The 56,915-nt window shown below is 53.7% G+C and carries 55 protein-coding genes and 2 pseudogenes (2 of these 57 cut by a window edge); 20 read left to right on the top strand and 37 right to left on the bottom strand.

What is annotated here, in order from left to right; all coding sequences use genetic code 11:
* The 7 genes from ACR0AU_RS20385 to ACR0AU_RS20355 form a co-directional block, all read right to left on the bottom strand.
* On the bottom strand, positions 1–2,599 hold the 5' portion of the coding sequence (locus tag ACR0AU_RS20385; RefSeq protein WP_480522602.1) for an Eco57I restriction-modification methylase domain-containing protein. 1,547 nt of this gene lie to the left of the window's left edge; only the first 2,599 of its 4,146 coding nucleotides appear in the window; it begins with the start codon at positions 2,597–2,599; its stop codon lies off the left edge, out of view.
* Positions 2,600–3,010: 411 nt separating this feature from the next.
* Positions 3,011–3,553, bottom strand: a complete 543-nt coding sequence (locus ACR0AU_RS20380) for an RES family NAD+ phosphorylase (protein ID WP_480522601.1) — start codon at positions 3,551–3,553, stop codon at positions 3,011–3,013.
* Positions 3,550–3,900 carry a hypothetical protein gene (locus tag ACR0AU_RS20375; protein ID WP_480522599.1) on the bottom strand — a complete coding sequence of 117 codons (351 nt, stop codon included), beginning with the start codon at positions 3,898–3,900 and terminating at the stop codon, positions 3,550–3,552. Before ACR0AU_RS20375 ends, ACR0AU_RS20380 begins: the two co-directional genes overlap by 4 nt.
* Before the next feature lie 321 nt (positions 3,901–4,221).
* A complete protein-coding gene (locus tag ACR0AU_RS20370) occupies positions 4,222–5,259 on the bottom strand; it encodes a helix-turn-helix domain-containing protein (protein WP_480796170.1) in 1,038 nt (345 codons plus the stop codon).
* A 240-nt stretch (positions 5,260–5,499) separates the two neighbouring features.
* Positions 5,500–6,513: a plasmid partitioning protein RepB gene (repB, locus tag ACR0AU_RS20365; protein WP_480522595.1), complete on the bottom strand. Its 1,014-nt coding sequence runs from the start codon at positions 6,511–6,513 to the stop codon at positions 5,500–5,502.
* Positions 6,513–7,697 carry a plasmid partitioning protein RepA gene (gene repA, locus ACR0AU_RS20360; protein WP_480522593.1) on the bottom strand — a complete coding sequence of 395 codons (1,185 nt, stop codon included), beginning with the start codon at positions 7,695–7,697 and terminating at the stop codon, positions 6,513–6,515. Before repA ends, repB begins: the two co-directional genes overlap by 1 nt.
* Positions 7,698–8,127: 430 nt before the next feature.
* The gene (locus ACR0AU_RS20355) at positions 8,128–9,183 is read right to left on the bottom strand and encodes a tyrosine-type recombinase/integrase (RefSeq protein ID WP_480522591.1); all 1,056 of its coding nucleotides are present in this window, start codon (positions 9,181–9,183) and stop codon (positions 8,128–8,130) included.
* Positions 9,184–9,800: 617 nt separating this feature from the next.
* On the opposite strand from ACR0AU_RS20355, the gene ACR0AU_RS20350 reads away from it, so the two are divergent.
* From ACR0AU_RS20350 to ACR0AU_RS20340, 3 genes are all read left to right on the top strand, one after another.
* Positions 9,801–10,415, top strand: a complete 615-nt coding sequence (locus ACR0AU_RS20350; protein WP_170514524.1) for a FecR domain-containing protein — start codon at positions 9,801–9,803, stop codon at positions 10,413–10,415.
* Complete coding sequence (locus ACR0AU_RS20345; RefSeq protein WP_170514527.1) at positions 10,409–12,265, top strand: adenylate/guanylate cyclase domain-containing protein; 1,857 nt, start codon at positions 10,409–10,411, stop codon at positions 12,263–12,265. Before ACR0AU_RS20350 ends, ACR0AU_RS20345 begins: the two co-directional genes overlap by 7 nt.
* 415 nt (positions 12,266–12,680) lie before the next feature.
* A complete protein-coding gene (locus tag ACR0AU_RS20340) occupies positions 12,681–13,748 on the top strand; it encodes a LysR family transcriptional regulator (protein ID WP_480457479.1) in 1,068 nt (355 codons plus the stop codon).
* Between the two features lie 58 nt (positions 13,749–13,806).
* Here the strand turns inward: ACR0AU_RS20340 and ACR0AU_RS20335 are convergent, their stop codons facing one another.
* From ACR0AU_RS20335 to ACR0AU_RS20315, 5 genes are all read right to left on the bottom strand, one after another.
* Complete coding sequence (locus ACR0AU_RS20335) at positions 13,807–14,274, bottom strand: RidA family protein (protein WP_170514533.1); 468 nt, start codon at positions 14,272–14,274, stop codon at positions 13,807–13,809.
* Positions 14,275–14,294: 20 nt separating this feature from the next.
* Entirely contained in the window at positions 14,295–15,524 is a 1,230-nt protein-coding gene (locus ACR0AU_RS20330) for an aminotransferase class I/II-fold pyridoxal phosphate-dependent enzyme (protein ID WP_170514535.1), read from the bottom strand.
* A 46-nt stretch (positions 15,525–15,570) separates the two neighbouring features.
* Positions 15,571–16,374: an amino acid ABC transporter ATP-binding protein gene (locus tag ACR0AU_RS20325; protein WP_480796169.1), complete on the bottom strand. Its 804-nt coding sequence runs from the start codon at positions 16,372–16,374 to the stop codon at positions 15,571–15,573.
* Between the two features lie 2 nt (positions 16,375–16,376).
* On the bottom strand, positions 16,377–17,297 hold the full coding sequence (locus tag ACR0AU_RS20320) for an amino acid ABC transporter permease (RefSeq protein WP_170425029.1): 921 nt from the start codon (positions 17,295–17,297) through the stop codon (positions 16,377–16,379).
* Between the two features lie 117 nt (positions 17,298–17,414).
* The gene (locus ACR0AU_RS20315; RefSeq protein ID WP_170514538.1) at positions 17,415–18,263 is read right to left on the bottom strand and encodes an ABC transporter substrate-binding protein; all 849 of its coding nucleotides are present in this window, start codon (positions 18,261–18,263) and stop codon (positions 17,415–17,417) included.
* 883 nt (positions 18,264–19,146) lie between these two features.
* On the opposite strand from ACR0AU_RS20315, the gene ACR0AU_RS20310 reads away from it, so the two are divergent.
* Entirely contained in the window at positions 19,147–19,695 is a 549-nt protein-coding gene (locus ACR0AU_RS20310) for a hypothetical protein (protein WP_170425035.1), read from the top strand.
* Between the two features lie 147 nt (positions 19,696–19,842).
* On the opposite strand, the gene ACR0AU_RS20305 is transcribed toward ACR0AU_RS20310, so the two are convergent.
* The 8 genes from ACR0AU_RS20305 to gntH form a co-directional block, all read right to left on the bottom strand.
* Positions 19,843–20,595, bottom strand: coding sequence for a porin family protein (locus ACR0AU_RS20305; protein WP_254443027.1), 753 nt, complete (start codon positions 20,593–20,595; stop codon positions 19,843–19,845).
* Positions 20,596–20,611: 16 nt separating this feature from the next.
* Positions 20,612–21,721, bottom strand: coding sequence for an HlyD family secretion protein (locus ACR0AU_RS20300; protein ID WP_170425038.1), 1,110 nt, complete (start codon positions 21,719–21,721; stop codon positions 20,612–20,614).
* 41 nt (positions 21,722–21,762) lie between these two features.
* Positions 21,763–22,464, bottom strand: a complete 702-nt coding sequence (locus tag ACR0AU_RS20295) for a hypothetical protein (protein ID WP_170514540.1) — start codon at positions 22,462–22,464, stop codon at positions 21,763–21,765.
* Complete coding sequence (locus ACR0AU_RS20290; protein ID WP_170425044.1) at positions 22,461–23,354, bottom strand: bile acid:sodium symporter family protein; 894 nt, start codon at positions 23,352–23,354, stop codon at positions 22,461–22,463. The genes ACR0AU_RS20295 and ACR0AU_RS20290 overlap by 4 nt, the downstream gene beginning before the upstream one ends.
* Entirely contained in the window at positions 23,354–23,779 is a 426-nt protein-coding gene (locus tag ACR0AU_RS20285; RefSeq protein ID WP_170425047.1) for a YidH family protein, read from the bottom strand. The genes ACR0AU_RS20290 and ACR0AU_RS20285 overlap by 1 nt, the downstream gene beginning before the upstream one ends.
* Before the next feature lie 20 nt (positions 23,780–23,799).
* A complete protein-coding gene (locus tag ACR0AU_RS20280) occupies positions 23,800–24,147 on the bottom strand; it encodes a DUF1622 domain-containing protein (protein WP_170425050.1) in 348 nt (115 codons plus the stop codon).
* Positions 24,148–24,152: 5 nt separating this feature from the next.
* A complete protein-coding gene (locus tag ACR0AU_RS20275; protein ID WP_170425053.1) occupies positions 24,153–25,175 on the bottom strand; it encodes a CobW family GTP-binding protein in 1,023 nt (340 codons plus the stop codon).
* A 77-nt stretch (positions 25,176–25,252) separates the two neighbouring features.
* On the bottom strand, positions 25,253–26,548 hold the full coding sequence (gene gntH, locus ACR0AU_RS20270; protein WP_170425056.1) for a guanitoxin biosynthesis MBL fold metallo-hydrolase GntH: 1,296 nt from the start codon (positions 26,546–26,548) through the stop codon (positions 25,253–25,255).
* Positions 26,549–27,044: 496 nt separating this feature from the next.
* Here gntH and ACR0AU_RS20265 point away from each other — a divergent pair, with 496 nt between their 5' ends.
* Together ACR0AU_RS20265 and ACR0AU_RS20260 are read left to right on the top strand one after the other, a co-directional pair.
* Positions 27,045–28,352: a tetratricopeptide repeat protein gene (locus ACR0AU_RS20265; RefSeq protein WP_480796168.1), complete on the top strand. Its 1,308-nt coding sequence runs from the start codon at positions 27,045–27,047 to the stop codon at positions 28,350–28,352.
* 289 nt (positions 28,353–28,641) lie between these two features.
* On the top strand, positions 28,642–30,123 hold the full coding sequence (locus ACR0AU_RS20260; RefSeq protein ID WP_170514546.1) for a phospholipase D family protein: 1,482 nt from the start codon (positions 28,642–28,644) through the stop codon (positions 30,121–30,123).
* 211 nt (positions 30,124–30,334) lie between these two features.
* Here the strand turns inward: ACR0AU_RS20260 and ACR0AU_RS20255 are convergent, their stop codons facing one another.
* Positions 30,335–31,129: a carbon-nitrogen hydrolase family protein gene (locus tag ACR0AU_RS20255; RefSeq protein WP_170514549.1), complete on the bottom strand. Its 795-nt coding sequence runs from the start codon at positions 31,127–31,129 to the stop codon at positions 30,335–30,337.
* A gap of 2 nt (positions 31,130–31,131) precedes the next feature.
* Entirely contained in the window at positions 31,132–32,289 is a 1,158-nt protein-coding gene (locus ACR0AU_RS20250) for a M24 family metallopeptidase (RefSeq protein ID WP_170514552.1), read from the bottom strand.
* Positions 32,290–32,428: 139 nt separating this feature from the next.
* Between ACR0AU_RS20250 and ACR0AU_RS20245 the strand changes: the two genes are divergently transcribed.
* The gene (locus ACR0AU_RS20245) at positions 32,429–33,115 is read left to right on the top strand and encodes a GntR family transcriptional regulator (protein WP_170514555.1); all 687 of its coding nucleotides are present in this window, start codon (positions 32,429–32,431) and stop codon (positions 33,113–33,115) included.
* Between the two features lie 188 nt (positions 33,116–33,303).
* On the opposite strand, the gene ACR0AU_RS20240 is transcribed toward ACR0AU_RS20245, so the two are convergent.
* Together ACR0AU_RS20240 and ACR0AU_RS20235 are read right to left on the bottom strand one after the other, a co-directional pair.
* Positions 33,304–33,936: a tyrosine-type recombinase/integrase gene (locus tag ACR0AU_RS20240; protein ID WP_170514558.1), complete on the bottom strand. Its 633-nt coding sequence runs from the start codon at positions 33,934–33,936 to the stop codon at positions 33,304–33,306.
* Between the two features lie 241 nt (positions 33,937–34,177).
* Positions 34,178–34,348: a hypothetical protein gene (locus tag ACR0AU_RS20235; RefSeq protein WP_170664628.1), complete on the bottom strand. Its 171-nt coding sequence runs from the start codon at positions 34,346–34,348 to the stop codon at positions 34,178–34,180.
* Between the two features lie 261 nt (positions 34,349–34,609).
* On the opposite strand from ACR0AU_RS20235, the gene ACR0AU_RS20230 reads away from it, so the two are divergent.
* The 3 genes from ACR0AU_RS20230 to ACR0AU_RS20220 all read left to right on the top strand — a co-directional run bounded on the left by ACR0AU_RS20230 (position 34,610) and on the right by ACR0AU_RS20220 (position 37,153).
* Positions 34,610–36,421, top strand: a complete 1,812-nt coding sequence (locus ACR0AU_RS20230) for a Na/Pi symporter (RefSeq protein ID WP_170514564.1) — start codon at positions 34,610–34,612, stop codon at positions 36,419–36,421.
* Between the two features lie 87 nt (positions 36,422–36,508).
* On the top strand, positions 36,509–36,757 hold the full coding sequence (locus ACR0AU_RS20225; protein ID WP_170514567.1) for a hypothetical protein: 249 nt from the start codon (positions 36,509–36,511) through the stop codon (positions 36,755–36,757).
* A 144-nt stretch (positions 36,758–36,901) separates the two neighbouring features.
* Entirely contained in the window at positions 36,902–37,153 is a 252-nt protein-coding gene (locus ACR0AU_RS20220) for a hypothetical protein (protein WP_170514254.1), read from the top strand.
* Here ACR0AU_RS20220 and ACR0AU_RS20215 read toward each other — a convergent pair whose 3' ends face one another.
* The 3 genes from ACR0AU_RS20215 to ACR0AU_RS20205 all read right to left on the bottom strand — a co-directional run bounded on the left by ACR0AU_RS20215 (position 37,154) and on the right by ACR0AU_RS20205 (position 40,200).
* Positions 37,154–38,326: a cation:proton antiporter domain-containing protein gene (locus ACR0AU_RS20215; RefSeq protein ID WP_170514570.1), complete on the bottom strand. Its 1,173-nt coding sequence runs from the start codon at positions 38,324–38,326 to the stop codon at positions 37,154–37,156.
* Positions 38,327–38,578: 252 nt separating this feature from the next.
* The gene (locus tag ACR0AU_RS20210) at positions 38,579–39,118 is read right to left on the bottom strand and encodes an AMP-binding protein (RefSeq protein WP_170514573.1); all 540 of its coding nucleotides are present in this window, start codon (positions 39,116–39,118) and stop codon (positions 38,579–38,581) included.
* 404 nt (positions 39,119–39,522) lie between these two features.
* A complete protein-coding gene (locus ACR0AU_RS20205) occupies positions 39,523–40,200 on the bottom strand; it encodes a helix-turn-helix domain-containing protein (RefSeq protein WP_480796167.1) in 678 nt (225 codons plus the stop codon).
* Between the two features lie 54 nt (positions 40,201–40,254).
* Between ACR0AU_RS20205 and ACR0AU_RS20200 the strand changes: the two genes are divergently transcribed.
* From ACR0AU_RS20200 to ACR0AU_RS20180, 5 genes are all read left to right on the top strand, one after another.
* Complete coding sequence (locus ACR0AU_RS20200; RefSeq protein WP_480796166.1) at positions 40,255–40,536, top strand: hypothetical protein; 282 nt, start codon at positions 40,255–40,257, stop codon at positions 40,534–40,536.
* Between the two features lie 211 nt (positions 40,537–40,747).
* Positions 40,748–43,246, top strand: a complete 2,499-nt coding sequence (locus ACR0AU_RS20195; RefSeq protein WP_170514577.1) for an arylsulfatase — start codon at positions 40,748–40,750, stop codon at positions 43,244–43,246.
* A gap of 38 nt (positions 43,247–43,284) precedes the next feature.
* Positions 43,285–43,407, top strand: a complete 123-nt coding sequence (locus ACR0AU_RS20190) for a hypothetical protein (protein ID WP_480796165.1) — start codon at positions 43,285–43,287, stop codon at positions 43,405–43,407.
* 161 nt (positions 43,408–43,568) lie between these two features.
* Positions 43,569–44,543, top strand: a complete 975-nt coding sequence (locus tag ACR0AU_RS20185; RefSeq protein ID WP_170514579.1) for a mechanosensitive ion channel family protein — start codon at positions 43,569–43,571, stop codon at positions 44,541–44,543.
* 54 nt (positions 44,544–44,597) lie between these two features.
* Positions 44,598–45,698, top strand: coding sequence for an alpha/beta hydrolase (locus ACR0AU_RS20180; protein ID WP_480796164.1), 1,101 nt, complete (start codon positions 44,598–44,600; stop codon positions 45,696–45,698).
* Positions 45,699–45,942: 244 nt separating this feature from the next.
* Here ACR0AU_RS20180 and ACR0AU_RS20175 read toward each other — a convergent pair whose 3' ends face one another.
* The gene (locus ACR0AU_RS20175; protein WP_170514585.1) at positions 45,943–46,542 is read right to left on the bottom strand and encodes a GNAT family N-acetyltransferase; all 600 of its coding nucleotides are present in this window, start codon (positions 46,540–46,542) and stop codon (positions 45,943–45,945) included.
* Positions 46,543–46,823: 281 nt separating this feature from the next.
* On the opposite strand from ACR0AU_RS20175, the gene ACR0AU_RS20170 reads away from it, so the two are divergent.
* A complete protein-coding gene (locus tag ACR0AU_RS20170) occupies positions 46,824–48,038 on the top strand; it encodes a LysR substrate-binding domain-containing protein (RefSeq protein WP_170514588.1) in 1,215 nt (404 codons plus the stop codon).
* A gap of 88 nt (positions 48,039–48,126) precedes the next feature.
* Here ACR0AU_RS20170 and ACR0AU_RS20165 read toward each other — a convergent pair whose 3' ends face one another.
* Both ACR0AU_RS20165 and ACR0AU_RS20160 read right to left on the bottom strand, forming a co-directional pair.
* Entirely contained in the window at positions 48,127–48,522 is a 396-nt protein-coding gene (locus ACR0AU_RS20165) for a nuclear transport factor 2 family protein (RefSeq protein ID WP_170514590.1), read from the bottom strand.
* 245 nt (positions 48,523–48,767) lie between these two features.
* Entirely contained in the window at positions 48,768–49,403 is a 636-nt protein-coding gene (locus ACR0AU_RS20160) for a tyrosine-type recombinase/integrase (RefSeq protein ID WP_170514594.1), read from the bottom strand.
* 122 nt (positions 49,404–49,525) lie between these two features.
* Here ACR0AU_RS20160 and ACR0AU_RS20155 point away from each other — a divergent pair, with 122 nt between their 5' ends.
* Both ACR0AU_RS20155 and ACR0AU_RS20150 read left to right on the top strand, forming a co-directional pair.
* The gene (locus tag ACR0AU_RS20155) at positions 49,526–49,771 is read left to right on the top strand and encodes a type II toxin-antitoxin system ParD family antitoxin (RefSeq protein ID WP_170514597.1); all 246 of its coding nucleotides are present in this window, start codon (positions 49,526–49,528) and stop codon (positions 49,769–49,771) included.
* Positions 49,771–50,061 carry a type II toxin-antitoxin system RelE/ParE family toxin gene (locus tag ACR0AU_RS20150; protein WP_170514600.1) on the top strand — a complete coding sequence of 97 codons (291 nt, stop codon included), beginning with the start codon at positions 49,771–49,773 and terminating at the stop codon, positions 50,059–50,061. The genes ACR0AU_RS20155 and ACR0AU_RS20150 overlap by 1 nt, the downstream gene beginning before the upstream one ends.
* Before the next feature lie 124 nt (positions 50,062–50,185).
* Here ACR0AU_RS20150 and ACR0AU_RS20145 read toward each other — a convergent pair whose 3' ends face one another.
* Entirely contained in the window at positions 50,186–50,608 is a 423-nt protein-coding gene (locus ACR0AU_RS20145; RefSeq protein WP_170514604.1) for a hypothetical protein, read from the bottom strand.
* A 110-nt stretch (positions 50,609–50,718) separates the two neighbouring features.
* Entirely contained in the window at positions 50,719–51,084 is a 366-nt protein-coding gene (locus ACR0AU_RS20140; protein WP_170514607.1) for a hypothetical protein, read from the bottom strand.
* Between the two features lie 410 nt (positions 51,085–51,494).
* Here ACR0AU_RS20140 and ACR0AU_RS20135 point away from each other — a divergent pair, with 410 nt between their 5' ends.
* Positions 51,495–51,842: a hypothetical protein gene (locus ACR0AU_RS20135; RefSeq protein ID WP_480796172.1), complete on the top strand. Its 348-nt coding sequence runs from the start codon at positions 51,495–51,497 to the stop codon at positions 51,840–51,842.
* Here the strand turns inward: ACR0AU_RS20135 and ACR0AU_RS20130 are convergent.
* The 5 genes and pseudogenes from ACR0AU_RS20130 to ACR0AU_RS20110 form a co-directional block, all read right to left on the bottom strand.
* Positions 51,723–51,989, bottom strand: coding sequence for a transposase (locus ACR0AU_RS20130; RefSeq protein ID WP_480796163.1), 267 nt, complete (start codon positions 51,987–51,989; stop codon positions 51,723–51,725). The genes ACR0AU_RS20135 and ACR0AU_RS20130 overlap by 120 nt on opposite strands.
* Before the next feature lie 2 nt (positions 51,990–51,991).
* Positions 51,992–52,444, bottom strand: a pseudogene (locus ACR0AU_RS20125) (IS91 family transposase); the annotation flags it as partial.
* A gap of 12 nt (positions 52,445–52,456) precedes the next feature.
* Positions 52,457–53,334 (bottom strand): annotated as a pseudogene (locus ACR0AU_RS20120) (tyrosine-type recombinase/integrase).
* A 492-nt stretch (positions 53,335–53,826) separates the two neighbouring features.
* Positions 53,827–54,195: a DoxX family protein gene (locus ACR0AU_RS20115; RefSeq protein ID WP_170514609.1), complete on the bottom strand. Its 369-nt coding sequence runs from the start codon at positions 54,193–54,195 to the stop codon at positions 53,827–53,829.
* On the bottom strand, positions 54,192–55,223 hold the full coding sequence (locus ACR0AU_RS20110; protein WP_170514612.1) for a helix-turn-helix domain-containing protein: 1,032 nt from the start codon (positions 55,221–55,223) through the stop codon (positions 54,192–54,194). The genes ACR0AU_RS20115 and ACR0AU_RS20110 overlap by 4 nt, the downstream gene beginning before the upstream one ends.
* 190 nt (positions 55,224–55,413) lie before the next feature.
* Here ACR0AU_RS20110 and ACR0AU_RS20105 point away from each other — a divergent pair, with 190 nt between their 5' ends.
* Positions 55,414–56,915 carry the 5' portion of an amidohydrolase family protein gene (locus ACR0AU_RS20105; protein ID WP_170514615.1) on the top strand. Its footprint extends 13 nt past the window's final position, so only the first 1,502 of its 1,515 coding nucleotides appear in the window; its start codon is at positions 55,414–55,416; its stop codon lies off the right edge, out of view.

Genomic DNA, 56,915 nt, shown 5'->3' with positions numbered 1-56,915 from the left:
CCGCTTGTTCGAGAGCGTTGATCATCTTCTTTCTGTCAGCCGCGCGTGCGGCCATGGCGATTTCAGGGCGGCGCTCGGCAAACCACTCGACCTGTTGCAGCTTCATTCGATCCCATGGCGGGTTGCCGATCACGGCATGAAACCCGCCGGTCAGCTCGTCTTCTTCCCAATCAGACCAGATGCCCGGGAAGGTCACTTGCCAATTGAGGAAGTTTTCCTCTGCAATGAGAACCTGCGCTTGCGCAAAAATACCAGAAAACAGATCGAATTTTTCAGCGGCGCTCATGCGCCCTTTGAGGGTCTCGTCTGCAGCCTTTGCCTTGGGTCTAGTAAGTTTTTGTTTGCCCAAGACGATATCGAGGGGATCACCAAACTCGCCATCGAAGAAAGCTTGCATCGCAATCTTCTTTTCCTTGCCCCTAATGTCGAGCCAGTCGATTGCATGAATCAGTTTTAGAAGCGCATCGAGCGGCGCGGTCATGTCCTCGATCTCGGCAAACACGTCAGCCGATCGGTGCGCTTCGGCAATTTCGGCGTCTGTCAGCCCCTCGACGATCTGCATTTTGGACGCTGCCCGCAGGGCGCGCTTCATGGGCTCATGCAGCAAGAGCGGCGTGCCGTAGGTCGCGGCCTTGTCGATACCCTTCTTCACCCAAGAACCAAAGAGGCTGTCGCCACAGCGAAGATGGTGATCGAGGAAGGATAGCGGCGCTCCAACGGTGAAAGTGTGCAACCACAGCGCCACCTTGGCGAGCTCCACAGCCATCGTGTTCTTGTCCACACCGTAGATGCAGCGCTTGAGCACCATACGTCGAATGATGTGGCGATCGTCGAGCTGTTCCTCGTCGATCGTCCAATCCCGTTCGTCGGCATTGGCAAGGATGGTGTTGCGGATCGTGTCGATCCGCTCTCCTAATGGGGAAATGTAGTCGCCCCATTCCTCGGGCGTGTCGAGCTCAGCCTCGGCCATGGCGGTGATCACCTGGTCGGCCATAAAATCGACAAGACTAACAAGGAAGTGGCCGGAACCCATAGCAGGATCGCAGATTTTCAGGTCAAGAAGCGCGGTTGCAGGATCGAGACGCTTGAGCTGGCCGATCTTGCGATGGTCGGGTAAGTCCCCCTGCCCCAGCTCTGTGATCTTGTCCCGAAATGCAACCTTGCGCTCTTCGACAAGCGGCTCTAGGGTCTCGGTCAAGATGAGCTGCACCAGGTCGTCGGGTGTGTAATAGCTGCCCGATCCCTTGCGCGCGAAGATGTTCGGCTGAACGGTGATGTCTTCGCCATCGCGCGTCACCTCGTATTCGAGAAGCCGCTCATAGATCGAGCCAAGTTGTTGGACCGAAAGGTTGCGGTAGTTGATGTATTTTCGGCCCTCGGGCGTCACCTCAAACGATAGGGCGTCGATCACGCGCGCCATAACCGCATCGGAGATGCGGATGTTGGTCAAGATCGCATGCCGCTCCTGGTCGAAAAGACCGCCATTATAGGGTGGCAAGCCGATCGAGGCGTCTCCCTTGTCAATTGCAATGAACAAATCGGCCATTGCGCCCCAATAGCGCGCGGCGGTTTCCGAGAAGACATCGTTCTTGTCTTTGCGTTCTTGGACATCAAGGCGCACCTTGTTTCGTAGCCCGTAATCGTCATAGCGAGTGTCTTTGACAGGCAAGAGGTCACGGTCTTCGGCGTACAGGATAAACAAGAGACGGTAGAGCAGGATTAGTGCGGCTTCGCGCACTGCCTGTAAGTCGGCCACAGGCGCGGCCTTGACGATCGCGCGCACCAGATCCGGGAATACTTCCCCGAAAACCTTATTGGACAAGTCTTCCGCAACGCGCTGTTCGTAGAATTTCCCCTCTTCGAGCGCCTTTTCGTGGAACGTGCGAGGGTCAGCACCCGCTGGGACAAACGCCTCGCGCCGGAAGATCAGCAAAAAGACTTTCAACCAGTGAAGACGATCGGCCTCATTGAGGGCAAAGAGCCCGTCAGAGTGCCCTGGCAGGTCGAGGATCGCGGCAATGTCGAGCTCGAAGAATTGCTCAGACACAGACCGCGCACCTGAGAAGTAGAGCCGCCATTTAGAGCCGTTGGTAAGAATGCCCCAACGGAGCGTGCCACCCGTGATGTCGTCGATGCGACGCAAGTAGCGGAGCATCTGGGTTGACGGGGCGGTTTCCTCTCCACGCCGTCCAGAGCGGCGATCAAGGGGACGTGCCCATCTCTTGGATTCGACCACGGCGCGGCCGAACTCGTAGCGCTTCCACTCTTCAGGAAAGCTGTTCGCCTTGGCTTTCGTCTCTGCGCTATCGAAGAGCAAACCATCGGGCACGTCTTCGCGCCCGCGCGGTGATAGATTTTGCTGACGAAGGGATTGAGTCCAGCCAAGCGCTTCAAGGATCGGCCAGATCAAATCATCTTCGGTCTGGCTTTCATTGGGTGTCTGGGAAATCGGGAAACGCTCGAAGACTAACCGAAGAGACGCGCCGAACTGGTCGAGATCAGCATCGCTAAGGATATTCCACTCGGAAACGCCCTGAATGGTATCGGTCAAAAAATCGGATGTAAACAGGCTGCCCTGGCTTGCGATTTCACTGCTCAAATCGATACTTCCTAGTGTTTTCTCGAAGGGTAACAGTTGTTCGAATGACGTGCAGCAAGAATGTGGCTTGATCGGGTTTCAAAAGTCTGCTTTGGCCTAGCGTCGCGTTCATATCGCGAGAGCAAGAAGATCCGCGATCCTGAAGAACTGTCGCGAAACAGGACTGAACTCGTTTCGTGGCGTTGAAGGTCCGCTTTCGCGGTTTCTGAAAGCCCTCGCCGCAGAGCGGCGAATTCACACTTTCCGCCCGATTCTTTGGAAAAACAGTATGTTGCGAGCGCAGCGCAGGTACATCTACGATCTTCCAGCACGATCCGCGCCCGTTTTTTTACGCTAAGCTCTTTTCAGCCTATCAATGGAATGAGCGGGTTTTCGGGCCATAGTAAAGCTCTTGTCATTAGGGACCGAGATTCATTGCCAAGATACATCACTGTTCGGTAGATCATCACGGTGAAGGACCATCACCGCATTTGGTCGACTGGACGGCAAATCGTCAACGGCATCCCAGCCCCAAAGAACGAGGTTTATGTCATCAGGCGTCGCCCCCGACGCGAAACTGTTCACTAGGACACCTGAGTAGCCATCGCCCTTCAGTCTGTCTGCAACAACGTGGGTTGATGGAACCAACCCTTGGTGCATCTCGGATTCCCAGTTGTCATTGGCGATATCCTCCCATGAGATGCCCAATGCCTGCCTGGTATCCCGGCTGGTTAGATCCACGATATGATGGCAATCAACCGCTAGAAAATAAAATGTATAGGGTTCTTGGTTCAGGCTGAAACGCACCTCGCGCGCGGCTGTTTCATGTGACAGCGACGTATAGAGCGCTGGTTGCCCAATTGGGTTGAACCGCCCACCCCGTCTTGCAGCCCCCTCCCCCGATGTCGGCAGATACGACCAGCGCGGTTTGGCGGCACGGATGACAGTACGCTGCACCCGGATGGCATGCTTCAAGCGTAACCGCCTTCTAATCGCCGCAGAATATGGGACTTCAAAGCAGCGTTTTCTCCGTCCTTAACGATTTCCTCGGGCGTACGCCCGCCAAAACCCACAATGGGTTCAGACCGATACCAGGCATAGGCCATGAGCGAGCTTCCAACAGCCGGTGCGACGGTATTCAGAATCTCGACCAGATGACGCAAGGACGTCTGGACTGAGACAGAAGCTACGCGCTTCCGCCGAGACAAGGATTCCGGAGAAATGCCCAAAGTCTCACCAATCTCGCGTTTGGTGGTTTTCAGATGCCGGGCCAGACGATCCGGTGAGATCATCCTGTCTTCTACAAGATCACGTAATTCCATGATGGTCACTCCTGTTGCCACAATATATGGACCAATTTGTTGACAATCAAGGCTGTCAGATCCTTTGCGCAGCGTTTCGTGGAGAAAACTCAAGCTGCCTACCCGCTAAATCCTCCATAGAAACTGCATTGAAGATGCAACTCCCCTGCCCTAGTGTTTCCAATCAGTCCTGGGACCTAAGCCGTGGCCGATGCTTCGAGTATCACGTTCGAGCGATTGACTGCACTCCGACAAACCGTGTCTTAATTAGTATCGCATTTGAAGTTGCACAGCTCTTCGTAAATCCAGAGGAGATGATGGACATCTGTCCTGTAAGACGCACTACGTAGTTTTGAGATTCTTTAACCCACCCTGCCTAGTTTTTAGAGGTATTAACATTGCCGTTGGCTCCATGTCTCCCCGATCAATCTTGCTCATGATCGATGTCAGGTACGCTCTGTGGCTTTGAATTCCCTCAACACGTTGCAAGATATAACCTAAGACCATGAAGCGTATTGCTGGTCCATGTGATGATTTCATTGCATACCAGGTCTCTCCAAGCAGCATGTGGTCAGCTAACTGGTCCATCAGTTGATCACAATGCGCTTGGTCTCGTGCAAACCTCAATTCTGAACATAACCGAGGAAATGCCTGCTCCATTTGATCCTGGGTCACCTGAATCTTTGAGTAATCTTCTTTTCTACTATTATGACTCAGTAAGTGCTCTTTGTGCCCCTCAATTTCGGTGTCGCCATCCCTCAATTTGATGGCCTCGCAGGTTTCTGATGGGCAGTTTTCCACAGAAACACACTCATTGATTTCGTCCAGCAGTCCCTGGAGAACGTCCTGTTGCGGTCGACGACGAAGGATCAACCGCGCCCGAACGAGTAGGTCTTGAACACCATCTGAGATGGCGTCCTGAAGTCGGGCCAGCGCTAGTGTGCATTCATCCCGCAGAATCTGAAGGGCTTCTTGTGCACGACGATACTCGCTAGCAAGGGCTGAGAACTCCGCATGACGGGTTGCCAGTGGTAGTAGCGACAGCCCGCTGACCAGCATCACCTGCCCTGCTCCGTCTCGTCTGCACCACCTTTTGCCGTTTGCGGCGGTAACGCGTAGAATGATACCCAACTTGATCAGTTTCGAGACGTGGCGCTCCACTGTTTGAATACTCACGTGGGCTCGCTCGGCTATTGCAGCATTGCTAGCATAGGCGATGTGATGGTCATCGGCCATTTTGCTTACACGATCAGCTGACATAAACGAAAGTAATGCTCGCAAAATAGAAATGCTCGTAGCCTTCAGCCCAAGCTGTTCACGAGCTTCTTCTATAGCACGGAGCTGCATCCACTTTGGCGCACTACTTCCCTGTCCGGCCAACGACCCGACTGCTCCTGTTGGAGCGCAATTTGTTACTGTCCTCATAGCTTTTTGTCAGCAGACAAAGAAATATCGCCCACCCAAGGGTGTTTTTTCTTGTGTGGTGATTCGGGAGGAGCTAAGTTCAAGTTGCTAGACAAGATTTGGTCCTCGGGAGCATCACCGCTTTCGGGGGCTATTTCTTTCTACCTTTTCTCCTTTGCTCGCTTGCCTTTGATTTTGTTCACAGCTGTGAACTCCTTACTTCCGTCCGCTTACTGCCTCAAAGCGGTCTCGGAATTCTTTCATTAGTGTTTCAATGTTCTCATCCAACCAATCTGAGAAGCCGGGGGCTGCACTGTCGTTAATACTGATGTTCAGCCCTGTGGCCCCTTGTTTAACAGTTGCTAGGCCTTCTCCGACGATTCTGGGGTTTGGTCTGGGTGTTTCGGATTTCCTCTTTATGTCATCAAGTAGTGCCAAGAGACGTTCATCTGAAGAGGAGCTGGGAGGTAGCTTCTCCAGTTCCCGGAGTGCGTTGCGAGGTGTGATCAACTTTTGATCCAAAGCATCAACCAAGATCATCCACTTGGTGCGACCGAAGCCCGGCGCAGCCCCAATAGCATCACCCAGTTCGCGCGGTATTGACTTCGTAATGCGCTCTAGGTTGGACAACCCAGACTTTGTCAGAGACATGATTGTTATGACCTCTGACCTATTTTTACCTGAAGCAATGATGTCGGTAGCAAAGCGCGCGCGCTCATAGAATGTGAGGTCCTTCCTGGACGCATTTTCAAGGGCTTTGGCGATCAGGGCCTTGTCATCATCGAGGTCGACAACGTTAGCCTTAATCTTAATGTTTTCATCCGGGTAGGTTTCTTTTAGGTAGCGGCAGGCAGCCAGTCGACGTCGACCAAAAATGATCTGGTAGCGCCCGGTTCGACCAGGTTCATGACGCACCTGAATTGGCACTTGCTGACCGTTCTCTCGTATGCTGTCCGCCAGTTGCTCAAGTGAATGGTTTGGGACGTCACTGTCGTCGTCAGTTCTAGAGTTCACAGCTGTGAACTTCTCAAGCCGGTCCTCCACTCCCCAGTCATCGATAAGATCGGGGTCTATCTCATCAATAGCGTTATACGTGTCCTCAATGAATTGCAGACCCGGCGTGATTGGTCGGGCAGGGGAGGGGGTCGCGTCTTTGACCTCAATAGTAGCTTGCTCTGCGATTTCCATCATGCTGGAATGACGCTTTCTTGCTCTACGCTCCTTCGCCATCAGATGCGCCCCCATGCTTCAAGAACCATGTTTTCTACTTCTTTACCGACGGCATCCATCGAGGTCTTGGCTCGGTCGTAAGTTGCTCGTGTCAGGTCAGACCTGTTCAGCTCATAGATTGATTGCTGAAGCATGGCTGCATCACTAATGGCGGTACTTTTTAGGCTGGTCGCAGTCATTACTCGCTCTTGAAAGAGGGCACGCATGAACGCAACAATTGTTTGAGATGGTGTATCAACAGGCTCGTCCCGCGTAACCAAGAGACGGTAGTTATCATAAACAAGTTTTGCTCCGCTTCTTTCAATTACCTCCATGTACGAGGAAGTCATTTTGAGAAACTGCGCGGTGGACGCGACATCGAGCATCGAAGGAGTTAGTGGTACAATCACTGACGTTGCGGCCGCCATACCACCCATTGTGATAAAACCAAGGCTGGGGGGGCTATCGATCAGAACCACATCGTAATCGGTCTCCACCGACATGATGGCGTCGTGAAGGCGCGCAAAGAAGGGGTGCTGCTTGCTGTTTAGCTTTGCCGACTCTGCCTCAAACTCAGACAGCATCAGCCCGCCTGGCGCGATCGAAAGGCCAGGAAAGTAAGTTTCTCGGATGACTTCCTTCATCGAAATCGGATCATGGTAAGTGATCGCGTCGTAGACGGTATCAATACTCTCATCCAGCTCGGTTTGAAGGCCGCACATTGCTGAAAGCGAAGCTTGAGGATCGAGGTCAACACAAAGTACCCTGAAGCCTTGCAGTGCGAGGTAATGCGCAAGGTGAATACATGTCGTGGACTTGCTGGAGCCACCCTTGAAGTTCATCACCTGAATTCGCTGCAGTGACTCGCCTTCGCGACGCCGCGGAACGTATCGTCCTGGAGTTTTACTGCGGGCTTCTAAAAGCTGCCGCAGTTCCCAAACTTCCAGACCTGTATAATACCTGCGACCGTGATTGATTTCACTGGCCTCGGGAACGGCGCCTTCCACAGTCGCTTTGCGAAGATACTGGTGGCTGATGCCAATCAGATCGCAAACTTCTTGAGCTGGGAAAAGGCGCAGCTGCTTTGTTGAGTCTGGAGCATAGGCCGCAAGAAGGTGTTCTTTGATTGCGAGATTCAGTCGACTACTGATCTCGCTGCTGATATCAACTGGGGAAGTTGATGCAATGGGTGTGGTTGGTATCATGGTTACATCTGTATGCTCGAATTGGCGATTTACGCTCTACCACCACAGAGACCTGATGAAATGATTCAAGTCAACCTTTTTTTATATGTAGAGTAGGGGGATGTGAGTCCTACTACATGTTGACATGAAAGTTCACAGCTGTGAACTTTTTGCCGTGAGACGAATTGCATGCCTTTTTTGAATGACCACGTCGCATCCCGTGTTCTCGAGAGCCTGTCAGATTAAGGACCAGTGGAGTGCAGAGTGACTCCATAAACTCTGGAAAAGTTGGAAGCCCCGTCAGCTAGTGGATTGGTCTGGGGACTCATCGCGATGTGTCGAGATATGTTTCCGCACTGGCCACACTAACGGATGGGGTAGGGGACAAGACATAGGCATTGCAACCAGAGTATCCCTCAAGCCTGGACTTCTTCGAACAATCAGTAAGCATTCACCCCAACAGATCCGCCGCCGGGTTCTCTGCTATATCGACATCATCGTAATATTTCTGCGCCTGCGCCATGGAGCGGTGCAGCGAGAGGCGCATGGCGGCTTGGATCGGGGCGCCGTCCAGCGCGGCCTGGGTCAGAAAGCCCGAGCGTAATCCATGCGGTGAGGCAAACCCCTGAGGCAGCCCGGCCAGTTTCAGGCGGTGTTTGACGATCTGCGCAATCGCATCCGGGCTGAGGCGACGTTTCAGCACCCGGTCGGCTTTGGAGATGGGGCGGAACAGGGGGCCATCCTCGATCCCGCCAACCTCGATCCAATGCACCAAGGCTTGCGCGGCGCGGCCCTTTAGCACCAGTCGCGGGGTTTCGCCCTTGGCTGTGGTCTTGGTCTCCACCAGCGAGAGCCAGACCAAACCTTCTTTTTCGAACGCTTTCAGGCTGACATCCTCGCGCATCAGCGCCGTGATTTCCGACCGCCGCCGCCCACCGCTGGCCCAGCCCAACATCAGGATTGCCCGATCTCGACAATCACGGCGCGAGCCGCGACAGGTGGTTAGCAACTGTTCCAGCACATCGCGGGTGATCGGATGTTGCGATTTTGGAGTAGGGGGCCGGGCGGCGGCGCGTCGCGCCTTGGCGCGGGCCTGTTTCACCTGTGGCGCGTCGAAGGGGGAAGGGAGGTTCTTCATCCGGTGAAAGGCCAACCAGGAGGCGATGCGCCGGTCCAGCGTTGACGGGGCCGGACAGGCCAACGACTTGCGCAGCCCTTGCGCGATCAGTGCCTCTGCCACCTGTCGTGCAGTGTCGTCTTCCGGGGCATCGTTCAAATCGCGGGCGTGATCGAGAATGAAGGCGAGGGCGGTGGCCTCGGATTCCGGCCAGTCCAACGCCGCACCGAACCGCGCAGACTTCCAGGCGGTGACATAGAGCAAGTCGCGCTCATAAGCGCGGAGCGTGTTTTCCGGCGTGCCGCGCACATAGAGATCGGTGAGCGCGTCCTGGTCTGTCTGTGACAGGGCAGGGGAGACAGTGGGGAGGTATGGGGCAGGGGGCTTCATGTGTCGATTTTCCCTAACCTGTAGACTGCTCATGCTTGTTTTCACCATGTTCCATGGTTGGCCTTATGCTGTGTTGGTTTTTTACGAGTAGACTCGGACTGAATTTGTGCCGGTACATATTTACAAAATTGCAGGTTACGGTGCTGCATCGACAAAGGTTTGCTGCCGGTGCGGGGCAGAGGTCTACGGGTTACGGACCAATGCCGATGCGAGTCCAGTGGTTAAGGAAAACCGACACATGAACTGTATTCTGCGCTGATTCCGCGGCAAAATCAATCACATCTGATAAGGGATACTTATCAGGTATAATGAGGATTTGGTGATGCGGCAAAGGTAACGATCATTACTGCCAGATTATGAGCACAAAGTGGGTAGGGTGGTTTCTATTACAGCCGAAATCAAAGAGTCTGCTGTAGATTCTTTCACCAATTCCGACGCGAACGCAGACATTCCCAAGTTCGTGAGTTTTGCGTATGCAGTATAAACCTGGGACGAGGGCGGGCGTTGATTGAATCGAGCAGTTTCCCACCCAAGCGACAGAATCGTAAGCCTGCCTTTGGTTGACCTCTCGTGTCATACTCTTCACTCTTGTGAGTATCTTCAGCCGCGAGGCCGCAATGAATCAAAAAAGCTTGCTTGTTATCCTTCTTATTTATTCCGGGATCGGGTTGGCCGGTTCGGTCGGCGCTCAAACACAGGGAACCTGTGTCATAACGCAAACGGAAGGGCAGGCGGTCGTTTCTGCCCGAGGAGCAGGTACCCAACCTGCAGTCATTGGTTTGGGTTTGGGGTTGAATGCCAAGCTGCGCACGGAAGCCGATGCCAGGGTTACCATGGCCTGCTCTGGTGGGCTTGAAGTTGTTATAGGCCCAGAGAGCGAGATCGACGTGCTTGGTCTATTGGATCATGAAACGCGCCCCTTTGGACTGCGATTGATCGATGGCATCGCTGGGTTCCTTTTTTCTTCGGAAGACGGGAACGGCGTCCAGGTCAGAACCCCTTCTGCTGTTGCCGCCGTCCGTTCCACCGAATGGGCGATGCGAGTCGAAAACAGGGCAAGCGCCATCTTCACACGTGAAGGCACGGTGTTTGTTTCTGCAGATGACACCGTTGCGCAACTAAGCCCGGGAAAAGGCATCGATGTATCCTCCTCTGGCGAGGTTGGGTCGGTCACGGATTGGGGGTCGGCGCGCATTGAGGAATTCGACGCACTTCTCGGGGCGGAATGGTAGCACGCGACGGGTTTCGACGCGCACGACGCATTACCGGGGTGATCGTGCTGCTGTTGAGCCTGTTGATCGCGATCTGGCACCCAGGAGACCGAAGTACGTTTTGGCAGGGAGTTGAAGGCAGGCTGCTCGACGCCAGATTCTTTTGGCGCGGCCCGGTGACACCCCCGGAGGGTGTCGCAATCATTGCATTTGACGATGCTGCCATGGCACAGCTTGAAACGTTTCCGCCGGCTCGATCAGCCTTGGCAGAGGCGGTGACGATTGCCTCAGAGGCGGATGCCGCAGCAATTGCTTTGGACTTTCTGTTGATTGATCCTCGTGCGGGTGACGAAGGTCTTGCTGAGGCATTGGCAGGTGCAGACGCAGTACTTGGGGTAGCCGAGGCGCCCGCTGATGCATCTCTGCAAGATCTCCAGAGCGGCGATTTTTCAGTTGTGATAGCCCCTGAGTTGGACAACTCGCTGCCCGCGTTGGGACCGGCTGAAACCCTGCGCGGTGTGGCATCGATCGGACATGTGAACCTGCGCCATGATCCCGATGGAGCAGCACGTCGGCTTATTGCTGCGCAGTATCTGGCAACTAAGGACGGCAACGCATGGTATCCGCCGCTCGCCCTCGCGGTCCTCAAGGCGGCGGATAATGAGCTGGACCTGCAGTTGCGATCATCCCGAACAGGCGGGCACCTGACAGTTGGGGACACCTTGGTCGCGCTGGACAGGCAGGGCGCTATCCCCCTGAACTTTTACGGGCAAGAAGGGACGATCCCGACCTATTCTTTCGCAGAGCTTGGGGAGGCAAACCTGCGGGACAAGATCTTATTTGTCGGGGCCACCGCAACCGGGTTCGGAGACCGGCACGCTACGTCCTACGATGCTACCTTTCCCGGCGTTGAGCTGCATGCAACTTTGGCTGCAAACGTGATCGAGCAGCGTTTTCTGCGTCGTGACGCGCTGACATGGTCATTGGACATCGCAGTGGCGCTGATCGCAGCCACGCTCGGATTCTTCGCCGCAAGGTTGGACCGGCCCTGGCTAGGGGTTTTGGCGACCGCTACAGTGTTCAGCGTGCTGGCCCTCATGCTGCAAGCTGCATTCGTCGTTGGTTGGTGGCTGGACGGGGTCACAGCAGTCTTCTCGCTGCTGCTCGGAGCTGGTGCCGGCGCCGGGCTGCGGCTCATGGAACATCGTCGGCGTGCTGCGAACCTTGCGCTCTATCAGTCGCCCCTGCTCGTAGAGCGGCTGGCAGATACGGCCGACCCCCGGTTCGAAGCCACGGCAAGGCCTGCCGTTGTTTTGTTTGTTGATGTCGCTAGCTTCACGACGCATTCCGAGAGCCTCGGCCCCGAGGGCACCGCCCATTTTTTACGGCTGTTCCACGGACTTGTCGAACAATCCGTGGAGCCACAGCACGGGATCATCGCACATTTTGCAGGAGATGGCGCAATGGTCGTCTTTGGGCTGCCAGAACCCGGTCCGGACGACGCTATGCGCGCGCTGTGCTTCATCGATGCGCTGTATGTGGCGATTGGCTCAAGCCCGGACTGGCCCGGTCTCGGGATACGGGTCGGTGGGCATGCGGGCCCGGTCCAGACCAGTGTAATCGGCGGCAAGCGCCACAAACAACTCGCAGTGAGCGGTGACGTGGTAAACACAGCCAGTCGCCTGCAGGAGTTCGCCAAATCTCAAAACGCCGCCATTGCCCTGTCCAGCGCACTTCTGGAGCCAGATCCGCGAACGCGCGAACGAGCAGAGAAAATGGGATTGCACCCAGCCGGCCAACATACGCTTCGTGGTCGGGTGGAGCCGATTGACATCTGGACAGGACTGCCTCCAGGTACAATCCAAACCTAGCCCAGCTTTTGCGGTGCCCTTAATTGCTGGACGCTTGCTCAAAAAAGTGAGCAAAATCAGTGAAAGATTGTGCCTTTTTGTTTCTGGAAAATATCATTAGTTACTGGACCATCCCATTAAAACCCGGGCGGTGCGTCCTGTGGATAATTCGCGTGGCGGTTAGACGTGAACGGGGAAATTGATCCAGTAAATCGCTCACGGGGCGTATGTGCGACTGCTTGTTGGTGGCCTGTGGATATCCGAGAATTTAGGGTACAAAAACGAGGTAAAATCATAAGAATGTATCTGCGTCCAGAAATTAAGGGCACAGTGACAGCCTCCCTCGATTAAAATCCGTGATGGCATTAACACCGAGATCTCCTGGCCAAAAGATTGCCACAAAGCCGTGCAGACGCAATGAACTACCTCATTTTCGATGCATGATCGGGATCGACACTCAACTCGAAAAATAGATTCTGTGCATGTAGCGTCATATAGTATTCGTAGAATCTATTACGGTCAGGGCATGACGCATTCCAACGCAGCTTCCGGGTTTTCCCTCAACCAACTGGATCTCAACCTGCTTCGTGTTTTCGATGCAATCATGCGCGAGCGAAGTATAACCAGAGCGGCAATGCGCCTGGGTAGAACGCAACCATCGGTCAGCCACGCGCTGAATAGGTTGCGCGACATCTTGGGCGATGAGCTATTCCTGCGCGTTGACGGGCAAATGGCGCCAACGCCCCGCGCAAAAGATTTATCGGTGACGATCAGCAAAGCACTGTCAGACGTAAACCTCGCGATTGAACAACATCTGCATTTTGAGCCCAAGTACACGACGCGAACCTTTCGGCTGTGCGTGTCAGATTATACCGCTGTTGTGGTTCTGCAGGCCCTAATTCAGAAATTTATTACCCAAGCCCCGAAGGCCAAATTGAACGTCGTGCATGCACAGAACTTCGAAGTGGCCTTGAAGTTGCGTAAGCGCGAGATCGATTGCGCGATCGTCGGGGATTACTCCGGGAACGATCCGTTGATTGAACAGGAGCTTGTGTCCAAGGACCGAATGGTTTGCGCCGCCTGGTCCGGCAACACCAAGCTCAAGGATATGACCCTTCAGCGGTACCTTGATGCACAACATCTCCAGATTTCATCTGATGGTCGCTCATCAGGCATGATGGATCGGGCGTTGAAAGATATCGGATTAAGCCGCACTACGATTGCTGTGACGCCCTATTATATGGGGATACCCTATGTTCTGGCGGGCACAGATATCATGACCGTGTTTGGCGAAGGCACGTTGCTGGCATTGCCGCCCGACAGTGACCTCACAATCTTTCCTCCGCCCGTAGAACTACCTGACCTCAGGGTCGAATTGCTGTACGAAAACTCGGTGTCGCCGGATCCGGGGCGAGAATGGTTAATGAACGTCATTCGCGAAGTCGTGGGGCAACAGGACAGCCGCAAAAAGGCGCTTTACAAAAAGATGCTAACGGTGATTTAGCAAACTAATGTAGCGTTCTGCTGGCATCATCTGGCAAAATGCTAAATCTGAATTGCCATCACTCGATTTCAAAGATTGCCTCGACTTCAACACTGGCCTGAAGCGGCAGCGAGGACACACCCACAGTGGCGCGCGTGTGACGACCGGCATCACCAAAGACGTTGACCATAAGGTCCGATGCCCCGTTCATGATTGGTGCGTGATCCGCAAAATCGGCATGCGCGGCGATGTAGCCACGCAGCTGAGATACACCCGTGACACGATCAAGCGATCCCAGTGCGGCTCTTGCCTGGGCCAATACGTTAATTGCACAAGCTCTCGAGGCGGCAACGGCATCTTCGATAGTTGCCCCTGTACTGACGGCACCTTTCGATACAAGCGTGCCCTCGATATCCAGACACAGTTGACCTGAGATGTACAATTGATTGCCGGAGATCTTGGTGGCCACATAGTTGGCCACAGATTTCGGGGGCTCAGGGAGCATAAGGCCCAATTCCGAGATCCGCGCTTCTGCATTTGTTGTCATTTTTGTGTCCTTAAATATTGTCAGGCGGTTTTCTGATGGTTTTGAAAGGCCGCAACAAACCGGTCCAGCCCGCTTTGAAGCGTTATCCGGGCCGTTGCCAAGTTAAGACGGATATGGCCTTCGCCACCGGGGCCAAGCGGCTTGCCGGGTGTGACCGAGATCCGCGCCTCTTCGATGATGGCATTGATTTGGTCGTCCGAGAGGCCCAGCCCACGCATATCCAGCCAAGCAAAATAGGTGGCGTCCGAGTCAAAAACCGTGATTTGTGGCAATGCATTCTCGAGCGTGTTGCGCAGAAGGGCGTGATTGCCTTCGATATAGCCCATCAACGCCCTGCGCCACGAGTCCCCGCCGCGTAGGGCGGCCTCGGTCGCGGCCTGCCCAAACATGCACCCTCCGAAATAGAGGTTGTTTTTGGCCAACCCGCGCTCGAATGCCTGGCGGTACTTGGGATTATCGATGATCACCAAGGAATGCTTGGTGCCGGTCAGATTGAAACTCTTGCTGGCCGATGTCAGCGTCGCTGAATTAATTGCCGCGGCCTCGGAAATCGAGGCGAACGGAGTATACTTGTGATCTGCTTTGACGAGGCCAAAGTAAACTTCATCACTGAGAACAAAGATGCCCCTGTTCAGGCAGAACTCGTTCAGCGCACTTAGCTCGTCGTGGGTCCAGGCACGCCCAACGGGATTGTGCGGGTTGCAAAGGATCAGCATCTTGGTGCGCTCTGTCACTACTTGGGCCAGCCCGTCCAGATCCATGACATAGCGGCCATTTTCTACCTTGAGCGGGTTGGCCAGCGGAACACAGCCGCTTTCCCTGATGATCTCTTCAAAGCAGTGATGCACGGGCGACTGGTATACGACCTCGTCACCCGTCTGGGTCAGTTCCTCAAAGAATGGCTGCATCGACGGATAGATTGCGACGTGGCTGTAGATGGAGTCTCGCTCAATCGTCCAGCCATGGTTGCGTTCAAAGTGTCCGATGATCGCATCGAAATAGCTTTCCCGCTTCTGCGGATATCCAAAATGCCCACCCTGCGCGACGCGGTTGATAGCATCCTGAACGGCGGGGGCGGCCTTGAAATCCATCTCGGCCGTGCCAAAGCACAGCCAGGAGGGATCGTTCCTGTTGGCTTGTTCAAGCTCCCATTTTTTTGTGCTCAGACCCGTGCGATCGAGCGGAATTTCAAAGCCGAAATTCGTGCTGTCGGTCGTTTCCTGAATGGCCATGGAAGGAGATTGAAGCATGGGGTTTCCTGTTCTTGCTCGTTTTCGTCGTGTGCTGTCTAGTCTTTCATAGAACACGCGCCAGAAACTCTTTGGTTCGCGGCGACTTCGGGTTGGCAATGACTTCCTTTGGGTCGCCTTCTTCTTCAACGATACCGCCATCCATGAAGATCAGCTTGTCAGCCACTTCGCGTGCAAAGCCGATTTCGTGGGTCACAACCACCATCGTGATGCCCTCTTTGACGAGGCCTTTCATCACGTCGAGCACTTCGCCGACCAGTTCGGGATCAAGCGCCGAGGTCGGCTCGTCGAACAACAGGACCTTAGGGCGCATGGCCAACGCCCGGGCAATGGCCACACGCTGTTGCTGGCCACCTGACAACTGTCGCGGGTAGTTGTCCCGCTTGGCCGCCAAGCCCACACGCTCCAACAGCTCTTCGGCATAGGCGATGGCGTCTTTCGAAGATTCTCCGCGCACCCGGATGGGGGCTTCGATCAAGTTTTCCAACACGGTCATGTGGGGGAACAGGTTGAAGTGCTGGAAGACCATTCCGATCTCGGCGCGACGCTGGCAGATGGCCGAGTCAGGCAGCTCGTGCAACTTGTTGCCCTCCAGCCGGTAGCCGACAAAATCACCATCAACCAGCAACAGCCCCGCATTGATCTCTTCGAGGTGATTGATGCAACGCAGGAAGGTGCTCTTGCCCGATCCCGATGGACCAATAATGCAGGTGCAGGTTCCGGCAGGCACCGTCACATTCACGCCCTTCAGTACTTCCAAGTGGCCGTAGGATTTGTGCACTCCTGCGGCGTGGACCATGGCGTCAGACGGAACACCAAACTTCTCACGGTGATTAAGTGGCGCAGCCATGCTTATTTCCTCCGGTTGAATTTAAAGAGAGATTTTAGGAATCCTTCAGCGTCGCCATGGTCTTCCTTGCCATAGTAGCGCTCGAGATAGCCCTGCCCGACCGACATGATCGAAACAACGACGAGGTACCAAAAGGTCACCACAATCAAGAGCGGGATGGTTTCAAACGTCCGGGCATAGATTGCCTGGGCCGAATATAGAAGGTCACCCACGGCAATGATCGAAACCAATGAAGTGGTTTTCAAGAGGTTGATGGTTTCGTTGCCGGTTGGTGGGATGATCATGCGCATCGCTTGCGGAATGATGATCCGGCGTGTCAGAAGGCTCGGTTTCATACCGAGGCAGGCAGCGGCCTCGGTCTGGCCCTTGTTCACGGACATCAAGCCACCACGGATGATTTCCGCCATGTAGCCAGACTCATGTAGCGACAGAGCGATCGTGGCCGCCACAAAGGGTGTCATGACATCATTGGTTGGAACCGAGACGAGCATGACAACGCCGGGAATCCCAATGCCGATATTTTTCACCAGGATAGCAAGGTTGTACCATAGGATCAGCTGAACCAACGCCGGTGTTCCTCGGAAAAACCAGACAAACACGCGGGCGGGAATGGCTAGTAGCTTGCTCGTCGACATCATCATGAGCGCAGCAACCATGCCCATCGCCGTAGCTAGAGCCATCACCACAATCGTGAGCCAAATGGTGGTCCAAAGTCCTTTCATGATCAAAGGATGGAACAGGTATTTGCCTACGATGTGCCATTGAAGTGCTTGATTTGTCACTGCTCCATTGACGAGGAATAAGACGCCAATGACTACAAGGGTCGCAGCTATGACGCGACCGGGGTGACGCAAAGGGATAACCTTGAGTTTTTCAGGGTCAAGGTACACGCTAACGGATTGGTTTTCGGCTGATGAACTCATGGCAGAATCCCCCTCATGGGATAGGCGTCCCCTTAGCGCGGGACAAAAGTGGAGAGGTCAAAAGGAACAGGTGATTGCTGGCCCCACCACGGGAGACTATGGCAGGGCCGGGGCCGTTTAGTTCGGCAATTGGGACGCTTCGGTGTATACCGTCGACTCCGATAGTCCGGACGCGTTCAGCTTATACCCTGACAGAATCCGCTCGTAGCTCCCGTCGCTGATCATCGCGTTAAAGACTGCCTGCATCATCTCAGCCGTAGCGGTATCGCCTTTTCGAACGGCTACGCCCAACGGCAACGGAAACATTGGATCACCAACAACAACCTGCGCGCCTTCGCTGGTGACTTGATAATACCCAGCCGAGGTCGAGTCTTCGAGCCGCGCCTCTGAGCGACCTGCCATGATCGCCTGGATTGCGTCTTTTTGCTCGGGGTAGATCTGCTTTTCGACAGCAGGCTTGCCAGCCGCCTCGCAGGCTTCGGTCAGCTTGTCGGCTACAAAGTCACCCGAAGACCCGGTCAGAACAGCGATCTTGCGACCGCAGGCACCGTGTTCACCTTCAAACGACGCCGCTGCGTCTGATGTTGTCACAATAACCACACCGGTCTGCAAGAATGACACGAAGTCAACTTGCTCGAGGCGTTCTGCCGTCACTGTGAACGTCGACCAGGCGATTTGGAACCGGTCGGCTGCCAGGCCGGGAATCTGCGAGGCAAATGGCACCACGTCGATGTCCAACTCCGCTCCCAAGAGATTGGCGGCCGCAGTAGCCAGTTCAATATCAACACCAGCGGGCTTGCCATTCTCGTCCGTGTATTCGAACGGCGCATAAGAAAGCGAGTTTGCAATAGCAAGTTTGCCACTGCCTTTGACAGCATCGGTGACGGGGATGTCGCCAGCTGAGGCAACGGTTGCGACTACGGCTAGTGCAGCAACTGCAACAGGCTTGTTCAGAGATTTGAGCATGGGTTCCTCCCGAGATAGTACTCAGAGGTAGGCTAGAAATGCACAGTTAATTAATCCAATTCATAGTTAGCATACGCTAAATGCATCACCTGCATAAATGCGCACTCACGAGCTTTGCTAAAACGTCGAAAAAGCCTTTACCTCTTTGACTCAAATAAATCCTTGTAGATTTCGTTAACTGCTTTGCAATTCTCAAGTATCTTGTTCATGTCCGTGTTCTTTTGTTGGGGGCAGCCTAGTGTTCTGCCGAATGACAGCCTGCGGTACGCCGTCAAGAGCGCGATGTCGTCGTTGGCGCCACAAAAGATCCGACTATGTCATGTCGGAATAACTGGAACCAGAGGTATCCCGACTATCAATGGTGTGCGCTGGCCATCCCACCAAAGGCGGCTCATCACACAATGAGAACAATCTTTCGATCGTGACGTTGTGTTTCGGCACGTGTAGTTGGGTTTCACTAGCCGAACGGCCGATTGGATGGAGCACGACCGATCTTTCCAAACATGCGGCGAAGGCCTGAAATTCACCCATCTGCGGATTGCTTTACTCCAAGGAGGTGTTCTTTTGAGACCGTCGCGAATTCATCCTTTGTCCCACACAGGTATTGTCTACTAGTGTTGGCTGGTAGTCCACACCGGGATAAAGCAAACACATGACTTCTCAATAAGTTACCAATGACGACAGGCTTCTACTCCTACAGAATTCGTATGGTTTCCGCACAAATCACTGTTGCGGATCCGACCGGAATTGCGGCAAAAGACACTACCTTGGCGAGCGCAGTTCTGGTTGATTGGTCGACCAACAATTCGTAGCGCCTGAACTTCTTGGATGTTCTAACCGTTCTCGGCGAGCGTGACTTGTCGCTGGGATTTTGGAGGGCACAATGAAAGCCTATCTCGTTGCGCATATTCTATTGCTGCCATTTCTCACCTTCACTGTCCTCGCACCGTTTGGTTTTCCACTCGCTGGTGCGGTCTTAGGTGCAGTTATCGGTATTGTTGGCTGTGCCGTGCGGTATGGCGCTCAATTTCCTCCGGCATTTATGGCCGCCCAGGTTCTGGGAGTTCTGACCGTGACGCTGGTTCTTCTGCTCGGGCCAGGGATTCGGGAGACCGACTCGCTCGCCATTGTATTCTCGTTTCTCGCAGTTGGGGCATTCGTGAGTATCCGCCAAGGCAGGCCGTGGACAGCAGAACTATCTGCGGCCGACGTCGGTGAATTTGCTCAGCATCCGGCCTTCATCAAGTCCAACATGATGTTCTCAGTTATGTGGATGCTAATCTTTGCTTGGTTCGCTTTTGCAAACTGGCAAGAGCTCTCGGCCATATATCGGTGGGTTCCGATGATCCTTGGTGGTGTCATTACGGTTATTGGGCCGAAACTTCTGATGAGAATTGGCGTCAAACGCGGCGTTGTTCCTCCGCAAAAATAGAATGATGCAGCGATGCCGGACTCATTGAAGGACGGAGAAACGAAAATCTAACGGTTTCAAAACCTTCGTTTCTCCAATGGCCTTCGTTTACGAGACAACCCCTTGGATATTGATGCTCCGTTTCTCGATGAACCGGTCACCTCTTCGTCAAAACCGATAAGTTGCCCCAATGAGCGGCCCGGACTGACTGAACGTGTAGTCGCTTCCATCAATCTCGTGATCGAATGAGATGTATCGGTAGCCTCCCCTGATAAGCCATCTGTCGCTAATAGCGTAGTCTGCGGTCATCAGAACCTGCCAGGTTTCGCTTCCGCTTCTAAAGCCTCCATAATCAAAAAAACCGGTACCAGACCATTTATCCGAAAAGGCAATACGTGCTCTTGCGGCGACAACCGGATCGGTCCAGCTTTCATCGGCAATACTCGATCTCCCGGGCATCATTCCCGGCGTAAATTGCAGGTCTGTTTTAGTTCTGTACCATCTAAACCCGCCGGCCAAGTCCAATTTGACGGATGGGTCCTCATAAACCCTGTATCCCAGATAACCACTGAAAAATTGGGTTTTGACCGAAGTATCCAGATCGGCATTTGCAGGACCTGACAATGTGTTGCTGAAGCTTAAATCGACGTAATTGTAGTCCGCTAGAATGCTCCAACGACCATTGGTTGCGGCAAACGCCCCCATGAATGCTAGATCCAGATTCTCAAGCGCATCTGAAAAACTCAGCGTACCCTCAATAGTACCTATGGGTGTTGCTTGAGAGGTTTTGGTCTCTGGCGTGAACAAATAGATCGAAGCCTCGTAGGACCAGTCATTTTGCTGCGCTGAGACCGCATTCGCCGCAAGCATATACACTGCGACCAGTGGTGCGAGGTCTTTCAGTAGTCTATTGAAAATCATATCTTCCACCTGCCGATCAAATGTAGTTGAGCTTCTTGCTTATCCAAAAAAGGATTTCCGCCAGCGCTGAGATCGCACCGGCCTCTTCCGTGATTATCAGGGCTGTTCCAGATGTACCAAGCTGTGCGCTATCTGCAGGAAGGCCTTCTGGGATATCCATAGTGACGATGTAGCTGGACGCACCAGTTAGTTCGCGCAGGCTTGGCAACCCGCCTCTCGCATCCACCGCGCCTTCTCGCGTTCCCGGCGGAATTGCGCGGATTGTTGTCTCAAACTCGCGGCCCGGCATTGTTCCCAAAGCAATCCGGATCGTATCGCCTACTGACACGTTGGGATAACTACTTTGCGGCAACTGCGCGATGAGCAACCGGTCTGCAGGAAGCGAAAAGTTCATGGCACCTTGAAGAGTCGTTACGCGATTTCCGGGACGCAGCGAGAGGGCAGTGACGATACCGTTATCAGGCGCGCGCACAACTGTCTGTTGCAAAGCCCACTCAGCCTGTGCCAGTGCCTCCTGAACTTCGACAACTCCAACATCAACGCCGTCCACTTGGGCCGCAATTCGTCGTTCAAGACTACGCTTGCGTGCCTGTGCAGCGCGCAGTCCGGCTTCGAGTTGTTCAATCGTGGAAACTGCTTCCTGAAGTTGGAATTCAGCGGCAGCACCGCGTCCGGTAAGTTGGACTATGTCGTTGCGGCGCTGCACACCGAAAGCAAGTTGCGCTTCGAGAGATTCAATCTCTGCAAGCGCCGCCTGATGATCTGTTTTCAACTGATCTGCGGCTGACTGTGCGGATGCAAGTGATGCTTGAAGCCGGGCTACTTCAGCCGCATAGGTGGTATCATCGATACGAAACAACACATCACCCTTTGCGACCGGTTGGTTTGCTTCAACGGCCACTTCGGTGACGGGACCAGACACGTTGGGTGCAATATTGATGACAGCACCTTGCACAGACACTGACCCGGAAGGTGTCGTGTGGTTCAAAGCTCCGATTACAACCAGCGCTATGACCAATGCTCCACCATATACGACTGTCTTGAAGAACCCGTTCCAAGGCAGGACTTTGAGCTTCGCAAAAACCAGCCAGACAATGCCGAAATAAAGACCAAGAATAATGAGCATCGTTAATAGCCCTCACTGTGTTTCTTTTACATCCGCTGCCGTCAAAACTCGCGCGTATAGCTGATGCCAAGTAGGTTACGTTGTCCGAACGTGTTGTCGATGTAGCTACCAAACACACTGATGCTGTCGTCTGGCGACGCATTGAAGGTAACACCTGCACCGATGCTGAACCCTGAGTAGTCGTTTGAGCCGGCGGATAGGACACCCGCGGTCTTTATCGTCCAGCGTTCAGAAATAGGTTTGAGACCCAACAATCCGACATATCCACCTTTGCTGGCGATTTCGGTGGGAAAGGCATCGGCGAACTCGAAATCGCTATTGCTGATCCGACCATCGGTGTAGTTTGCACCGAGAGCCGGGAACAAAAGCCACCCTTTCGGTCGGATGCCAAATGCAGCAAGAGGTACGAACGTTCCGATGGCGTATTGCGTTTGCATGACACCGCCTTCGAGTTCCTGCTCTGAGGCCGAGATATTCACGATGCCAAAATCGAAGAGGTAAGATCCGCCTATGCGCCACTGATCGTCCTCCGAGATTGATACGTTGATCTTAGTGACAGGTCCGAATGCTACTGACCCGAATAGGGTGCCAAAATCGCTGTACCGGACGCCGATTTTTGTAACAATTTTTGTCGGATCATCCGAGAGTTTTTCATCTGGAACGGTCTGCGCCCAAGACGTGGAAGCCGCCACAGCGAAGAATGCCCCTAAAAGAGCACGGGATATCATTCGCCATCTGGTCATGCTCCGGTACCCTCACCATCTTTCCTGGCTTGGTTTTGCCGTTTCCGTACTACCGCGCAGATAATGGTGAATACCAGGTTGATTGGAACCATCAGCGTCATGAATGCCAAGACACTTGCCGAATAGGCCGGATTGAAGCAGCACGCATCCACAAGAAGGTATACGAGGCCGACATTGCGCAGGTTTGTACAGATGGCCAGTACCTGCTTATATTCCCGATTGCTGCCGCCTAAAAACCAACCGACCGCCATGAGCGAGAGAATGAAGATCAACATGGCGATCAGGCTCATCGGCCCAAGACCTACAGCCGCTTCTTGCCTGGTCCCGAGACTCGCTACGACAGATGCAATAAAAGAAACTGTCGATATGAGCATCGCCGGTTTGTAAATGTGCTCGGCCACTGTTGGGAAGAAACGACGGATCAACATACCCAACAACAGTGGAATCCCAATGACAGCCACGATACGGATTAGCAATTGATCCCAGGCGACGCGTTCAAGCGCATCGGTTGGAAGGACAATCTGTGCTGCCGCAGGGGCGAGTATTAAGCCAATGATTGACAGCAAGAACAGCAACGCTCCAGCAGCACCGACTTGTCCCGGTGCTTTAGTTGAAAACTGGACTGCGTTGATACCGCCAGGAGCTACCGCCAACAAAAACAACACGACGCTCACTGGTCGTGGGAGGGGAAAGAAACCGATGATGAGAATCGCGATGATAGGCGGAACGAACACATTCGCGGCAAGTACTCGCGCAAGTTTTTCTCGTTCGAGAATGGAGGAGCCCATTTCGCGGAAAGTTGCACTCATCCCGATGCAGAGCATCGCGAGGCAGAGAAAAATATGGATAAATAGCGTGACGGATTCTTCGAAGGGAAGGGGGGAGTCCATCACAGTGGTTCCACATTCCAAAGGATGCTAATTGTAGCGTAAATCGCGACCGCGAAAACCAACCCGGCTGAGATCAAGGCAGGTGAAATCGGAAAAGGCTTTCCGGAGATATCAGACAGTCGCTTAAGAAAAGTTATCTGTTGTATGATAGCAACTGACAGCATCAGCACCGCCAGTACCAGCATGAACAAACCAACAAAACGTGCGCGTTCCACCGGTGCGTCTTCTAACCCAGGCACGTCAGTTAGAATTCGGAAAAGTGCTGGTATGGAGAAGCCGAACCCAATGAGTGACGTGGCCGTTCTCATATATCCCATCGTCGTCCTGTCCGATGCAAGCCGGGAACGCTCGAATGCAAGATCCGTGCGCTCTCCAGCCAACTGATTGGTAGAACGCTGCGGTTCATCCTCATCGTCAAAATCCATGGTATGCCTCAGTGATAATTCTAGGTCTCATTTGGTTTGTCTGCGACCCGCTCTTCACGAATTTCCCGAACAAGAAAATAATCGAGAAAAGTTCGGACAAAGGCGATCGCCGTCAGCTTCGCGAGTTCTTCAATTGTCGGGTCTGTCGCAGTTGCGATAATGTCCGCGCCTAACTGCAATTCGAGCGCAACAATCAGGTACTTTCCGAGGATGCGCCGCGCGATTGGCTCTGCATCGGAGTTTCTGTGCAATATGAGCGCTCTAACGAAGGCAACACCTCCTGCTGCAACAACAATGACGCTCGCCGCTTCGAAAAGGATCTGGATATAGCTTGCCGCTTGAACGATCAGTATTTCCAACGCATGCATGGTAACTATCCTGTTGCGACAGGTTCATCTTGACTTTCCGTTCGACCGACAGACGACACTGCGCAAGCATTGAACAACTCACCCAAGTGATCTGGATCGAGCGTTGATTTATGGGCGATGGCAACGATGCGGTTGGCCCGATTCTCAGCACCCCAAGCACGGTCCTTTGTCAGCTCAACGCGCCGTCCAACAACTTGCAGCACATATCGGTAATCCCGATCGTCATCCAGGTGCACAAAGCCTTTGCAGCGATAGATATTAGAAGGCAGTTCTCTCTTGATCATTCGTTCCAGTGCTTTGCGCTGTAACGGAGCATTGTGCGTATAGCTCCATGTACTGAAGAATGAACCGTGATTGTGCCTATGATCATGGTCATGGCTGTGTTCTTGATCAGCCATCGCGCGAGAAACATCGAACCGCCCAACGGACAGCAGGATTTCGAGGGGAACGCCACACTTGACCGCAGGCACAATGCGGACCCTCGAGAAGAAGCCGTCTATCCACCTCTTTACCTTTGCAGTTTCCTCGACACCCGCCAGATCAACTTTGTTTAGGATTACAAGATCCGCAAATCCGATCTGCTGCAGCTTGAGCTTGGCAAGGTCCGGGTCGTCATAAGTGAAGACTTGATCGGCGTCGACGACACACGTCACACTGTCAAGCCGTATCAGGTCGCGATAGGCTGAATCAACGAAGGTCATATAAATGCTTGCTGGGTCTGCCACCCCGCTGGCTTCAAGCAGTATGTATTCGATGGGATCATCACGTTCGATCAATGCGGCGACAGACTCAACGAGATCATCTCGGATTTGACAGCAGACGCAGCCGTTCGCGAGGCTGATCATCCCATCTTCGACGTCAACAACCAATTCTGCATCGACATTGATCGAACCGAAATCATTCACGAGAATGCCGACTTTCAACCCATGATCACCCTCCAAAATCCGGTTCAGCAGAGTGGTTTTTCCCGCACCCAGAAACCCTGTTAGGATCGTCAGCGGGACAGGTTCTTTTGGGGCATTATTCATGGCTGCATCCTTGGCAAGAACTGTGATCGCGCCGCGTGGCTCAGAAACGCGGCGCGTATTTTTAGTCAACAATCAGATCAATCCGTATGATCGCGTGCAGCAATCAGGGCGTGGAGGTCGAAGCGGAACGTTTCTTCGTCGTAGTGCTGCGTCAGTGGACGGAGTACGTCCTCAGGCATGTAGAGGGCCGGATCTAGTTCCCGTTCCCGGAGGAAGGCATCCTGTTGTTCCTCACGCGGCAAACGCGGTTTCGGGATCTGAATGTAATCCGGCATCTCGCCATCCGGGAACGGTATCGTTCTGGGATCTGGTGGCTGCATCGCCGGCATTTCCGGACGCAGGGCCATGCGTTCCCAGATACGATCCTTGGTGACGTTGATTACCTTGGTGTCTGGTCCACCAAAGAGGAATAGACCATCCCAATGCGCGCGAATTTCCGCGATGGCTTCGCCCGCCGATTCCTCGGTGTAGTGGCAGATCACACCGGCCCGAGGTTGAATTTCATTCATCAGATATCCCGCCGCATAGTAAGGCGTGTGGTAGGTATCCAGAGTGAATTCCAGAACTTCTTTGGGCGTGCCGTATTTGTAATTGAGCAGTTGCGGTAGATCGGCTTGTCCTTCGGTCACGAAAATGTCGCAGCCTTTCGCAAACTCGATCGTGCTTTCATCAGGGCGCCCGTCGCCTGTCCAGACAAAGGACAATCCGGCTTCTTCCCAATCCACGCGATATGCTGACGCACCGCTTTTCACGTGGCTTCGCGCCCAATGCGTGACTTTCAATCCGGGTTCTTCCAGAACCACACCGCCTTCGTCTTTGTAGTCGAACTCGACAACTTCGGTGTCGTAGCCTGCGCCAATCGGGCAGTGGTCAAAGTTTTCAAGATGCCATGTCATCATCTCATGCATCTTGTCGACCATATATTGAGTGCCCGTCTCTGGCCGGTCACCCGATGGGCCGAAAATGCGCAAACCGTTACGCCAGCCACCCGACCATGCGCGGAACGGCATAAAGTAGGGCAGGTCTGCATAGTGGTCGACGTGCAAGTGGCTGATGAAGATGTCGCGCACCATCGGCGGCAAAATGCCAAGCTGAATAATATTCCTTACGCAGCCATTGCCGAAATCAAAGAACAGGCGGCGCGGGAATGGAGTACCATTCCCCAACTCCAAGATAATGCATGTGCCGGACTGTACCATCGTCGGAGGCCAAGGCGTGCTACCCGGAAAACAAATCCGCATCTCGCCTTTTGGCAAAAGCTCGTTGGGCGGGAAAAAGTTGTTGCTTGTACAGCCGGGTGTTGGCCGGAAATATTCCGGCAGCGTAATGCCACCGCCGGGGCGTTGCCCGTAAGGGTTGCGTGGTTGGCTCATTCTAGATTCCTCCGGATATGGTTTTGGTGCTCAGTGTTTTGACTTCTTCTTGGTTCCTGAAGATCAGGCCCCGCAGTTCGGTGACATCGTCGAGGTCAATCGACATTGGTGAGCCTCTGAGTGTGCCTTCGTATTTCAGACAGCAGCTCGTCTCGAACAGTCTCCCATTCTCTTCGAACAGGAGACTTTTCTGGTGAGAGGGCTAAATACTTAAGGGCTTCATCAAGGTCTTCCACCGCTTCACGTACGTTTTCGTTCCTTAGCGCTCGGGACAGAGCTGCCTCGGAATACTCGGGTATGAGGGTGTGGAGTTCCCTGCAGTTCATGGCAGAATGTGACCCTTTTGTATTCACTTTAGCCAATATGTTAGAAGGTGGATGAAGCGAAAGGAAAGTGAGTTACAGTGAGCTAGGGGTAAGTTCAGCTTAAATTCAGAGGAGCAGGATGGTTATTAATATATTGAAAAAACTTCTTAAATCAGGTTCTTTCTAAGAAAATGGTAACGGCTGAAGAAATTAGACAAGCACTTGAGCGCGTCCTGACATCTGCAGAGTTTGCTGGTTCACCCAGACTGCAGTCCTTCCTGAGATACATTGTCGAGCAGGAACTTGACGGTCATGGGAGTTCTATAAAGGGCAAAGTTATTGCGACCGATGTCTACGATAAGGAACTTGACGAGAACGGAGGGGCACTAAACCTCGTGCGGGTTGAAGCCCGTCGCCTACGGCGTGGTTTGGAGGATTATTACAGTGGCGCGGGCAGATCGGACCCTTTGCGCATAAATATGCAAACCGGAGGGTATCGACCACAGTTTGAACGATTCATCGCGACGAAGCCAAGTGTCGGACAAAGCCAGTCGGAATCTTCGCATTCTGACGGTTTATGGCGTCATAAACTCCTGCTGCCCCTGATCGGAACAACGCTTTTGTTGATATTTGTTCTGTGGTATTTTGGTCTACGCGGTTCCCAATCGAAAACGGAGTTCGCAACCGTTAAAAGCTCCTCAGAACTGGCTGCACTTCGGGAGAGGTCAATTACCAGTGTTCAGGCTGTAAACTTAGCCGAGCAAACACGGGGATTGTTTTTTCCTTTGTTCGACCTCCGACGGCAAGCCATTAACCTGGAAACGTTTCGGTATGTGATTGAACTCGATCCGAACCTTGCTGCAGGCTATGCGGGTTCGGCCCAGGTACTCACACTTAAGTCACTGCTTACAAGCAATGCCGACGCATCTACCGCTTTAATTGGTGAAGCTTTGGAAATGGCAGAGCACGCTACCACGCTAGACCCTTTGGATGGTTGGTCCCAAGCCGCTCATGGTTGGACCCTTGCCGTGACGGGAGACATTGAAGGAGCGCTTAGCCGTGCCAGAATTGCCTTGGACCTTAGCCCTCAAGACGGCCACACTTTGGATCTAATAGGCATCACGGCCCTAGTGGTAGATGATCCAGTGTTTATGGCCGAAGTGTCTCACCCACAACGGTCTCGACTGGGCGTCGGCCGTTTCGCATACAACAATATCTACGGCGCTTCACAACTAATGCTGGAGAACTATGACGAAGTCATTGAGGCCTTCTCCAAAGCAGCAGAGCGAGGCCATCCCGTAAGTCCTCCAAGCCTCTTTTTGCTCGCGACCGCCTTTCACGAAACAGGTAATCCTGCAGGGGCGGAGAAGGCAATCGTCGAAATGTTGGACACTTGGCCGGACTTTCCTGCCCATGAAGTTATAGCTCGGTTTTTCGTGAATGACTCTGCAACTCGTTCGCGCGTTCTTTCGGTGCTTGATCTGTATTCACCAAGTTGAGTCAGCAGACGTTCAGCTAGTCGAAGGAGTCCGCGCGACCAACTCGCCACCTTCCAGTCCGTTAGAGCTTCCTGACTCAGGCTGTTCGCCTCGGCCAACATACACATGATTGAAGATAATCGTACACGCTTCGGTTCGAATTCGAAGATCCGTAGCGACCCAATCTAATCGCATGAATAAAAGGAGGTTGATAAGCCAAGCATATCTGCAAAGCTCTTATTATCTGCCAGACACGAGGCCTCAAGTGCGACTGATCAGGATTTGTTTAATTGTAGCAGCGATGATCGTAATGGCCGTCGTCGGACTAAGGCTGGCGTTTCCACTCCCGCGAGAAAACTTCGCCGAACAGACTGTGATGCAAGGTTCCGATTGGACTGGACCACTTGGGACGACCATCAAGAGCGCTTTGGAGAGCAATCCCGGATTCGACGGGGTGCGCCCGTTAGGAAGCGGTCGCGCGGCATTTGCAGCCCGCGCCATCCTCGCGAGGGAAGCGACATCTTCAATCGATGCTCAGTATTACATCTGGCAGGATGACGTGACCGGCCTGATGCTACTTGACGAGCTTAGGGCAGCCGCCGAGCGTGGTGTGCGGGTTAGGTTGCTGGTCGACGATAACGGCATCTCAGGATTGGATGGTTTGCTTGCCGAACTGGATGCTTTGCCCACTGCAAATGTTCGCATTTTTAATCCGTTCACACTGAGAAGTCCCAAACTATTGTCGTACGCCTTTGACTTCAGCCGCCTGAACCGGCGGATGCACAACAAGTCAATGACAGTGGATGGGGTGGCCACAATTGTCGGTGGCCGCAATATCGGCGACATATATTTCGACTACGGGGCAGGAACTCACTATCTTGACGTAGACGCGATAGCCATCGGTCCTATTGTGGAAGAGGTTTCGCAGTCCTTCGATACATATTGGAATAGCGCTTCTTCGTATGATGCCGTTCTCTTCTTAGACCTTCCCGCAGAAAAAAGCCTACAGGCTAAAGCTGATGCGGCGCGCCAGACTGCCATCGGCGCAGGTTATCAGAAAGCAATCGAGGAAAGCGAACTACCCGACCGGATTGAGGGACATGATTTGAAGTTCGACTGGAGTGAGGTCACTCTTTTTGTCGACGACCCTGCCAAAGGCTTGGGTATCGTCGCAAGTAAAGACTTGATCGTCGAACAACTGATCGAATTCGCCGAAGCCTCTCAAACATCACTGGATCTTGTCTCTGCTTATTTCATTCCCGGTGAACGAGGTGCCGAGGTCTTGAATGGGTTAGCGAAGTCCGGAGTAAAAGTTCGTGTCCTGACCAACTCCTTGGACGCAACCGACGTGATGCCAGTTCACGCGGCTTACATGCGGTACAGGGATGACTTGACGAACAGCGGTGTAGAACTTTTAGAGCTGCGCGCTTTGCGGCAGGAACATCGAGACCGGAGCCTACCAGAGATACTGGCCGGATCGGCATCGGGCCTGCACGCAAAGGTATTTGCGTCAGATGGTAAGCGGATTTTTATTGGCTCATACAACCTCGATCCCAGGTCTGCGAGTCTTAACACCGAAATGGGACTGTTGATCGAAAGTCCGGCGATTGCTGTGTCGCTCGCTGATCAATTGAAAGCGGAGAAAGTTTGTCTGGAAAGGCTTGATAGACACTTCCAAGCGTCGCGTTCTCCGGCAGAGATGGAAACAAGCGTTTCATTCATTTCTCTTTCAATCTTGCTTTGGATAACTTCGTCTCAAAGTGAAGAACCAACGTTGTTTGCGCAATCCTAAAGCAATTCTTGGTTCCGAAAAAAGATTCTGTAGGAAACTGCGAACGGCAGGTTTGCTTAACCGCACCGCACCATGTTCGTCACTTGGTTGAGAGCTATTTCAGTTGAGCCGTTCTCGTAAATTTGCGAAGTCCGAGTTAACCGCAAACCAGAGCTTTAAATCCATGCGTAGTGACTTCCGAGTTGCGGACAAAACAGCTATTTGGTGCAGCCTATCGGATGTTCACTTTCAGCGCTTCACGATCAATTAAATAGGGAAGCCGCGCTTGGGCAACTGATACTTTGTCTAGTTGCAACGTACCGTGGATTATCTGGGCCTGTGTATTTGCGCGCGCCAGTTCCCGGCCGTCGGGGGTTGCGATAAAGCTTTGACCCAGAAAGGACATGCCATGTTCGCTGCCAGCGCTGTTCGCATACGCAAGAAAGACTCCGTTTTCATAAGCGCGCGTCGGGATCATGCGTTGTGCTACCCATTCCCACTGAGCGCCAAGGGCGGTAGGCACCAGGACAAGCTCAGCCCCCATTGAGGCCACATGCCGCGCGGTTTCCGGGAATTCGGCGTCATAGCAAATTAGTGTTGCTATTAGCACACCGCGATAAGTGAAAAGCGCGCACCCTCTACCGGGTGTGAAATGATCCCCTTCGAAACCCGGCGGAATGGCTAGTTTGCGGTGACCGCCCAAACGAGCGCCGTCCGGCCCAATGCATTGCGACGCATTGAAGATCACCTCTCCTTCAATTTCGGGGAACCCATAGTGGATTGCGACACCGTGGGTTTTGGCAAGTGCTGCAACAGCTTGGGCAATGGGACCGTTAGCAGGTTCGGCGCGCGCGGCGACTTGGTCACCAATATTGTAGCCACTGGCAAAAAGCTCGGGCAGGACCAATAGGTCGGCATCTTCGGCAGCGACCGAGGGCATCACGCCCGACAACCAATCCAGACGATCCTTCACCGTGGCCAATTCTGCTGGCGATTGCCCAACAGCAAGTCGAAACAAGCGGCTCATCTTTAGCTGTCCGTGACCAGCAATGTGCGGGGGTATTCCGTGATGTAGTCAAATCCCGTCTCGGTCACCACAACAGAATCTCCAATGCGCCCGGCAGTCACCCCATCGACCGAGATGCCTCCATCAACCGCAAAGGTCATGCCAGGCTGCAGGATGGTGGTGTCACCGGCCTTCAACTCTGGTGCCTCAAGATAGGCCACACCAATCGACCGCCCAGTTCGATAGCCAGTTTCATACCCACGTTCGGCGTAAACCTCGTTTGCTGCAGCGGCCACGTCCTGTGCTTCGACACCAGGTCGGATGGCGGCGATTGCTGCCTGTTGGGCATCAATGGCGGCTTGTTGCACGCGGGCGGCATCGTCGCGCACTTCGCCAATATGGAACATCCGGTCAAAACCTAGTTTGTATTGCTTGAATTGCGCCATGTTGCAAAAGCAGAAATAAACCGGATCAGCGCGCTGATACTGGCGGACCGAGGCACGGCGGTGCACCATGGATGTGTCTTTGCCGCTTTGCAGGATTTGCAGGTTGTGAATCATTGGCGATACGAACCTGTCCCAGCCCTTGTCCGTCAGAAATGTCGCCGCTTTGCGCGACCCGGCCTCGATCACGGCCAGTGCGCTTTCATATTCCTGTGCCCCCTCTTGCAGGCTGGAATGCGCGGCTTTCATCATTGCGCCTGCAATTTGGCCTGCCTCTTTCATCACTTGAATTTCAAACGGCGTTTTGATCATCCGCATAGCGCCCAGGACCGGCGAGATGTCCTTGACCGACACACCGGGATAGGTTTCATCCAGGTGGTTGCGCACAATTGCCGGAATGCTTCTTCGCTCCACCCAGATCTCTTCCGGCTTGTCGCCCAAAGCACCCGCAAGGGCCCGTCCCCAAGTGCGCTGCCCCATGTCTTCCCATGTGCGTACATCTTCGACCCAAGTCATCGCAGCGACCATTTCACTTTCCATTAATGGCGTGATCACGATGGGTGCCTCATCGGCATTTATGACCAACATGGTTGGGCGGCCAAATTCGATACCCAAATAGCCCCAGAATCCTGAGAGATAAGCGATTGAGCTTTCATCTGTGAAAACCGCGCGTTGGATACCCAGGTCCTTCATCCGGGCCTGAAGGGTGAAGGTGCGGGTTTTGGCTTCTTCGAGCATTTGTATTTCCTCGATTGGGGGCCGGAGAGACATCTCAAACGCTTAAGCTGTACACAGGTGGTGAGTCAAATCCAATTATTTACCGGATATTGTCAAAAAATCGGTGTTGATGTATGCACCTTAAGTAAAGGAGATCTGTATGCCCTTCCCTCGGAAAGCCATCGCAACAGAACCCAAAAGTACGGCCGAAGCCATCCAGACCGAAATTCTAAAACGGATTTGTTTTCTGGATTACCCACCAGGCAAACAACTGAAAGAGGCTGAATTGGCTGCTGAATTTGGCGTCAGCAGAACTCCGATACGCGATGCGATCAGCCGGATCAGTCATCTGGGCCTTGTGGAAACCCGTAATGGTGTGGGCACGGTCGTGGTTGCGCTGTCGGCCACGCAAATCCGTCATGTCTACGACATGCGGCTGGAGCTTGCGCCGCTGATCGGCACCATTTCCCCCCGCAGCATCACCGAGTTAGATTGCGAGATCGGGCAGGAATTGCTGCAGGAGGCGAAAGCGTTGTGCAATGCTTTCGATTCCAGGAAATATATTGAGATCAATCATCGCCTGCATGAGCTGATCACCGGCCTGATCGGCAATGGTACGTTAAGGTCATTTTGGTGGCAGACCTATTGTCAGGCAGCCAGCACGTGGTACCTGGTCAGCAACCAAAGAGACTCGGAAATGGCACTGGCGCTGGTCGCGGAACTTAATGAGATCAACGCCGCGCTTGACTTAGGCGATGTCACTGCCATCGGGTTTATCCAGCGAACCCATATCGGATATGGGTATCAACGGATCAAAACCCACATGCTATCGACCAAATCAGAGTGAAGCACCCTGCTGCATTGCCTATGTCATGATCCAGCGATCAAAAGACGGATTTGTCGCTTACAGCGTATAGCGGTCAAATACTCGGAGTGCTGCATCCGGTGCATTGGGCTCTATCCGACCCACCGCTGCGCCGCGAACGCAGGTCCGCTCAGGATTGGCGAACGGCAAGAGCCGCCCGCCAACGTGGATCAAATGTCGATTTGCTCGGCAATGCTCAGCGCATCTTCGAGTTCGACACCAAGGTACCGTACTGTGCTGTCTACCTTGGTGTGACCGAGCAAAAGTTGAACCGCTCTGAGATTTCCGGTTTTGCGGTAAATCTCAGCTGCTTTGGTCCGGCGCAGCGAATGGGTGCCGTATCCACTGGGTTCTAGCCCAATCGCGGCCACCCAACCCCTCACAAGCCGACCATATTGGCGCGTTGAGATATGCGGGCGGTCATGAAACCTGCTGGGAAACATGAAACGGCAGCCGAGCATCTCCGGTGACTTGATCCATGCGGCAATGGTATCCCGCGTGTTTTCAGAGAGTTCGAACTGAACGGGCCGCTTGGTTTTGCTCTGGATCACGGACACCCTTTCGCGAACGCGATCGTCCCTCACAAGGTCAGCGACGGCCAGTTTGACCAAATCGCATCCGCGAAGCTTGCTATCTATTGCCACGTTGAACAGTGCTAGATCGCGCAGGTTGCCCGCCAGTTCGAGCCGCGCGCGGATCGCCCAGACCTGTTTCGGCAACAGTGGTCGTTTCTGGCCGATGATCCGGCCCTTGTTCCAGGCTCTTCGTTTCGGGGTAACAGCGGGAAGTTGGACTCTTGACATAGTTTGCTCTCCAATCCTCCCGCCAATCCCAGACATCAGCACAGCGCTGACGCCTCAGTTTACTGGTGGCTTGAATGGCCGTTGTCAGGTTGCGTGTTCTTTGGGAAACGCCGCGGATGCATTGGGCTGGTCTGAGCCCAAAGCAGACGGTCGCAATCGTTAAAAGTTAGTACCAAAGCCCGCGGCGATTGAAACCTGTCAAACGAGAAGCCGTAGTCTGTCTGGGTTTGTTGCAGAATGGCTATCCACCGATCATTGCGGCGACGATCAAGAGCACTCCGTCTGTTCCGCCTTCCGATCTGGCCATTGCTACCAGCATGATGCCGACGATGAAGAGCAGAGCCGTACCAAACCGGAACAGTTCTTCGCGGTTTAGACGAACTGCTTTTTCTACTCTGTCAGTTCTCAACATTTTTGGTCCATCGGACTCATGTAGCAAGTCAGTTCAAACAGTTGGGCAAGTAGAGTTCCTACGCCATGATTTGAATCAATGAGACATGCACGTTGCAGTAGTAGAAACATCGAGGTCAGAAAGCACGCAGGTTTGGGATGTAGTATCTGTTGAAAATCTTGGCGCTGCAGGAGAGTTGGTCGAGGTTAGCGTGCGATCTTCCTGTAGGTCGAAATTCGCGCCATTCGGTGTTTTTCGATCCAAAAAATTTGGACTAATTGAATGATCAAGTACTACCTACTGGTCGCAATTGGCGCGCTACTAATTGCCTTCTGGGTAAGTCCTGACGCGCAGGTGGTTGCAGCTGGGATCGCTATCTTTTTGTTTGGCATGCTTATGCTTGAAGACGGCTTCAAGCTGCTTGGAGGCGGAACACTAGAACGAATGCTACAGCGGGCGACAAAATCCGTTTCGCGATCTCTATTATTCGGTTTCGTCTCTACTGCGTTGTTGCAGTCCAGCTCACTGGTTTCGGTCATAACGATTTCATTTTTAAGTGCTGACCTCATTTCTCTGGTCGGTGGGGTGGGGATAATCTTTGGGGCCAATATCGGAACGACGACGGGTGCGTGGTTGGTTGCCGGGCTAGGATTGAAGGTGAATATCGCAACCTATGCCATGCCAATTATCGGCCTTAGCATAATCCTTGTGTTTCAGAAGCCGAAGGTGCTCCGTGGGATTGGTTACGCCCTTGGCGGACTGGGTTTTCTGTTCCTAGGCATTCATTACATGAAAGAGGGTTTCGACGCGTTCAAGGACCAGGTCGATCTAATGCGATTTGCTTTGTCGGGATTTTGGGGGCTGGTGGTCTATTGTTTGTTGGGGACTGCCGCAACCGTGATTATGCAGTCGAGCCACGCGACAATGGTGCTTACTCTCACTGCGCTTGCCGCTTCACAAATTAGCTATGAAAACGCGCTGGCTCTCGCGATCGGGGCTAATATTGGAACCACGATTACGGCGATTATTGGCTCGATCAGCGCCAATTTTCAGGGCAAGCGACTGGCATTGGCGCACCTGATCTTCAATACAATAACTGCGGCGGTAGCTTTGGTTTTCATAGTCCCGCTACGTGAGATGGTTGACCTGATCAGTGGTGCCGTGGGTATCGGTGCGGAAGATTTTGCTCTGAAGTTGGCAGTGTTCCATACTATCTTTAACGTGCTCGGCGTCTTGCTCATGTTACCATTGATGCGGGGACTGATCTCCTTTCTAGAACGCAGTATTATCGAACCAATCCCGGATGTTAGTCAACCGCGTTACCTGAACGATGCGGCCGATGATTTCCCACAAACTCTTGAGATTGCACTTCGAAAGGAGGTCATGCACCTATACGAAAACGCGATGACGTTGATCTTGCATGGCCTGAATCTGCATAGGAAGGATGTGCTTAGCGCGAACAGCGTTGCAGAGGTGGTTCGAAGCAGTCGAACACCTACCGACATGGATATTGAGGAAAGCTATCGGCGCAAGATCAAGACACTCTATTCCGCCATTGTCGAATTCTCGACGCGCGTTGGGGAAAAACGTGTCGAACCAGATGTAGCGGAACGAGTTTATGCCCTGAGAGATGTCGCTGGCGACATCGTTCAAGCGGTTAAGTCGGTCAAACACCTGCGAAAGAATATCTTGCGTCACACTGTACGGTTTTCCGGGAGTGCAACCGAACTGTATGATGACCTCCGTACTGAAATTGCCAGAATACTCATTGAGATTCAAAAACTTGAAGACGCAGAACCGGGTGAGCGTAGTGCGCTCTGGCTTGATCAGGAACGTGCGCAAATAGAAGAAGATGCTCGGACCGCTGCGCGCCGTGTAGAACAGCTCATTCGAAAAAACCAACTCACTCCCGATGCCGCAACTTCATTTCTCAACGACTCGGATTATGCCTATAGCGCGATGCGTAAGCTGATCGAAGCAGCGAGAACCTTTTACATCGAACGAGACAGCGCCATGGCCGAAGTCGAACGTTTGTTGGCTTTAGAAGAAGAAGAACTCGGTGAGTATAAGATTGAAACCGATGCGCTCTCTTAGGAAGAAGAATCCGAAAAACATCACAGTAAAGTCGTAGAAAGCAAATAGCATGCTGAAATTGTGCGACGATCTGCGGGGGGTATTAAGATGGGATTGAAAAAACTTGCCGAAAAAATGGTCGAGTACAACTCGCGTCTTGAGGCAGGCAAAGCGAAGAAAATTAAATCCAGCCATGTTCAGAAGGTACTCAAAAAGCTGCGCAAGAAGGTGGCAGATCTTGAAGCCGAAATTCATTTGGAGAAAAATTCTGACAGGAAAGCCAGACTGGTTCGAAAACTCGGAACAGCGCACGAGAGTGTCAAACGGGCTGAGTGGCTGTTGAGCGAAATTGACTAATACTCTGGTTCAGGCTTTAGAAATTTGAGGACTCGTGACGAGTGCCTTCGTGGCCATTTTGAACCTGATGCCAACACACCTAAGCAACTGGAGTGCCCGATTTGATTTGGACCACCGTTATGTCTGAGAAACGGAGGACCGAGAATGGCTAACAATAGACATAAGCCGGAAGAAATAGTTCAGAAGCTGCGGCAAGTTGATGTGCTTGTCGGCCAGGGAATTATGCGTGTAGATGCGATCCGCGAGGTTTGCATTTGGTGGCGAAATCCAATCTTTGGCGCGGTGTTTGAGACAGACCAACAAATCGCGGTGGCTTTGCCCAATGGGCAACGAATGATGGTAGGCCTGCCGTTGGCGAATTTGCTCACCTTTCTTGAATCGATCCAGTCTGAATAGTCACTGACCAATCTGCTCATCCGTGTCAGCCGTTCGTCTGATTGACATGAGAGTCAACGGCGGCCCCAACACCTCGAAGGCCACAGTACTGACTAGAGTAAAAGCCATGATCGACGCGGCCCAATGTGGAAATTGCTCTCCGGCGACAAGGGCCATTCCTACCGCGACACCGGCCTGTGGTAACAAAGCTGGACCGTACCAGCAGGTCTGACGGCTAGGCAGGCCGCCAAGTCTCGCTCCGCAATAACCCCCGACGAGGCGGGCGACAGCGCGCAAGAATAGGAAAAGAGCACCAGCCCAGCCCATCAAGCCGAAGGCTTCAATATCCAACGTGGCGCCAGCCAACAGGAAGAACAGGATCATGAATGGCCACTGAATGTGCTCGATCTCATGGAAAGCACGCTCGTGATGGCGGGCAAGATTCCCGATAACTGCGCCCGCAACCATGCCTGCTACCAAGAATGAAACCTCCAGCCAAAGCGCGAGGCCCGCTGTAAGAAAGACTATGCCCACTGCTTCTGCCTGCATTGGCTCTCCCGGTTTCAAGCGACCGGTCAGGTAAGCGGATGGCACGCCTAGTGCAGAACCCAACAAAATAGCCCCTCCGAAATCCCACATCGCTGTGGTCGTGATGGTAGCCCAACCGTCCGAATGACCGGCCAGAACCAATGCGACGCTGAAAACGATCAGTCCCCAAGCGTCATCAATTGCGACTATGCCCTTTAATGTCTCGGTGAAGCTGTTGGACACCCCAGATTGTTTTATCACGTCTGTCATGGCGGCCGGAGCTGTAGCCGTAGCAATTGCCGCCAGCACCAGCGCCAACCCGAAGGGCACGCCAATAGCGGCCAGTCCAGCAGAAACAATAACAAGGGTTGCAACCACGATTGAAATCGAAATCGTCAGAATGGCTCGGCCATGCCGAACCAGATTCTCGCGGGTCAATGATCCTCCAAGAAGAAATGCGACCATCGTCAATGCCACGATGGATACCTCATCGAACCACATTGCAACGTCGAGTGGGATCAACCCCATTCCGGCATTCCCTGCGATCAAGCCAAGGAAAAGCAAGGTGGTAACACGAGGAAGATGCGTGGCCCGGCCGAGTTGGTCGGCCGCCAATCCGGCAAGGAAGAGCACACCAAGGGTAATCAGAAAGCCGGCAATGTGCATAGAAAACCAAGCGTTAAGTTCTTGTCTAGACTACTCTAACCCCAACCCTGCCTGCTAGGAACCGATGACGGAGAAAATGCGAGTGTCCCGTCGCAGCTTAGGCCAAAGATCCCTAAAAAAAGGGATATTGATCTGTATTAAGGCGAAAGCGCGCTGCACTTGAAACAATAACTCATTCAGGAAATGAAGAGAAACTTTCGATGCCGACAAAGGAATCTAACACAAATATTCCGACGTCACTTTTGGATGTTTTCAAACAAATGCAGCCGCCCATGTCTGGCAATCCGGCCTTCGATGCCCAGATCGAACAATTTTGGTACGCATAGGAAAATTGCTCGAAGAAACAGAGGCCTTTGCGCAGGTCACAACCAGCTTCGCACCGCTCATGGTCAGACGGTCCTGAATAGCCTTGGGCCCAAAGGCTGTGAACAATGGCTGATAGGCCGCGCCAGCCCGGAGGGCGCCGAGAACAACTGTCACGAGATCCGGGGTGCGTGGCAATAGACCCGCCACGATGTCGCCGGGTTGGATGCTTTGTTCCTTCAGCAAGTTGGCGAAACGCGCGGCTTCATCGCGCAACTCCATAAAGTTGCGAGTCTCATAATGCCCGTCCAATGCAATCCAGTTCAAAGCCAGGGGATTGCCCTGCAAATGGGCGTCACAACATTCGACGCATGCATTGATCCCGTCGCTGAAACTACCGGAAAAGACAGACTTTGCGATGTTCAGATCAAAGTTTTCCACCGCTTTGGAATAGTCTCGAGGAGTACCAGAGTCAGAATTCGATTCCATCAAAACACATTCCTCCAAATGCAGCCCTTCAGTTACCTTGCACTCAAATGGGTCGAATTTCCACGTTGGAGATTACGCGAACGTAAGTGCACCAAGAGCGGTCCATTAGTCCCCTACCAAAGCTAGGTTTGGGTTCGAGAGGCCGACCTCGGCTGCGGTGCCGCATCCACAACACCTCCGTCCTGATACCCTGCGCGGTCCCCCCAAAGGCGACATCCATCGCACTTTGAGTTACTGCATTGCAGCTTTCTTAAATGGGATGTGTTAAAAAACCAGCCCTCGCGGCACATTGCCTGAACTAACAAGGAGCGGGCAGTGCGGACTTTCGCAAGTGCAAGAAAATCCTCATGCCATCATGCTCTTAGGCGCGACTGATCCGTGCGTATGAAAGGAAACTAACACCGTCACGGCGAGGAGTGTTGCCGTCGATAGCCGCTCGGCGTTTGACCTGTCCATCGTTTGACTGCGCGGGAAAGAGTTTCCTGATTTGCATAGCCAAGCTCGCGCGATAACTGATTCAGAGAAACGCTTGGCTCTTCAAGCAGGCGACTAAGAGAAGTCTCAGCGCGAACCCTATCTACAATCTGCTCAAGATTTGTGTTTTCCTCAGAAAGTAGACGTCTGAAGCTGCGTGCGCTGGTACCTGCAGCAGCGGCCAAGCTGTCCAAGCTTGGCGGCGCCTTTCCAAGCATGCTTTCGACAAGCGCACCAGCCTGATCGGCCAGCGACTGGCTCTCGCGCAATACACGCAGGTTTGTATCGTCTTTTTTGACGGCCAGGCTGCGTACTTCTTCCGGGAACTCGGCCTCGGCCACGTCCTGATCAATTTTTACATTCAGCGTGCGGTTTTTCGCGGGCATCACTCGATCCCCGAGCCAAGGTTTCAAATGAGACAAACCTTCGTCTGGGTGGGGTACAAGTTCGACACGCGAAACAGCTGGTGTATTGTTTGTCGCCACAGAGCAAATCATGTCAACCAACGCCGCCACATATTGCTGGACGTAGTGCAGAACTTCCTGCTCGCCCACCTCCAAGATCCAGCCATCCGTGATTTGAATTGAATTCGGCCCATCAACAACCATGAAGATTTCATGTGTGGAATGGGTTTGCATCTTTTGCGATACCCGGCGAAACCCATGGCGTACAGTTGGCCCAGCGAAGGCCGCGGCACCAATCAAGCCGATCTCGAATCCGCCGCGCCCGTCTACGATCCTTCGTGGGGTGTCAGCACCTTCCTGCCTCGAAAGTTCCACCAAAAAACGAACGGTGCCGCGCAGTGGAATTGGCAGGTAAGGGTCATTATCTGGAACCCACTCCAGCCCCGCCTTCGCCAGCAAACCGTCAACGTCAAGATGATTGTCATGCGCCCATCGCCGCATTGGATAAATGGACGCGGCGCGAATGAGTGGAATGGATGATGGCATAAGAGTAGTCTCCAGCTTCTCGTCGAATTTTGGCCACTGAAGTCAAATTTAGACCAGTATTTTGATCCAAATCAATATAGGATCACTCCGCTTCAGGATGCTTGTTCAATACCCAAGCTCGGCAAAATCCGGTGGGGACGCTACCTGCCGCCAAGATTTTTCCGACTTTCAGGATGCGCAGCAGATCGAAGGGAAGAAACAGAGTATGACACATCGAAATCTAGCACTGGCTGTAGCAATAGCTTCTATGTCTTGCGTGAGCCTGAGTGCCCATGCACAGACCGAAGCCCCGCTAGGATCGCCGGGTGCCACAACCACAATTGACGGCAGACAACTACCTCCGCCACCGTCTGAGTTTGGCGGCAAAATTGAACCTCAAGCGCTCAAGTCAACCGAGTACTGGCCACCGCGCGTGGTACCGCCGGAGGGGGCACCCAACGTTCTGCTTATCATCCTTGATGACGCAGGGTTTGGCGTTCCAAGCACCTTCGGTGGGGTAATCCCGACGGATACGATGGACGAACTTGCTGCAGCAGGGCTGAGCTTCACCAATATCCACTCGACCGCTTTGTGCTCGCCCACACGAGCGGCTTTGATCACAGGTCGCAATCACCATTCAGTCGGCTTTGGTGTCATTTCCGAACAGTCCACCGGCTACCCCGGTTATAACAGCATCATACCTGAAAATAAGGCTACCATCGGCCGGATACTATCAGACAACGGCTACGCAACTTCGTGGTTTGGTAAAGATCACAACACGCCGTCTTTCGCCGCCAGCCAGGCGGGACCATTCGACAAATGGCCCACAGGCCTCGGGTTTGAGTATTTCTATGGCTTTGTTGGCGGAGACGCGAACCAATGGCAACCAAATCTCTTCCGCAACACGACCCAGATTTACCCCTATGACGGAAATCCGGAATGGAACATGATCACGGGTATGGCGGATGATGCGATCCAGCATATTTCACGTCTGACCCAAATCGAACCCAATAAGCCGTTCTTCGTGAAATACGCGCCTGGTGCAACGCACGCCCCGCACCACCCGACCAAGGAATGGGTGGAGAAGATTGAGGCGATGAACCTCTTTGACGACGGCTATGAGGCGCTGCGCCAGACGATATTCGAAAACCAGAAGAAGCTGGGGCTTGTCCCTCAGGATGCGACCTTGACTCCATGGCCCGCTGACAAGATCAAGCCATGGGATCAACTGAGCGATGACGAGAAAAAACTGTTCGTCAAGCAGGTTGAGGTCTTTGCCGCCTATGCGGCCTACACTGACCATGAGATTGGCCGCGTTGTCGATGCTATCGACGATCTGGGACGGTTGGAGAACACGCTGGTCATTTACATCAACGGTGACAACGGGACATCCGCCGAGGGTGGTCCCATGGGAACGCCGAACGAGGTTGCCTGGTTCAACGGTATCTCGGCCATGCCTGCCAAGACCCAACTTCAATGGTATGATGTTTGGGGCACTGAAGAGACGTACAACCACATGTCCGCAGGCTGGTCATGGGCTTTTGACACGCCGTTCGATTACTTCAAGCAAAATGCCAACCGGCTGGGTGGCGTGCGTCAGAACATGGTCGTATCATGGCCCAAAGGGATTACCGACAAAGGCGGGATGCGCGATCAGTTCCTGCACGTGATCGATGTCGTCCCGACCCTTCTCGAAGTGACCGGTATCGCTGAACCGCTCGAGGTGGACGGCATCGTTCAGTCACCAATTGAAGGCACAAGCTTTGCCTATACCTTCGACAAGGCGAATGCGGACGCGCCAAGTCGTCACCGTACGCAGTACTTTGAGATGATGGGCCAATGGGCGCTGTATCACGAAGGCTGGTTCCTGAGCACCAAGGTCAACCGGATGCCATGGGAAACCCCCAAGACACCCAACCCCGACCCGCTGAACAATCAGGAGTTCGAACTCTATGATCTCAGAACGGACATGAACCAGCAAAAGAACGTGGCCAAGGATCATCCGGAGAAGGTGGAAGAACTGAAAGCGATCTTCATCGAGGAAGCCAAAAAATACCAGGTTTTCCCGCTGGATGCCTCTGTGACGTCGCGCCTCGCCAAGCCGCGACCCAGCATCACCGCAGGCCGCACCGAGTTTGTCTATACGCAACCCATGATCGGTGTGCCTCAGGGCGACTCTCCCAGTATCTTGAATTCGTCTTATACGTTCACGGCCGAGATCGAGGTGCCTGAAGGCGGCGCGGAGGGTATGATCGTGACTTCTGGCGGCAGGTTCGCGGGCTACGGGTTCTACCTCAAGGACGGCAAACCGACCTTCACTTGGAACATGCTCAATCTTAAGCGCATCCAGTGGCAGGGTAACGACGCTTTGACACCAGGTAAACATACCGTCGAGTTCGATTTCAAATATGACGGATTGGGTGACGGAACGCTGGCCTATGGCGACGCCAGTGGCATCGGACAGAGTGGAACCGGCACCCTGAGCGTGGATGGCAAGGTAGTTTCAACCAAGAAGATGAAAAACACCATCCCGGTCATTCTGCAATGGGATGAATCGTTCGACATCGGGCAGGATACGCTAACAGGTGTCTACGACAACGACTACAAACCGCCGTTCAACCTGACTGCAAAGCTGGACAAACTGACGTTGAAAATCGAACGGCCGGAACTCTCGGACGCCGATAAGAAACGGTTGGAAGACGCAATGCATCGCGCGAGCGACTAACCCCTTAACAGGGCTCTGTTTCCGACGGGGTCCTGTCAATGATGAATTCCGTGGAGGATGTTATGCAGGATCACCCGAAAAAACATGAGACCATCACAACCCGACGCCAGCTTTGCATTGGTGAGGCACCGCTGCTGGCCGCCACGGTCGCTCTCCAATAAAAGCAGAACACACCTCAGACGGCGAGGCAGATTTTCTATTTCTCCAGAAAGCCAGGGGCATGACGTATTTAGCCCGCGAAAGGCAGCGCACTTACCGGCGTGCAATGATGTACTAGCGACGCAGCGCTTGCTGCATTTTTTGAAGAGAGGGGGATACTGAATTGGCAAAACCAAGCACCTTGTACTGGTGGCTGGTTGGGTTTGGCTCGGCCGTCCTCGTAGTGGCAGAGGTCGTGTTTGGCGGCATCCTGCTTCATGGCGAAACAAAGCAGATCACCTCGACAACCCGCGTTCTTTTGTTCCTGCTGAGCGGCAGCTTGTTGTCGCTCGCCATGCTCGCTGTGCTGCGCCACTACCTGTTGACCAGCAATGCCCGGCAGGAAACCACCGACCCTGATCATGCGCCTTTGTCACGCGGTCTCAGTGTTATCCCCTTAGTGCGGGCAATCCTTATCACCTTTACCGTCATCATTGCGATCCTTGTCGCCCTTGCAGAGCTTGGGGTCAAAATTGCACCGATGTTGGCAGGGGCAGGCATTGTCGGGATCGTATTGGGAATGGGGGCACAGAGCCTCCTGAAGGATATTCTAGCGGGCATTTTCTTTGTGATAGACGATGCCTTTCGGCTGGGAGAATATGTAGAGATCGGCGAGACACGCGGCACCGTCGAAAAGATTTCTCTGAGATCGATGCAAATCAGGCACCACCGGGGGGCGCTGCAAACGCTCCCCTACGGCACCATTCAATCGGTCAAGAACCTCAGCCGGGACTGGGTCATCTCAAAGCTTGAGTTTCAGGTCCCGCATGACACGGACATCCTCAAAGTTAAGAAAGTCATCAAGGCGCTGTCCAGGCAAATCGAAGAGGATGAGTATTTTGGTCCGCAAATGCTCTCTCCTGTTAAGTTTCAAGGTATCTACGGCGTCGATCTCTACGGGCTGACCGTACGTGTCAAATTCACAACCCTGCCTGGCGAACAGTTTCTCATCCGCCGCGAAGTCTACAGGCTGGTTCAGCAAGGCTTTGCAAACAACGGTATCGAGTTTGCTGAACGTACTGTAAAAGTGGATCGTTCAGACGATGTTATTGCCACCGCGGACGACACCGAGGCACCGCGTGTATCGGCCTCTGGCTGACGGCTGACGTACTGGCGCGACTAATCAATTGTTTTTAGCGCTTCAAAAAAGGACATGGCCATGCGCAGTTTGACTGTATTGGTTGTCGTTGCCGCCGCAATGATCAGCGGCTGCGGTGAACGCGGAACATTGGCCCTGTTGCCAAATGCTGCAACGCCGGCACGCGAAAGGACGATCCTTGTCGCGGCCTCCCGGGCGCATGCACCCGCGCCAGATTTCTTTACTGAAACCCGTTCCGATCAGACCAATTATTCCAAACTTGTCATCTCGATACCGCCAGCGCGGGAAATCGGGGAAGTGAGGTACCCTAAAGGACAAGATGTTGATCCGCACACGCAGTTCCTGGTCTCTTCTGCCGTGCGGTTGAAAGGCAAACAGGCATTTGTGCGGGCCATAAATGAAGAGGTCGGCAAACGCGCCGTCGATGACCGTCAAGGATTTGTTTTCGTCCATGGGTTCAATACCAATTCAGCCGAAGCTGTCATACGCGCAACCGCCCTCGCAGAAGATACCGGACGCGAAGGGGTCGAAATCGTGTATTCGTGGCCGTCTGCTGGCCGCGTGTTGAAATACCTTGATGACCGTGAAAGCGCATTGTTTGCCCGTGGATCATTCAAGGAGACCCTCGCCGCCATGTCAGAGTCGCGTCTAACGAACTATCTGGTGGTTGCCCACTCCATGGGAAATTTCGTGGCCATGGACTCCATGCGTGAATTGGCTCAGCAAAATCAAATATCGGTTTTGCGGAAAATCCGGGCTCTTATCCTGATATCTGCGGACCTCGACATAGATGTTTTCCGCACGCAGGCACAACCTGTCCTGGCGCAAGGTATACCCATCATCTTGCTGACAACAAATGATGATCTGGCGCTTAGCCTCTCAGCAAAACTTCGGCGTCAGGGAGATAGGGTCGGTGATATCAAATCCGTGTCTGAGCTTGGTGGTCTGAAGGTTGCCGTATTTGACTTGACCAACATTAAGTCCAGTGACCCGCTGAAGCATTTCAAGATCGGCTCATCTCCGGAAATATTGAAATTCCTCAAGTCACTGCATCAGTCTGGAGGCGGAGTCATCAGCACCGACGCAACGGGACGCATAATTACCGTCGACGCAGAAAAACTTGAAGCTGAGACGGGCATCGTTTTAACGCAGTAATCAATATGCCGGTGCGCGTTCATCGCGTTATTTCTGCACGTGCTTGATTTCTTCGCTGCAAGCGCCAAACTCAACTCTTTAAAATAACCGCTTTGTCCGGCGGTCTCAATGGATCGACGCAACACTTCACTTTGAGAGTAAAGATGGAGTGTTGGAATGGCGTATCGACGTCGGATCTATTTTACAGAGAAACAAAAGGCGGACATCGAAATATCAAAAAGCCGATGGACGTTCCAAGTTGATGTTAGGGATTTGGTTTTTCCAACTTCCAGATGAGATTAGCTTTTACCGTCGCCCACTCGGACTTAATAATGGAATACACAGCGGTGTCCCGGATTGTTCCGTTTGCCATGATCATGTTTGACCTGAGGATACCATCAAGTTTTGCTCCAAGCCTTTCGATGGCTCTGCGGCTTTTAGAATTGATGAAGTGGGTTCTGAACTCGACACAAATACAGTCAAGTTCCTCAAATGCTTGCTGCAATAGCAGTAACTTACATTCCGTATTCAGCGGAGTTCTTTGTGCCGACTGTCGATACCAAGTTGAACCAATTTCAAGCCTACGATTTGAGGCATCAATATTCATGTAGGTCGTCATGCCAACGGCGCGACCTGTAGAGTTCTCGATTACCGCAAAAGGAAGCATCGAGCCGTTTTCACGTAAAGATAGACGGCGTTCGATTTCTGCGTGAATACCCTCCGGCTTGGGGATCATGGTATACCAAAGGCGATGAAGTTGCCCATCGGCTGCGGCTTCAGCGAGGTCATCATGATGAAGCTGTGAGAGAGGTTCGACCGTAACATGCAGCCCCTCGATTGAAAAAGGTTCCGGCCAATTTAACATGGCAAATGCTCCCTGAATCGGTAGTGATATTTGCAGTACAATCTGTGTGTTTGCATGGCAATCAAAACGGCGCCCTAGCATTCATCAGATGGCTGACTAGCCAGTCCACCCAGTCTCGCGCCGGGTATCCCGCAAAGGTCTGCATTGGGCTCGGGGACTAAGCCGCTCTCGCGGCATTTGCGCTTGTGGCTGCTGTATCGATCTGACCTACAGGGAGCGCGTTTTGCGATGTGACGGATCTGCCTGACGATTGAGTTTTCTCAATTGGACAGGAGGTTTCCATGACACAGGAGAAGATGAGCCGGCTGCGTGCGCGGATGATCGAGGACATGCGTATTCGCGGGTTGGCGGAAACAACGCAGAAAGCGCACATCCGTGCACTCAAGCACTTCACAGCCTTTCTCGGGCGCTCACCGGACACGGCGACGCCGGACGATTTGCGCGGCTATCAGCTTCACATGACAGATACCGAGGTCACGCCGTCGGTCTACAACGCCCGGGTCGCTGCGCTTCGGTTCTTTTTCGGCAAGACCTGCGATCGGGAGGATATGAAGAAGTATATCCAGTTCCGCACCGAACCGCGGAAGCTGCCGATTGTGCTGAGCTTCGAGGAGGTTGCGGCGGTTCTGGCGTCGGCCCCGGGGCCAGGTCTCAAATACCGGGCGGCGCTCGGCATTGGTTACGGTGCGGGATTGCGCGCCTCCGAGGTCACCAATCTGAAGGTTCGGGACATCGACAGCAATCGGATGCTGATCCATGTCGAACGTGGCAAAGGCGGCAAGGATCGTGACGTGATGCTGTCACCGTCGTTGTTGGCGCTGCTGCGCGACTATTGGCGCGAGGCCCGCCCGCAGGGCTGGCTGTTCCCGGGACAGAGCAGGGTCGAGCCTCTGTCTCCGCGATCGCTCATGCCGCGTCTATCGACGTTTATTGACGAATTTCCCAATATCGAATTGAGGATCGATTCAACGATCCAGGCTGTCGACCTCAAGCCGGGCGGAATTGATATGGCCATCCGATACGGAACAGGTCACTGGCAAGGGCTTGTCTCGCAGATGCTGCTGCCAGGCTGTCTGACGGTTGTTGCGTCCCGCGAACTAATCGGAAACCGGGTGCTCACGACTCCTGCAGAATTGCTTGATTTCACGCTTCTTCAGGAACAAGCGTCAGTCGAGTTTGACCTGTGGTTAGAAAAAGTCGGAATTCCGACCGACGCCGACCGGAGAGTTGTCCGCGTGCCGGGCAATATGCTGCTGGATGGCATCCGTCGCGGTGATGGTATCGGGGCGACGGTACCGGCTTTTGTTTCTGACGAGTTGAAGTCGGGACAACTCGTGGCGCTGTTCGACGATCCAATACCGCAGATCGGCTACTACCTTGTCACGTTGCCGGGCCCGGTTCGACCAGCGGCAAAACTGTTCATGCGGTGGCTCTCGAAATCAATTACCGAATATGAGAAAAGCCTTTTCCGATGGACGCCCTCTCACTTGCTGTAGGCAGTAAAGAGCACCGACTACAGTCAAATTGGGTCTGACATACCGTATACGACTGTGCGTACAGGGCGCGAATTGGCGCCGGATATGATCATGTTCCCGCAACTTGGCGTTCATAATCCACACCATCATACCAACCAAGCGATTTGGTGACGTTCAGGTTGTCGTCTAAGTCCCATTCTTCCCAGCCCGAGAAACGAACACGGTTGCCAGTCTCTTTATGATGGCCTTCGAAAGTCCACGCATAGACCATATGGTGATCGGCGACGAGAACCGCGTCGAGGCTTAGAACGAGGTCAGGGAAGTCAGCCATAAATCCCGCCGCCATATCGCCAATCTCCGCCTGGCTCTCCATTGGGTCGCCACCGTTCATTATCATGATTGTATGTTCAGCATATCTTCCGGCGACATCGCCGGGCGCCCGGTTTGTCCAAGCAGCGCAATGATCTTGAGCTAAGCGGCGGGCGGTTTGTACATCAGGTGTCATCTATATCTACATGTCCTAAAAATCGCGAAAATACATGGTTGCAGAAACGTTAGTCGGGTCTCTGAAAGCAATCAAGTTTGCTTACCGGCGCTTCTCAACGATGGCAGGTTTGTTTGCCTCACGGCCATCCGCTCGTTGAAATTGCTGCGCTTTGAACGAACGGCAGTTCTCGGAAAGCCGATGGGTGAACTGTGAGAGATATCGAATGTCGGCTGTGGGCCGCCAGTGAAGGCGGCCCGAACTTTTCAGATTTCAACCGCTTCTGCGATCGCTAGAGCATCCTCGAGTTCGACGCCGAGGTAACGAACTGTGCTGTCCATCTTCGTGTGGCCCAGCAACAGTTGAAAAGCGCGCAGGTTGCCTGTTTTTTTGTAGATTTGCGTCACCTTCGTCCGCCGCATCGAATGCGTACCATAGGCACTGGCCTCCAGACCAATCGACGTGACCCAGTCGCGAACTATCCGGGCATACTGGCGGGTCGAGATATGCAAGCGCTCATGAAAGCGACCCGGCCAAAGATACTCTGAACCGATCATAAGTTTGTCTTCCATCCATTTCTCGACAGATGCGCGGGTGCCCTCAGAAATTTCAAAGCGCACTGGCTTTTGCGTTTTGCTTTGCAGTACCGACGCCCGCTCCTTGATCTGGCCGGATGACATGACATCGACAACTTTCATCTTGACCAGATCACAACCGCGCAGCTTGCTATCGATGGCCATGTTGAACAAGGCTAGATCGCGGTGATTTTCCGCAAGCTCAAGCCTGACCCGAATGGCCCATACATGCTTGGGTTTCAATGGGCGCTTCTGTCCGACGATGCGGCCCTTGTTCCAGGCCGGGCGAAGCGCACGAATAGCAGGTAAGTTGGGTGTTGGTTCCATGGCTGATCCTCTTATCCGCCACACGCCACCAAATCGTCAGTCCGCTGACGTGAAAGAATACCACATGCGGGGATATTGAAAAATACCGAATATTGGTATAGATGGCTGGTAGGAGGTAACTGATGGCCAAAAACACTTCGATGTCCCTCGGGGACCACTTTGCGGGGTTTATCGAAACTCAGGTGAGCAATGGACGCTACGGATCGGCCAGCGATGTCGTCCGGGCTGGACTGAGGCTTCTCGAGGAGCACGAGGCCAAGGTTCAGGCCCTAAAGGAAGCCTTGATTGCCGGCGAAAATTCGGGGAAACCCCGATCGTTTGACCGTGAGGCATTTCAAGCTCGAATGCGTCAGAAGAACAGCAACTGATGTCGCTGACTTATATGCTGTCGCCGATGGCGGAAGCAGACCTCGAAGACATTTGGGCCTACACTGCGGAAACATGGTCCGCCGATCAGGCTGAGATCTACACCAACGATATAATCAATGTGTTTGAGGAACTCGCAGAAGGCCAAAAGAAAGGCAGAGCAGTCGAAGTCCGAGAGCGCTATCTAAAGGCGCTGGTCGGTCGCCATGCGATCTATTTTCAAGTCCGAGGGGAAGTGATCGCAATCATCAGAATTCTGCATCAAAGCATGGATGTCGAACGGCATTTGTAGCCACGACGAACGTCCGCAATTTGGGCTGCACGCGCGGCAATTGAAGACTATCGTCAAAGGCGGCTCTGGGCCCATAGTGCCGGATGCAGCGATGCGCATGAGTGTCGGCTAATGGAACAATTAGTTAAGCCACGGCCTCAATCCGTATACCGTCAATGAGTTGGCTATCTGTGAACAATCCTTCAAGTGCTGCCGTAAGCTTTTCCAGATCATTTCGCACATCTATTTTCTTGAATAATTTTCGTATAACCGGCTTATCCGGAACAATGAATATGCGATGCTCGACCCGTCCCTCGATGTCTTCACCTGCATTTGAGCAACACACGGCAAGGGTATATTTTCCTTCATGTTCCAGTTCCATCCAGTGACCTAAATCCTCCTGACAGCGAAACCTCACTGAGTATCCACGCTGTGAAAGCCCGTCTTCCAGAAAGTCCGCAAGCTCCAAAGCGAATACGCCGGGATTAATGAAATCTTCATGCGATTCATCAAGTTCACCCGGTGTTGCAGCAAATGCCGATGACGTAATCAGAAAGTGAGCATTCACGAATTTTCTCCTAGTTGAACGCCCGGCTACACGCCCCGATCTCGGTCGGCAATAATATGGAACCGAACTCGTTTGGACACTCGCCGTCGGATTATTGTCGCCCGATTGAATCAATGATCGGCAAAATTTTTGTCCTCCTTGTCCCACTCAATCCGCGGGTCCACAGTGCTGCGCTTTTCCGAACCATTCAATTCGGTCCAGATATAGACTGTCTCCTCGTCGATCGTTTCACAACGCACGCTGCGAAATCTGCGCAGCTTCCGGAAGCTGTCCCAGACGAATAGCAGGCCAAGGAAGGGCATCGCGGTAAAGATGAATTTACCGATTTGTTCGTATTTTTGGTATTCTGGCCCCGGATCGAAATCAAAGAACAGCACAAAGAGTGCCGCAGGTACTGTCCAGATGATGCTGAAAACCAATGTGTGCATACTGTGCGCCGGTAATCTTGCGCTGCTCTCGAGCTGCAGCTCTCCCATTCGACAGTCCCAAAAAAACTTGGCCATTTTGTGACACTGCTTCTTGTCCCGGGCGAATGCGATCTTTGAGATTGATCAGTCGCGGGGCCAACCCCGATCGTCGTTCGTATCAATTCAGATTTGGCAGTGGCTGCGCTGTCCGCGCGAACAGGATTTTGCAGTGTTTAAGCAAGAGCAGACTTTGCACTGCAAACTCCAAAGGTCCGATTTAGTCTTCGCGCTTACACTTCACATGGCGGAACTGAATTTCCGGAATGCGCCGGAAAGCGCCAGTAGGTCCAAACCAGGCGAAGGTCCGGAAAGTCTAAAGATTTTTTGAAGCGGGCCAGTGCGTTAGGTTTGTGTCGAGCGGTGTGGCCCGCGTTGACAAATCTGACAAGGTGGAAGCCGCGGGAAGTAGGCGCTGTGCTATGGGAAAAGCGCAGGAAGCGATCTCAGATATCGGTTCGAGTTTGGCGGGTTTTTCGGAGCCTGGAGGTTCTGTGTCGGAGTCTTTGGGATGGGATCGGGCACGTTTGTCGGCCTTGCTGGGTTGGCTTGGCTTTCGTTGCGGCGCATTTCTGGCATTGAGCAAAAGCCTTCCTTTGACCGGCGCGGCGAGCATCGGGCTGGGGTACGAGCAAAGGACGGGCGGTTCATCATGCGGCCTGCTTTCTTGGTGGCGCTCGGGTTTGGGGGATTTGGCCACGCCGGAAGGTCTCAATGAAGCGCATCTGTCCGCCACACTCGGGGCATGGTTCACGCAATGTGAGGGGTGATGCCGCTTCATCCGATGGTTGGTCTGGTTCCGCCGATTTGATGTCTCCAAGTAGCGCTCGGATCCGGGTGACTTTTTCTTTGCGCCCCGCACCTGCCAAGAAGCCGTAGTGGCGGATGCGATGGAACCGATCCGGCAGGACGTGCATGACCCCCATGTGTGAAGGACGCTGGTCAAACCGACACGAGCGCCGAGGCATTTGGGGTCGGCGGCGATTGTCATAACCGTTTGAGCGGACGCTTTGAACAACAGCCCGTAGACCGCCCGCTTGTTCCAAAGCGCAATCCGCGCAATCTGTGCTGGTAAGGTGAAGACGACATGGAAGTACTCGACTGGCAACAGGTCCTCGGCGCGGGCCGCCATCCAGTCGCGCGCCGCTGGTGCCTGACATTTTGGACAGTGCCGGTTCTTGCAACTATTGTAGGCAATATGCTGGTGGTTGCACTTGGTGCAGGCGGCCACATGCCCGCCAAGCGCCTCTGTTCGGCAGGCCTCAATCGCTGACATCACTCTGTGCTGGCTCAGGCTGACCGCATGCGCCTGCCGATAGGCAGGACCATGTGTTCGAAAGATGTCAGCAACCTCCAGCTTCGGGCGCGGCAACGCCCGTGCCGGTCACTCCGCCCTTCGGCCCTGCAGCTGCGCCAGCAGCTCGTAGGGGCTGTCGGTGTCGCGGATCAGCTTGGTCGCCACATGGGTGTATTGCGCGGTGGTGCTGAGCTTGGCGTGACCGAGCAAAACCTGGATCACGCGCACGTCGGTTCCCGCCTCAAGCAGATGCGTTGCAAAGCTGTGGCGCAAACTATGCAGCGTGCTGCGCGGCTTCTTGATCCCGGCCAAGTGCTTCGCCGCGCTGAAGGCGCGATGCAATTGCCGCGGCGACAGCGGGTTGATCCGGCCTTACCGGGGAAAAGCCAGCCGTCAGGCCGGGCCTCACGCCAATAGTCACGCAGAAGTTCCAGAAGCCCAGGCGACAGCATCACCTTGCGATCCTTGCTACCCTTGCCTCGCTCGACATGAATGAGCATCCGGTCGCTGTCGATATCAGAGACCTTGAGATTGCAAACCTCAGACGCGCGCAGACCGGTGCCATATGAAATACTGAGCGCCGCGCGATACTTCAGCCCCGGCCCCGGCGCAACCCTGAGGATCTCGAACACCTCTTCGGCGCTGAAGACGACCGGGAGCTTCCGTGGCTCCGTGCGAAAATGCATGCAGTCCTTCATCTCCGGGCGCTTGCACGTCGTCTCGAAGAAAAACCGCAACCCGACAAGCCGCGCATTGTAAGTTGATGGCGTGACGTTCGTGTCAACCATGTGCAGTTGATAGGCGCGCAAGTCTTCGGGCGTCGCAGTGTCCGGCGATCGCCCAAGGAACTCCGCAAGATATCGAACCGCTCGGATGTGGGCCTTCTGCGAGCCATCGCCCAGTCCTTTGATCCGCATATCTTCGATCATTCGCGCGCGCAGCGGTGTGGTCTTGGTGTCCGTCATGGGACCCTCCTGTCTGTTGATTGAGAGCCCCAATCGTCAGACAGACACGTCCATTCCCAAAATCCCGACGCTCAGATTACAGCGCCCCCCTCGCCGCAAGCGCCCATGCCGCGCGAGCGGCTTCGTCCTTGTCCCGCAAAGCGGGACTTGCACAAGTATTACGGAGCGACCGCTTTCGGCATAAGCTGACATTCAAGTCCACGAAATCGGTTCTTCTGTGTAAGATGTCTGTTTTCAACGAGACCGGACGTTCGGCAAAATTGGGCCAACTTCCGGTATGCGGACTTTACCGCCGATCGAAATCGATGGCGAAGGGTCCGCTCTTTGCGCATTGCCGCCGCTCAGGAGCCCACAGTGTCGCAAGCGCAGCAGGGTTTTCGACCGTCGAGAACGCCCTCCGTTGCCATTTCGACGGACAAAAATGAATGGCAGCGTTCCTCATCAAAACAATTTGAACAGTGCCTTTGGGAAGGCCCATTTGGGACTAGAAACTCACGTGAGCACCGAGCCGATACCGTTCCAACCCTGCCAGAGTACAAATACTGAAAGCGCTGCTGTTATCATCGCCGGCACTCCATCTCTCCAGGTGTCGAATATCAGATGGCAGAGAATGGCGCCGACGGATGTTGCCAAGAGCGCTGCCGCCCCAAGTGGACCCAGCCAAGGCCCCTGAATCCAGATGCAGACAGCGCCGAATAATTCGATAAGGCCCACCATGAACATGACCTGCCGGTTGAGGCCGTAGCTTTCGAACATGGCGAGTTGTGTTTCGAACACTTTCGTCTGCCAGCCTGTCAGTTTGATTGAACTTGCCAGAAGGAAGAACGCCGACAGGAGCGCAATGACTATCGTTAAGGTCATTGTTCTGGGTCTTTGTGTGAGCGTTTGAAGGCCTGTGGGGATTGACCTGTCCATCTGCGGAAAGCCCGTGAGAATGCAGTCGGATCGGAAAACCCCAGTTGCTGGGCGGCGTCTCTGACCGAGCAGGCTTCCACACCCAACAGTTCAATGGCTTTCTCCCGCTTCAGGCGTGCAATGACCTTGGAGGTTGTTTCGCCACGTTCGGACAGGCGCGCATTCAATGTGTTGGGGTGTAACCCCACTAGCCGTGCCGCCTGCTCTGCTGTGAAGGTCGGTTCAGACAGCCGTGATCGCACGATGTCTTCGAAGCCGGTCAGAAAGTCGATTGGTGCAGCAAGCTCAACATCATTCGGGTGATAATCGGATACATTCTCCAGAACCTCGTCTGGGAGGCGGTGGTTCAACCAGGTGGACGGGAAGCGAATGGAAAAGCCACGCTCGTCAGACGGGACGCCTGTTACCCCAAAAAAATGCCTCGGCAAGACGTCGGGGTCGGCAAGCTGTAGTATCACTTTGTGCGGATCCCAACGGAAATCGAGCACCCGGTGCAGCAGGGAAATCCAAATACCAATCATGAACCCGTCAGCTTGAGCTGGTGATACTGACGAGCGAAAATGCCGCCGGGCCGCAAAGTAGGCATGTTCGTCTTCAACGATCAGAGATTGAGTGACTGCATTTGACTCTTTTGAGACGATCTGAGTGAAGCGCGTGAAAAAATCTCCCAGCGTCAATGCTTCTGCCAGATCCCGCCCTTTCGGGAGGAAGCGCTTAAGGTCAACAGACTGGCCAACCCGAGCGCAAAAGTCCGATCCTTCGGCTGCAGCCGCGGCACTGAACGCTGCATACACGGTCTCATGCGACAGGAAATGTTCAGGTGTGATCGTTTTGGCCGCTTCAAAACCCAAATCCTGAAAGACTTCTTCGGGATCCGACCCCAGGTTTCTCAACGCGGTAGTGACCGGGGACAGCACGGTCGCCCGAACCAACGGAAGATCAGATTGTCTGGGCGTTTTTCGATTTCCGAACATGTTTACTCCCTTCAGCCGGAATCGTGACATCGTCACGGTGAGGTTTCCAGAAAAATGCGCAAGAACCTGACCAGACCCTAACCAAAAAAATTTTCCCCTTAGGGCATGGTCAGGCATGCGCCGAGAAAACTCGCCATACTCGGCAAGTGAAGTGGCGAATCCACATCGCTTGCAATTTCACGGAGATGTCATGATCACAGATATCACACGAGCCTGTACCGCCGTCACATTGGGTGCGATGACGCTTTCCGCAAGTGTCGCTCTTGCACAGCAGGAACCGCCGTCGGTCACCTTGTTCAAGAACGTTATGATCTTTGATGGAACCACGGACGGGCTTCAGGATCTCGACGTGCTTGTTGTTGGAAACAAAATCCACACCGTCGCGGAAGACATACCGGAATCAGGCACATGGGAAGTTGAAGCTGGCCAAGATGGCCCCCTGTATTCTCAAATACATAGCGGTGGCACTGGGTATACCTTTGTCGTGGAAGGCGAAGAGGGCACCAAAACCGTCAAGCTGTCGCCCAATGTCATCGACGGCGGGGGACGAACCTTGATGCCGGGCATGATTGATAGCCATACCCACTTTAACCTCTCGATGGATGGCGGGCGTCCGGGCATGGAAATGGCGCGGTGGGATTATATGGCGGGACACGCCTCCTCTGCAGCACTGGAGTGGTTTTACGATGGCTTCACGACAGTGCGTGATATGGGGGGCATGGCCGATGGATTGCGACGGGTCATAGACAAAGGCCTCATGGAAGGACCTCGCATCTACAGCGCCGCCGGGATGATCAGTCAAAGTGCCGGTCATGGGGATCTCAGGTTTAAAAGCCAGACCAACCCCCTCCAAAGCAGCACGTGGCGAAATGGTATCTATCACATTGCCAACAGTCCCAATGAAGTCCGCACAGCGGTTCGCGAGAATTTCAATGCGGGCGCAACCCACATGAAAATCATGATGGCGGGCGGTGTGGCCAGCAACAAGGGTCCCTTTGAAGCATCTCAGTACACCGACGCTGAAATCACTGCGGCGGTGGAAGAAGCCGCGACGCGCGGAACCTACGTAGCGGCCCACCTTTATCTCGATGAAGCTATACGCCGTGCGCTCGATTTGGGTGTCATGTCGATTGAACACGGTCAATTCCTGCAAGAAGACACAGCCATGTTGATGAAGGAAAAGGGCGCCTTCATTTCTCCGTATATTGCGGCCGTTATGAGCGAGGATATTCTGACCCATCCGGTCTACGGAAACCCGGCAACCTTCGAATATGAGCGGACGCTCATGATGAAAGAAGGGACCGCCAACTTCGCCGAAGTCATCAAGAAAGTGCAGCCGAATATCGTATTTTCCATCGACATCGTCAGCACCAACGGTATGGCGGCGCGGCATCACAGGGACCACGAAAAATGGATCTTCGCGGACACTTTCGGCAACTATGAAACTCTGAAAGCAATGACTTCTACCGGCGGCAAGCTTGCAGCGTTGACCGGAGGCAGCAACCCTTATCCCGCTCCTCTAGGGGTCATCGAGGAAGGGGCATATGCCGACATCCTGTTGATCGACGGCAATCCGCTGGAGGACATCACGGTTCTGGGTGGAAATCCTTCATGGTTCAACGCAGAACCGCGTCCGCGTGGCATCGAGACTATCAACCTCATCATGAAAGACGGCGTGATCTACAAGAACAC

The organism is Ruegeria sp. CG1 (genome assembly GCF_056537265.1).
This window is presented reverse-complemented; position numbering and strand designations above follow the sequence as displayed.

Coding starts and splice junctions, on each gene's coding strand:
- ACR0AU_RS20375 (WP_480522599.1), bottom strand. CDS start 3,900: ATGGAATTACGTGATCTTGTAGAAGACAGGATGATCTCACCGGATCGT.
- repB (WP_480522595.1), bottom strand. CDS start 6,513: ATGGCGAAGGAGCGTAGAGCAAGAAAGCGTCATTCCAGCATGATGGAA.
- repA (WP_480522593.1), bottom strand. CDS start 7,697: ATGATACCAACCACACCCATTGCATCAACTTCCCCAGTTGATATCAGC.
- ACR0AU_RS20355 (WP_480522591.1), bottom strand. CDS start 9,183: ATGAAGCCCCCTGCCCCATACCTCCCCACTGTCTCCCCTGCCCTGTCA.
- ACR0AU_RS20350 (WP_170514524.1), top strand. CDS start 9,801: ATGAATCAAAAAAGCTTGCTTGTTATCCTTCTTATTTATTCCGGGATC.
- ACR0AU_RS20345 (WP_170514527.1), top strand. CDS start 10,409: ATGGTAGCACGCGACGGGTTTCGACGCGCACGACGCATTACCGGGGTG.
- ACR0AU_RS20340 (WP_480457479.1), top strand. CDS start 12,681: ATGCATGATCGGGATCGACACTCAACTCGAAAAATAGATTCTGTGCAT.
- ACR0AU_RS20335 (WP_170514533.1), bottom strand. CDS start 14,274: ATGACAACAAATGCAGAAGCGCGGATCTCGGAATTGGGCCTTATGCTC.
- ACR0AU_RS20330 (WP_170514535.1), bottom strand. CDS start 15,524: ATGCTTCAATCTCCTTCCATGGCCATTCAGGAAACGACCGACAGCACG.
- ACR0AU_RS20325 (WP_480796169.1), bottom strand. CDS start 16,374: ATGGCTGCGCCACTTAATCACCGTGAGAAGTTTGGTGTTCCGTCTGAC.
- ACR0AU_RS20320 (WP_170425029.1), bottom strand. CDS start 17,297: ATGAGTTCATCAGCCGAAAACCAATCCGTTAGCGTGTACCTTGACCCT.
- ACR0AU_RS20315 (WP_170514538.1), bottom strand. CDS start 18,263: ATGCTCAAATCTCTGAACAAGCCTGTTGCAGTTGCTGCACTAGCCGTA.
- ACR0AU_RS20310 (WP_170425035.1), top strand. CDS start 19,147: ATGAAAGCCTATCTCGTTGCGCATATTCTATTGCTGCCATTTCTCACC.
- ACR0AU_RS20305 (WP_254443027.1), bottom strand. CDS start 20,595: ATGATTTTCAATAGACTACTGAAAGACCTCGCACCACTGGTCGCAGTG.
- ACR0AU_RS20300 (WP_170425038.1), bottom strand. CDS start 21,721: ATGCTCATTATTCTTGGTCTTTATTTCGGCATTGTCTGGCTGGTTTTT.
- ACR0AU_RS20295 (WP_170514540.1), bottom strand. CDS start 22,464: ATGACCAGATGGCGAATGATATCCCGTGCTCTTTTAGGGGCATTCTTC.
- ACR0AU_RS20290 (WP_170425044.1), bottom strand. CDS start 23,354: ATGGACTCCCCCCTTCCCTTCGAAGAATCCGTCACGCTATTTATCCAT.
- ACR0AU_RS20285 (WP_170425047.1), bottom strand. CDS start 23,779: ATGGATTTTGACGATGAGGATGAACCGCAGCGTTCTACCAATCAGTTG.
- ACR0AU_RS20280 (WP_170425050.1), bottom strand. CDS start 24,147: ATGCATGCGTTGGAAATACTGATCGTTCAAGCGGCAAGCTATATCCAG.
- ACR0AU_RS20275 (WP_170425053.1), bottom strand. CDS start 25,175: ATGAATAATGCCCCAAAAGAACCTGTCCCGCTGACGATCCTAACAGGG.
- gntH (WP_170425056.1), bottom strand. CDS start 26,548: ATGAGCCAACCACGCAACCCTTACGGGCAACGCCCCGGCGGTGGCATT.
- ACR0AU_RS20265 (WP_480796168.1), top strand. CDS start 27,045: ATGGTAACGGCTGAAGAAATTAGACAAGCACTTGAGCGCGTCCTGACA.
- ACR0AU_RS20260 (WP_170514546.1), top strand. CDS start 28,642: ATGGCCGTCGTCGGACTAAGGCTGGCGTTTCCACTCCCGCGAGAAAAC.
- ACR0AU_RS20255 (WP_170514549.1), bottom strand. CDS start 31,129: ATGAGCCGCTTGTTTCGACTTGCTGTTGGGCAATCGCCAGCAGAATTG.
- ACR0AU_RS20250 (WP_170514552.1), bottom strand. CDS start 32,289: ATGCTCGAAGAAGCCAAAACCCGCACCTTCACCCTTCAGGCCCGGATG.
- ACR0AU_RS20245 (WP_170514555.1), top strand. CDS start 32,429: ATGCCCTTCCCTCGGAAAGCCATCGCAACAGAACCCAAAAGTACGGCC.
- ACR0AU_RS20240 (WP_170514558.1), bottom strand. CDS start 33,936: ATGTCAAGAGTCCAACTTCCCGCTGTTACCCCGAAACGAAGAGCCTGG.
- ACR0AU_RS20235 (WP_170664628.1), bottom strand. CDS start 34,348: ATGTTGAGAACTGACAGAGTAGAAAAAGCAGTTCGTCTAAACCGCGAA.
- ACR0AU_RS20230 (WP_170514564.1), top strand. CDS start 34,610: ATGATCAAGTACTACCTACTGGTCGCAATTGGCGCGCTACTAATTGCC.
- ACR0AU_RS20225 (WP_170514567.1), top strand. CDS start 36,509: ATGGGATTGAAAAAACTTGCCGAAAAAATGGTCGAGTACAACTCGCGT.
- ACR0AU_RS20220 (WP_170514254.1), top strand. CDS start 36,902: ATGGCTAACAATAGACATAAGCCGGAAGAAATAGTTCAGAAGCTGCGG.
- ACR0AU_RS20215 (WP_170514570.1), bottom strand. CDS start 38,326: ATGCACATTGCCGGCTTTCTGATTACCCTTGGTGTGCTCTTCCTTGCC.
- ACR0AU_RS20210 (WP_170514573.1), bottom strand. CDS start 39,118: ATGGAATCGAATTCTGACTCTGGTACTCCTCGAGACTATTCCAAAGCG.
- ACR0AU_RS20205 (WP_480796167.1), bottom strand. CDS start 40,200: ATGGTTGTTGATGGGCCGAATTCAATTCAAATCACGGATGGCTGGATC.
- ACR0AU_RS20200 (WP_480796166.1), top strand. CDS start 40,255: ATGGCGTACAGTTGGCCCAGCGAAGGCCGCGGCACCAATCAAGCCGAT.
- ACR0AU_RS20195 (WP_170514577.1), top strand. CDS start 40,748: ATGACACATCGAAATCTAGCACTGGCTGTAGCAATAGCTTCTATGTCT.
- ACR0AU_RS20190 (WP_480796165.1), top strand. CDS start 43,285: ATGATGAATTCCGTGGAGGATGTTATGCAGGATCACCCGAAAAAACAT.
- ACR0AU_RS20180 (WP_480796164.1), top strand. CDS start 44,598: ATGGCCATGCGCAGTTTGACTGTATTGGTTGTCGTTGCCGCCGCAATG.
- ACR0AU_RS20175 (WP_170514585.1), bottom strand. CDS start 46,542: ATGTTAAATTGGCCGGAACCTTTTTCAATCGAGGGGCTGCATGTTACG.
- ACR0AU_RS20170 (WP_170514588.1), top strand. CDS start 46,824: ATGACACAGGAGAAGATGAGCCGGCTGCGTGCGCGGATGATCGAGGAC.
- ACR0AU_RS20165 (WP_170514590.1), bottom strand. CDS start 48,522: ATGACACCTGATGTACAAACCGCCCGCCGCTTAGCTCAAGATCATTGC.
- ACR0AU_RS20160 (WP_170514594.1), bottom strand. CDS start 49,403: ATGGAACCAACACCCAACTTACCTGCTATTCGTGCGCTTCGCCCGGCC.
- ACR0AU_RS20155 (WP_170514597.1), top strand. CDS start 49,526: ATGGCCAAAAACACTTCGATGTCCCTCGGGGACCACTTTGCGGGGTTT.
- ACR0AU_RS20150 (WP_170514600.1), top strand. CDS start 49,771: ATGTCGCTGACTTATATGCTGTCGCCGATGGCGGAAGCAGACCTCGAA.
- ACR0AU_RS20140 (WP_170514607.1), bottom strand. CDS start 51,084: ATGGGAGAGCTGCAGCTCGAGAGCAGCGCAAGATTACCGGCGCACAGT.
- ACR0AU_RS20135 (WP_480796172.1), top strand. CDS start 51,495: ATGGGAAAAGCGCAGGAAGCGATCTCAGATATCGGTTCGAGTTTGGCG.
- ACR0AU_RS20130 (WP_480796163.1), bottom strand. CDS start 51,989: ATGCACGTCCTGCCGGATCGGTTCCATCGCATCCGCCACTACGGCTTC.
- ACR0AU_RS20115 (WP_170514609.1), bottom strand. CDS start 54,195: ATGACCTTAACGATAGTCATTGCGCTCCTGTCGGCGTTCTTCCTTCTG.
- ACR0AU_RS20110 (WP_170514612.1), bottom strand. CDS start 55,223: ATGTTCGGAAATCGAAAAACGCCCAGACAATCTGATCTTCCGTTGGTT.